The sequence below is a fragment of the Kordiimonas marina genome (genome assembly GCF_023006325.1).
Taxonomy (GTDB): domain Bacteria; phylum Pseudomonadota; class Alphaproteobacteria; order Sphingomonadales; family Kordiimonadaceae; genus Kordiimonas; species Kordiimonas marina.
This window is the reverse complement of sequence record NZ_JAINDF010000008.1, coordinates 1-57,671: the sequence shown is the minus strand read 5'-3', so window position 1 is coordinate 57,671 and position 57,671 is coordinate 1. Positions and strand designations below refer to the sequence as shown.

Genomic DNA, 57,671 nt, shown 5'->3' with positions numbered 1-57,671 from the left:
TGGATATGGCGGTATTCGAGCGTGTTTTCGCTCCAGCTCGCCACCATCTCTTCGGGCGTCACGACAGTCACGCGGCAGCCGAGCGCGATCAGCTTTTCCGCCATCACGCTGGCCATATAGAAGCCGTCGTCGTCATAGACCACCACATGGCCCTTGGGCGTGACGCCGTCCATGATGTCATCGGGCGTGAGTACCGCAGGCGTGCCGTCCGCGATAACCGGGCCGTCGGCCGAGCGGCCGAAACCGTCCGCGCGCCACCGGCTGCCGGTCGCCACCACCACATGCTCGGCACCGAATTCGAACACGTCGTCGGCGCTTAAGGGCGATTCCCGGTAGACCGAGATATTGGAGAGCTTGTCTATCTGGCCGACGCGCCAGTCGCGCACGCGGCCCCATTCAGCCAGGCCCGGCAGTTTGGCTTCGCGGTCGACCCGCCCGCCAAGCACACGGCTGGCTTCAGCGAGATGCACCTCATAGCCGCGCGCGCCGAGCGTGCGGGCGGCTTCGAGCCCCGCGGGGCCAGCGCCGACCACTAGCACGCGGGCGTCGCTTGCCTTTTCGGCAACCCGCTCCGGGTGCCAGCCCTTGCGCCACTCTTCGCCCATGGTCGGGTTCTGGGTGCAGCGGATCGGCGTGATGGTCATGTCACCGGTCACGCAGATGTTGCAGCCGATGCATTCGCGGATGTCCTCAATCCGGCCTTCCTCGATCTTCTTCGGCAGGAACGGATCGGCGATCGACGGCCGCGCCGCGCCGATCATATCGAGCACGCCGCGCTTGATCTGCGAGACCATGGTATCCGGCGACGTGAAGCGGCCGACGCCGACCACAGGCTTGCGGGTACAGCTCTTGACCCAGGCGATGAAGGGTTCCTGCGCACCCTCATTCGCGAAACGGCTGGTCATGCTGTCGTTATACCAGGCGGCGACGTTGACATCCCAAAGGTCCGGCAGATCGCCAAGGGCGCCGACGACATCCTTGGCTTCAGACACCGTCATGCCGCCCGCACCGATCATTTCATCAACCGCGAAGCGCACCGCGACGGCGCAGGTATCCCCCACCGCGTCCTTAGTGTCCTCGATCACCTCGCGGAACAGGCGCATGCGGTTCTCAAGGCTGCCGCCATACTGGTCCGAGCGGTGATTGCGGCGCGTTTGCAGGAAGTGCATGGGCAGGCTGAGGTCGTGACCTGCGTAGACATAAACAATGTCAAACCCGGCGCGTTTGGCACGGAGCGCGGCCTCCTTGTGCCAGCGGCGGTATTCACGGATGTCTTCAAGGTCCATCGCGCGCGCCTGGTGGGGCGTGCCGTATTTGCTGGGTTGATGCGAGGGGGCTAACAGCACCTCGCGGCTGAAGAGGTTCGAGGCCGTGGGGCCATTGTGGACAAGTTCCACCGCAGCCAGGCTGCCATGGGCATGGACCTTGTCGCACATGAGCCTGAGCGCGGGGATGTCATGGTCATCCCAAAGCCGCGCCTCCACATAGGGCGACACATCGCCGGAGGGGTGGATTTCGCACTCCTCCGTCGTCACCACCGCCCAGCCGCCTTCGGCCTTCACGGCGCGCATGGCGGCATGCGCTTCCGGCATGGCGTGGCCCATGCCGTTGCAGTGCGGCACCTGATAGAACCGGTTCCTGGCGGTTACCGGGCCGATTTTGACCGGCTCGAACAGAATATCGTAGCGTGAGTCGCGCGTCATTTGGGGTCCCTCTCCCTGTTCGCATCGTGTTTTCTTGTCTATTTCGCTTTGCTGCCCGTTTCGGGCTTATAGAGTGGATGCTGTTAGCCGAAACCACTTTCCGGGGGAACAGCCTTATGAAACTTCGTGCGCCGTTTTTGGCCCTGTTGGCCGGGGTCCTGATGACAACCACCGCTACCGCGGACGCCACGCCGCGCGCGCGAGACCTGGGCATTCCCTTCATGGGCATGCCGGGCCCCTTGAACGCCATCACCGACGTGGGCGGCGTGACCGTGGGCCAGGTGACCCTGAAGCAAGACCTGGCGGGCGGCAAGGCGGTGCGCACGGGCGTGACCGCCGTGTTGCCGCGCGGGGCCAGGACCAAGGACATCCCGGTGTTCGGCGCCAGCTTCGCCCTCAATGGCAACGGCGAGATGACCGGCACTCAGTGGATCGACGAATCCGGCTTCATCGAGGGGCCGATTTTGCTGACCAACACTCATTCGGTCGGCGTCGTCCGCGACGCGGCGATCAAGTGGCGTGTGATGCAGGGCGGCGCAGATTCGAGCGGATATTGGTGGTCGCTGCCGGTGGTCGCCGAAACCTGGGACGGCGAGCTCAATGACATCAACGGCTTCCATGTGAAGCCCGAGCATGTGTTCGAGGCGATCCGCGCCGCCAAGGGCGGACCCGTTGCCGAAGGTGGCGTCGGGGGCGGCACCGGAATGATCTGCCACGAATTCAAGGGCGGCATCGGCACCGCGTCCCGCGTCGTCAAGGTACGGGATAAAAGCTATACGGTCGGCGTGCTCGTCCAGGCCAACTATGGTGTGCGCGAAACGCTGACCATCGCAGGCATCCCCGTGGGCCAGGAGCTCACCGACGACATGATCTACCATAAGCCCGGTGGCCCGAACGGTGACACCGGCTCGATCATCATTCTGGTGGCGACCGACGCGCCTTTGCTGCCGCACCAGCTGAAGCGCATGGCCAAGCGCGCGGGGATGGGGCTCGCCCGCGTCGGCTCCTACGCCGGCAATGGCTCGGGCGACATTTTCGCCGCCTTCTCCACCGCCAACGCGAACGCAGGGCAGGACGGCGCCCCCATGACCGTGACCATGCTGGCAAACGATGACATGGACCCGCTGTTCCTCGGCACCGTCGAGGCGACAGAGGAAGCCATCGTCAATGCGCTGATCGCCGGGCGCGACATGCAGGGCAACATGGGCTCTTACGTCAAGGGCATCCCGCAGGCGAAACTTCTGGCCATTCTCAAAAAACACGGTCGGTTGCTTCCCGCTAAAAAATGAACCGGCGATCCGGGTAACAAAAAGGGCGCGGGAGGAGCGAACACCTCCCGCGCCCTTCGTCTTTTGGTCAATGCTTCAGGAAACGCTCATACCAGCCGAGGGTCTGCCTCAGGCGGTGTTCCAGATAGCTCGGCACGATAATGCCGTGGTTCTGGCCCGGATAGATCACGAGCCGCGTGTCGATATTGTTCGACCGGAGCGCCTGATACATCTGCTCGGCCCCAAGGCACGGCACGTTGAAATCCTTTTCTGAGCACTGGAACAGGGTCGGCGTCTTGATCCGGTCCGCATGCAGGAAGGGGTAGCTCAGGCGCACATAGGTCTTGAAGTTCTTCCAGGGCGTGCCGAGCTCCAGCTCATATTCGCGGCTATATTGGTCGTTGCCGTACATGCCGAACATATTGCCCGCGCCCGCGCCCGACACCGCCGCCTTAAAGCGGGTGGTGGAGGCAATCAGATAGTCCGTGAGGATGGAACCGTAGCTCCAGCCGCCGACGCCCAGCCGGTTCGGGTCGGCGATGCCCATCTCGACCACCTTGTCGACCCCGCGGAGCACGTCCTTCACATCCACATTGCCCCAGTCGGCATAGATAGCACTTGCGAACTTGAAGCCACGGCCTGAGGACCCGCGCGGGTTGATGGCGACGATGGCGAAGCCATGCGCGGCGTAATATTGCCAGTCATACTCGAACTCATGGCTGAACTGGTAAACCGGCCCGCCATGCACGCGCACGATAGTCGGGTAGCGCTTGCCCGGCACATAGCCGACCGGCTTCATGATCATGCCGTGGATTTCGACACCATCGCTCATGAACTTGAAATCCTCGGTGCCCTGAAGCGCGACATTCTTGAGGAAGTCGTTGTTGTTCGAGAGCGGGCGCTGCGTCTTCTCAACCGCCGAGACCGCATAGGGCGTCTTGTCGTCGCCATCGAGGATGACGATATGGCCGTCCTTGGCGACATCGAAATCATAGCCGAAGCGCTTGCCCTTGGTGAGGTAAGTCACCTTGTCAGACTTCAGGTCGACACGGGCGAGCCAGGTGTTTTCCGGATTCTCGATGAGCGCGAGGATCGACTTGCCGTCCGGACTGAAACGCGGCTTGTAGACGAAGTGATCCCGCGGCGCCGGGTAGCTTTCCTTGCCGGTCTCAACATCCGCGACCACAAGGTCCCACGGCTTATAATAGATCCACTTGCTTTCGCCCGAGCGCAGCCACACCAGCTTCTTGCTGTCGGGTGACCACATGGGGCGGCTTTCCCAGTAAGGGTCGATATCCGTGCCCTTGAAATGGCTGATCTGCTTGACCGGCGCGCCCGGTTTCGGCTCCATCACGAAGATGTCGAAGTTCAGGTTGCGGTCGGCATCACCATCGCGCTTGGAGACGAAGGCGATATGCTTGCCGTCGGGCGCGAAGGACGGCAACCAGTTGTCATAGTCGCCGGTGGTGAGCTGCACGCTGGTGCCGGTCTTCACGTCAGCCAGGAACAACTGCTGCCGGTTATTGGTCAGAAACCCGCGATAGTCTTCCTTGAACTGGAAACGGTGGATTTCGATCGGGAGCGGCGGTTTGTCTTCGCCGCGGCTGTCCTTGCCCGCGGTCGGGCCTGCAGGCTCGCTGATGAACACGATATGGGTGCTGTCCGGCGACCAGTCAAAATCGGTGACTCCATTCGGCACGCTGGTGACTTGGTGTGCGCCCTCACCCTTCGCGGACATCAGCCATATCTGGGTCGTTTTAGCTTTGCCGCTGTCCGACAGAAAAGCGATGCCTGAGCCATCCGGCGCCCATTTGGGTGCCCATTCGCTGACGAACGGTGTGTCGGTCAGCTTCTCGACCTTGCCGCCCTTATAAGGCACCACATAAAGGTCACTCTCCGGCGCATCGGAATCCAGATTGTGAGTGGATGCCGCATAAACGACACGGCTACCATCCGGTGACAGCTCAGGGCCTGAAAGATCGGCAAGCTTATGGAAATCCGCCATCGAAAACGGCTGATGATCCGCCCCCCATGTTGGCGTTGTCAGGACCAGGGCCGCTGCGGCAGCCTTCCAAAAAGATACAGTCATGGTTATTCCCCCTTGGCGCGTGCGAGATACCGCGCCCGTGCGTCTTTCAGATAATTGATCGTGGCGGCTTTTTCTTCCGCCGTATTGAAATCGTCCGTGCGGCCTTCAACCACCTTGATCGTCTGGGCCAGCCAGTCGGCAAAATACTGGGCGTCCTTCGGTGCCTTGTGCGGGCGGCCCTTCACATTGATCCACACGGGGTTGGTGGTGCCGTAGGGGTAAAGGTCCTGCACGTAGGGCGAAGGGTTCGGGTCGCTGGCGCGCAGGAGTAGCCAGCCGGAGCCGGTGATGCGCACATCCTTCAGCAGATTTCCATGGCGGCCATGCTCACTTTTCTTGAGGTGCGCGATCACCTTGCCGTTGAACACCACTTCCATGTCGGACAGCGGCGTGAGCGAGCGCACGGCGGCATCGACCCGCACCTTGCCCGGCGCCTTCAGATCAATGGTCGACCCCGGGGCCTGGCCATTGACCAGCAGCCCGAGGAGCGGCCCGTCGGTGGCGAAGGAATGCCCGGCCTTGATCGCGGCAGTCAGCGTGCGCGGCGTGCGGTCGGTACCGCTGATATAAAGCCGGTTGAGGCCCACCGGCCCCCGAAGCCAGGCATAGTTGGTCATGGCGTCCGTGCCCGCGCCCGCGGCCAGATGGTAGCCAAGGTTCAGGAACTTGTACCAGACAGCCGCGGTGGACTTGTGGTCGGCAAACGAGACGATCTCCAGATAGTCGGCCCGGCCCATCGCCACATCCGCAGGCAGCATGTGGCTGATCGGCTTGGTGACATCCGGCACACTGTCGAACGGGTGCACATAGCCCGCGATCGCGTGCTGCTTATGCGCAAGGTCGATCACCACACCATTATGCGGGTAAGGCGACGCCATCGCCGTATGGCGGTAGCTGGTGAAATCGGGCGTCAGGTAATGGTCCTCGAGGTTCAGAAGACCCAGGTGCCCCCAGAAGCTGGAATGATATTCCTGCCCCTGGAAAATGGTGACACCATCCGCCTGATAGGTTCCGCGCGCGAATTCCGTGATGTCCGGAATGCGCTCCTCCTTGTTGACGGCGAGGTTATAGATGATATCCAGTCCTTCGGCCTTGGCTTCGAGGGCCAACCTTTCGCGGGTCTGCTTATACTGGCCGGCATAATTCATATGCACATGCTGGTCGGCAGACAGGAAGCTACCAAACCGCGCTGGCAGAGCATCAGCCTTGAGGGTCAGCTTTTCCTGAAGGTCGCCTTGCTTAACTATCAGCTTTTCCGTAACCGGCACCCGCGCGAACCCGGCCATGGCGGATACCGTCACCGCACCCTCCGGCACCATGATCGTGCAGCTTGCAGGACAATGGAAATAGTGGGTTTCCTGTGTCTGCGTTTTAGGGTCGAAGGCGTCATCGGCATGGATGCGCACATCAGAGGGCGCATAATAGCGGCCGTCGGCAGACAGCACGCTCATGCGCGCGGACAGGGTCTTGCCCGCATCATCCGCCGCCGTCAGCGTGAGCGCATGCATCGGCCGCTTCCACACCTTCTCCTTGGCGACGATCTCGGTCCGGGCGCCGCCGACCACTTCCTGCACCCACAGGGTCAGGCCGCCGGTTTCGTTGCTGGTGTAGGCAACGCGCTTACCGTCCGGCGACCAGCGCGCGGCATGGAGGTCATAGTCCCCGAACGTGAGCGGCAGGGGTGACAGGCCTTCGGGCGTGGTCAGCCACAGCTGGTTCCACTGGCGGCCGTGGTAGCTGGAATAAAGCAGCCGCTTGCCGTCGGGCGCCAACTCGGGCCGCGCGGCCCAGGTGGTCTCCTCATTCAGGACCTTCTTCATGTCAGCCGGGTTATCGGCCGCGACCGACCAGATGTCACCACTGCCCATCGCCACCTCACGGTTGCTGACATAGTAAATGCGCTTGCCATCCGGGCTCCAGCTCGGGTTCACCGCATGGTCGGCCTTGCCGTAATAGTAGCGGTCGATCTTGCTTTCGCGCGGCGTGACGGCGAAGCGGGCGTTGGCGATTCCCGCGTCCGTCACATCGGCGACATAGAGATTGAAATGGTGGGTAACGGCGCTGGAAACATAGGCGATGTGCTTGCCGTCGGGCGACAGACGCGGCTCTACATTCACGCCGTCACCGGTCGTGAGCGCAGTGACCTTGCCACTTGCAAGGTCAAGCCGCATCAGGTTGTAGGCATCGCCGTCCTTCCGGGAGAAATAGACCGTGCGGCCATCGGGCGCCCAGTCGGGCTGGAGGTCATAACCATGACCTGCGGTCAGTTCGACCGCGCGTCCTGAGCCGACTTCCTGCCGCCACAGCGAGCCCGCCATCGAATAGATGACGCTCTTGCCGTCCGGGCTGAAGGCGACGGCGGAAGGCCCCGCCGTCAGTTGGGGAAGATACATTTCCCGCCAGTAGTAGCTGTGGGGATGGTCAACCTTCCCCATGGCCGGCACGCGGCCGCTTTCGGCCCATGCGTTCTGAACTGGCGTGAGGGCGGCTGTCACAAGCAGCCCCCCTATTATTGCCGCCGACAGCCGTTTCATCGCATCCTCCCCGTTTATTCTCAGGCTTCCGCCAGAAGTTCCTTGAAGCTGGCTTCCAGCATTTCCATGGCTTCGTCCACATCCGCCTTGGTGATCATCAAGGGCGGGATAAACCGCACGGTGCTGATGCCGCACGACAGCAGCAGAAGCCCGTTATGATAGGCTTTGGTCAGAAGCTTGTCGCAGAAGTCCACCGCGGGTGTTTTGCTTTCGCGGTCCTCCACCAGCTCCATGCCGATCATCAGGCCGTGGCCGCGGACCTCGCCGATCACGTCATAACGCGTCGCCATATCGCGGAGGCGGTCCATGAAATAGGCACCGACGTCGGCGGCGTTCGCGGCATATTCACGTTCGACTAGGTCGAGGGTCGCCAGCGCCGCGGCGCAGCAGACCGGGTTGCCGCCATAGGTGTTGCCATGTGCGCCGCGCGCCCACTGTTCCATAATGGTCTTTTTGGCGACGACCGCGCCCACCGGCATACCGGAGCCGAGGCCCTTGGCGAGCGTCATGATGTCCGGCTTCACGCCCGTGTGCTGGCACGCGAACATCTTACCGGTGCGGCCGACACCTGACTGGACCTCATCGAAAATCAGCAGAATACCGTGACGGTCACACAGCGCGCGCAGGCCCTCAAGGAAGCCCGCCGGCGGCACCAGATAGCCGCCTTCGCCCTGCAGGGGCTCGATAAGCACGGCAGCGACTTCGCTTGCCGGCACGTTGGCCTGGAAGAGCATTTTTTCCATGTAATCCAACACGGCCTGGCCCTGATCCTCGCCCGAGAACAGCGGCCGATAGGGGTTCGGGTACGGCACGTGGGTCACGCCCGGCATGGTCGGGAAGAAGCCCTTCTGCTGGGTGTATTTGCTGGCGGTGCAGGCGAGCGACCCCATGGTGCGGCCATGGAAGGCGCCCAGAAAGGCAATGACGCGCTGGCGGCCGGTGACATAACGGGCGAGCTTGAGCGCGCCTTCAACGGCTTCTGTGCCGCTTTGGCACATGAAACTCAGGACCGGCTCGCCCATCGGCGCCACTTCATTGAGTTTCTCGCCCAGGCGCACCTGATAGCCGTGCCAATAGTCGCTGGAGATATGGAGGAAATTCTGCGCGGCTTCGGTGATCGCGGCCACCACTTCCGGGTGGCTGTGGCCGGTCGAGCAAACCGCGATGCCGGACATGAAATCAAGAAAGCGGTTGCCGTCCACGTCCCACACTTCCGCACCCTTGCCGTGAGACATCACGAAGGGGTAGTCGCGCGGGTAGGACGGCGAAATCACCGCCTTGTCACGCGCCATGAGTTCGATTGCCTTGGGGCCGGGCAGTGCGGTTTTGATATGATGGTTTTTCATGTCTTAATTCCTCAGGTACTGGGTATTGGCGATACTAGATGTCAGGCTGTTTTCTTGAGATGAAGCTTCACCGGGGTCCGATGCGCAGCCTCGGTTCGGGCGTTTAGGTCGCGAAGCGCCTCGAGTTCTTCCGTGGTGGGCGGCGCGATCACGTCGAGCTTTCCGGCAACCCGGAGCGGCCAGCCGGTTGCGGCCACCGCGTCCTCCGCCTTCGCGCCGTCGAACAGGCTCACGAGCGTCAGTTCATCGGTTTCTGCGTCCGGACGGAGAAGACCGAAATCGGTCACCACCACGCTGGGGCCACGGCCGGGATAATTCTTGCGCCGCCGCTCGCCACCGCCGTTCAGGAGGCCGGCGCTCGTGCGGAAATCAAGCTTGTCGACGAAGCCGCGCTTGGTCTGGTTCATGATCACGAAAATATCGCGGGCATGGGTGATGATCTCCGGCGCGCCACCTGCCCCCGGCAGGCGGGTCGAAGGCGCGTCATAGGGGCCGATCACCGTGCTGTTGAGGTTGCCGAACCGGTCGATCTGCGCCGCCCCCAGGAAGCCGACGTCGATGCGCCCGCCCTGCAGGTAATGGCTGAAGATTTCAGTCAGGGGCACCACGGCGTCCGCAGTGTCGGCCAACTCACCGTCACCGATGGAGAGCGGCAGCACAGATGGCCGCGTGCCCACGGTGCCGGATTCGTAGATCAGCACCAGGTTAGGCGCATGGATCATGCTCGCAAGCACACAGGCCGCGCTCGGCTTGCCGATACCAACGAAGCAGACGGCGCCGTCCGGCAAAAGGCGCGCGGCAGCCACCGTCATCATCTCGCCGCTTGTGTAGGTCTTCCCGGTCATGCCAGCACTCCCAAAGCTTCGAGGTGGGCGCCGTGGCTGGCGGCCTTCACCACATGGCGGTCCATCCAGTCGCGGAAACGGTCACGGTCACGCGCGACCTCATCCCAGGCGATATAGAAGCTATTGTCCCGGCCATAATAGCCGTGGGTATAGCTCGGGTAGGCACCACCTGGCACCTCGGCGATAGCGGTGACAACAAAGCGCGGCAGCACCACGGCATTCATCGGGGCCCCAAGGTCATCGACAATCTCCTCCACCGTCACGATCACCGCTTTGGCGGCGAAAGCGGCATCCCGCGCGGCGCCCGTGATGCCTTCGAGGAGCACGTTACCGGCCCGGTCCGCCTTCTGGGCATGGAGGATGGTGACATCCGGGTTTACTGCACGCACGGCGGTGAGCGGCGCACCGGTGAAGACGCATTCGACCTCCGCCGTCCGGCCCGTTTGCAGGGGCCTGAGGTCAGTGTCCGAATGGCCTTTCATCAGGCCGTGTGGCAGCCCGGCAGCCCCCGCCGAATAGGCGACCGACATTTCACCGTGGCTGTGTTCGTTGAGGACGAGCTTGTTGGGCCAGCCCTTCTCGACCGCGTCCCGAAGCCGGTGCAGCGAGCCCACACCCGGGTTGCCGCCCCAGGAAAAGGTCAGCGTGTCCGCCACGCCCATGCCGATCATCTGATCGTACAGGAGGTCCGGCGTCATGCGCATAAGGTGGAGGCCCGTGATCCCCTGACGGATGATCTCATGCCCGGCCGCGAACGGAATGAGGTGAGTGAAGCCTTCAAGCGCCACACACATGCCGGGTTTGACATGGGTGGCGATGGCATCCTCTAACGACAGAAAAGCCGCCATGATGTCCCCTACTCCACAACCGTTTGCGACTGCTCGCGCATATACCGGGCCAGATAATAGAAGGACGCGATGGCGCAGCCGGTGCAGCCCGAACCCTTCCAGCCGCCGAACGGCTGGTACCCAGGCCAGGCACCGGTAGTGGCACCCTGCGGACGGTTGACGTAGGTCACACCCGCCTCGACCTGATCAAGGAACCAGTCCACCTCCTCCTGATTACCGTAGACGCCCGCAGTGAGGCCAAGCGGTGAGGCGTTGATTTCCGCCATGGCTTCGTCACGGTCCTTGACGGTGGCGACCATCAGGATCGGCAGGAACAGTTCGCGGGCATAGAGCGGATGCTCCTTGGGCGCCGCCACCAGCGTCGGCGCCACGAAATAGCCGTTCGCCAGCGCACCGTCGGTCAGCGTATGACCGCCCGCGAGGATATTGCCGCCATCAGCCGCAAGTTCCGGCACCACAGCCTGATAGCGCTCATAGGCTTCGCGGGTCGCCACCGGCCCCATATAGACCGCGCGGTCGAGCGGATCACCCACAGCGAGCGAGTCCGTTTGTTTGGCAAGACGATCAAGCAGCTCAGCCGCCACCTCTTCATCAACATAAACCCGGGACAGCGCCGAGCATTTCTGGCCGCTGAGACCGAAGGCCGAGCGGCTGATGCCGAGGACGGCGCGCTCAAGGTCCGCGTGCTTTGAAACGTAGCAGGCGTTCTTGCCGCCCATTTCGGCGATCACCGGCTTGGGCCACGGGCCGTTCAGCATCTGGCGCTGGATCGCCATGCCGACCTCATGCGAGCCAGTGAAGGTCACACCTGCAACATGGCGGTGGCTCACGAGCGCGCGGCCGACTTCATCGCTGCCGCCGCCCAGGTCGTTGAACACGCCGGCGGGCAGGCCCGCATCCTTCAGGCATTCGGCCAGCATGCGGCCGGACCAGGGCGTGGTCGGCGCGCCCTTCATGACCACCGTGTTGCCGGTCACGAGCGCGGCCGCGATCGGACCGCCCGCAAGCGCGAACGGGAAGTTGAAGGGCACGATGACGGCCCATACGCCGTGGGGCTTCATTACGCTGCGGTTGGTGGACGTCCAACCGTCGAGCGGGTCGTTCGGCAGGCGGCGGTCGAAGCCTTCGTTCTTTTCGAAATCGTCGCAATAGTGGCGGAAAAAGTCGGCGGTTTCCTGAACCTCACCCAGCGCTTCCATGCGGTTCTTGCCAACCTCAAGCGCGACGGCCGCACCCATGTCATAGACGCGCTCCTCGATGATGTCGGCCGCGCGGCGCAGGATGGCGAGGCGGTCCGCCATCGTCCTATGGCGCCAGCCGTCGAAGGCGGCGCGGGCCGCCGCAACAGCTGCGTCCACATGTGTTGCATCTGCAACAGCAAAGTCCCCCAACCGGCAAGCATGATCGATGGGGCTAAAGACTGGCTCGAATGTCGCGGTCATGACCTCTTCACCGCCGATCGAAAGGCCATGCCGCTTGCCGAGCGACGCGCGCACACGCGTGGCGGCCGCATCGAAACGCTCATGCATCTCCTCCGGCGGATTGAACATGGTCGAATAGGTCAAACTGAAGCTCATGATCCCTGTCACCCTTCCCTTCAGGGCGGCCGGTCGCCGGTCCGCACACTGGTCCCCCAGCCCATGCCCGCAGCCAAAATGGCGTGTGGTGCATTTTAGGCTTGCATTTTGTGCGAATAGTGAACAATAATTCACATATTGCATAAATATGTAGGTCTGTGCCACGGTAGCTGTCAACAGCAATCTATGCTGAGACACGCCTAAACAGATCTTTTTCTGGGGAAAAACAGTGCACCAAATGACCAGCCCTGAACCGCGCGACGCCTTCAAGGAAGGATCGGACTATGTGCAGTCGCTTGACCGGGCGTTGACGGTCATTCTGGCCTTCAACCAGCGCGGCGCCATGAGCCAGTCCGAGCTAGCCGAAATCACCGGTCTTTCGCGTGCCGTGGTCCGGCGTATGCTCCTGACCCTCAAGTATCTGGGCTATGTCAGCCAGAGCGGCCGCCAGTTTAGTTTGACCCCACGCATCCTCGACCTTGGCTTCAGCTATCTATCGTCCCTGTCGGTGACCGAGTTCGCATTGCCGATCATGGAGGATGTGGTCCGGAAGACAGGGGAAAGCTGTTCCATGTCGGTTCTCGACGGGCATGAGATTGTTTATGTCCAGCGCGTGGCGGCCAAGAAGATCATGGCGGTTACCCTGGGTGTCGGCGCCCGGCTGCCCGCCTTCTGCGCCTCAATGGGCCGGGTCCTGCTGGGCGGCCTGGGCGAGCAGGAGCTCGATAGCTGGCTTGATGACCTCACACCGCAACAATTGACGGGACGGACGCTGACGGACAGGACACTTCTTCGCCAGGAAATCATGAAGGTTGGCGCGCAGGGTTTTGCTTATGTAGAGCAGGAGCTGGAGCTTGGCCTGTGTTCTGTTGCCGTCCCGGTGCGCGACCGTACCCGCCGCGTGTGCGCCGCACTCAATATCGGCATGCCCTATTCCGAAGGGGCCCGGACCCGCGCCGTCAAGGAGCTCGTTCCTGTGCTCCGCGAGGCCGCGACCCAGATCGACCGCAGCCTGCTGACCCGCTAAACCTCAGAGCACAAGCCCGAGCCGGTCCTTCACCTCGCCCCGGAAAGCAACCAGCGTTTCCTCCAGCCTCGCCACGAGATCATCGCACTCGGCCTCTGTGATGGTCATCGGCGGCGACACCATGATCCAGTCGCCGTTTTTGCCGCCTGCTGTGCGGCGGCTGTAGATCATCAGCCCATGTGCCAGACCAAGCGTGCGGATGCGTTCGACCGCGTTGGTTTCAGCGGGCAGGATCGCCTTCGTCGCCGGATCGGCCACGAACTCAAGCGCCATCAGCATGCCGCGGCCTCGGATATCGCCAATGATCGGCTCACGCTTCTGCAAAGCTTCGAGGCCCGCACGCAGATAAGCGCCACGTGTCTCCGCCTGCTTGACCAGACCTTCCTTCTCATAGACATCCAGAACCGCCAGACCCGCCGCGCAGGTGACCGGGTTGGCGTTATAGGTATGGCTGAAGTTGAAGCCGGTGAGGTCCGCGAGCTCATCCACCATGGCGGCAGGTGCCAGCATGGCGCCAAGCGGCGTGTAGCCGGAGCCCAAGCCCTTGGCGAGCACGACGATATCCGGCCGCGCCTCCGGATAATGGTGGGAAGCCAGGAACTTGCCGGTGCGGCCGGTGCCGCACAGCACCTCATCATAGACAAGATACACGCCATGTGTGGTGCAGATGTCGCGCACGCGGTTGAAGAAGATATCGGGCGGCACGTTGCAGCCGGTCGACAGGCCGCCAACCGGTTCGACAACGAAACAAAGTATGTTCTCCGCGCCCAATTCGCGGATTTTGGCATCGAGTGCGTCGGCGCACTGGCGGGCGTAAGCCTCGGCGTCCGTCCCGGCCGGTGTGCGGTAGGTGAGCGCGGCCGGGATCTTTTCGGATGGGATCGAGAAGCCGTCCAGGAACGGCCTCAAGGCATCGTCGCCGGTGATCGAGAGCGTACCAATGGTGCCGCCATGATAGGACGGGTTGCAGCTGATGATGGTCCGTTTGCTCCCCTGCCCTTTGGCAACCGCATACTGGCGCAGGAACTTGAGCGCGGCTTCCATCGCCTCGGATCCGCCGGAGGCCAGGCACACGCGCTCATACCCCGGCCCCGCGAGCGCGGCAATGCGCGCGGTCAGCTCCATGTTCGGCCGGTGGCGCGAGGTGCGGCTGTAGGCGAAGTCCATGCGCTTGGCCTGGGCCGCCATCGCATCCGCCACATGGGCGTTGCCATGGCCGATATTGGAAACCACGGGGCCTGAAGAGACGTCGATATAGCGCTTGCCGTCCTCACCAAATAGATACACGCCCTCGGCGCGCTCGATGATAGGAAGCGGCACCTTGTTGGCGGCGCTGTAGAACAGGTCCTGGGGGCACCCCAGGTTCTTGCGGAGGGATGAAATGACGGTCTTGGGGTCGTTATTGGGGAGAGTCATGACGGCACACAACATTAGGGCATGGCGCCCGTGTTAGGAGGGCGGCACCCGAAAGTACCGCCCCAAACATTTTTCAAGCCTTCAGGCTAGAGCCCGGATCAGAATTTCTGACCGAACTTGATCCCGAAGGTCCGCGGCCTGGCCGGCACGAGGTAAACCTCGCCACCACAGACTTCCTCGGCGCATTCGGTATAGCGGGTCAGGCTGGCCCGCTTGTCGAAGGCGTTCTGGACATAAGCCGTGATTTTCCAGTTGTCCTCTGAGACCTCGAAGCTGAAGTCCGCCAGGGCATAGCCAGCCTGGTTGCCGATGATCCGGCGCACCTTCACCCGAAGGTCGGAATAGGCCATGGTCTGATACGCCAGACTACCCTGCAAGGCACCATTCATTTCGCCCATCGGGAACTCATAGCGTGCGGTCCAACTGGTTTTGAACTTCGGTGTCACCGGCAGGCGGGTGCCATTTGGTGCTTCCGGACGCGCACAATCGGTTATCGGTGTGCCGTCCGGCAGAACTGTACCGCAATAGTTCTCGACCAGCTTGCCGCTGGTGTAGGCCGCGTTGCCGTTCAGCGTGAAGCCTTCAGACACCGCAATCGTCACGTCACCTTCAACACCCTTGATGCGGGCCTTGGTGGCGTTGGTGATTTCGGTAAGGCCGTTCTGACCGAGCACCGCGAACTGAACGCCTTTCCAGTCCTGTACGTAGAAGTCACCGTTGAAGCGGACACGGCCGTCTGCCAGCGTGGTTTTCCAACCAACCTCATAGTTGGTCAGGAAGTCCGGCAGATACGGCGGCAACGATCCGCGACGGTTGATACCGCCCGGACGGAAACCGCGCGACCATGTGGCATAGACCATGGCATCGTCGTTGATATGGTAGGATGCGTTCAGCTTGTAGGTGAAGTCCGTCTTCTTGGCCGAACGCGGATACACATGGTCAACAGTCGAGATATTCTCGTCATACAGGTTGGTACATGGCCCACCCGCGACAAGAACCGGCCCATCCACCCCGCCAATACATTTCGCGACACCGGTCTTGCTCGACACATTGTCGCTATAGCCGAAGAAGCCGGCAAGCGAGTTGTTATAGCGGAATATACGCAGGCCGCCCGTGACGGTCAGCTTGTCGGTGACATCGTAGGTCAGTTCACCGAAGGCTGCATAGTCACGGTCGATCCGCTCCTGTTTCGTAAGCCAGATAGTGTCCGGCCAGCCCGGAACAGAGATATCCGTGCCGATATTATCGACCATATAACGCTGCTGGATATTGTGGGTCTGGCGCTGATAGAAAAGACCACCGACGAAACGGAGCTTTTCATCCGACGGGGATGAAATCCTCAGCTCGTGGGATTCCTTGGTGAAACGGTCACGGCCCTGGATATATTGCGACGGGTTAACGAGCGTGCCGTTATCGTCATAGAAATAAGCACCATAGCCATAGAGCACATCATAGAAATAGGCATAGTCGGCATAGTCCGCCGCGCTATCGATGTCGCGCTTGAGGTATGTACCGGCATAGACGAGATCGAAGTTGCCGATCTTGCCTTCGACGGTCAGGCCAGCCTGGAACCACCGGTCTTTCGCGAATTCCGGATGGATATGCGCGACCTGCAGGTCACCGACCGTGCTGTCATACGCATAGACACCATGGCTGCGCTGTTCCTGCCCCATGATCTGCGGTGTGATCGTCCAGCTATCATTGAGGTCGACCTTGAGGGCCGCGCGGCCACCGTAGGTTTCGACATCATTATAGTTGTTCTTCACCTGAGCCGCGTTGTCATCAACCGCGCCTGAGGTCGGGTACGTCCGAAGCTTATGGACGTTGTCGATGAAACCGGCGTCACGCTCATACCAACCGACAAGGCGGACGGCGGCATGTTCGTTGATCGGTGCGTTGACATAGCCTTCGCCCGTGTAGCCAAAGTCACCATGGGCGACATTGTTGACCTCAAAATCATAGGCGGCCGAGAATTTGCTCGGGTCAGGCTTGTTGGTGATGATCCGAAGCGTACCGGCCTGCGAGCTGGCGCCATACAGCGTGCCCTGTGGTCCGGAAAGTGCCTCGACGCGGGCGATATCATAGATATGGATATCAAGCGCGCCCTGGATCGTCGTGATCGGCTGTTCGTCGAGATAGATACCGACCGACGGCAGCGAACCGGAGTGGTTGCCGTCGCCACCGCTGGCAACACCGCGCATATAGACCATGCTCGCCCCTGGGCCGTAGGTCTGGTAAGAGACGCTCGGCAGGAATTTCGCATAGTCAAAGAAGTCGGTGATGTGCAGTTTTTCCAGCTTCTCGGTATTGTAAGCCAGAATGCTGACCGGCACGTCCTGCAGGTTTTCGGCCCGCTTCTGTGCGGTAACGACGATTTCTTCAAGCGCCATACCCGAGGAAGACTTCTTGTCTTGATTCTGGTCCTGGGCGAGCGCAGGAGCCCCTGCTGCCAGCATGGTCGATGCAAGCAGCATGGGCACATATGCCCGGCGATAACGGCCGGTTGTTATTCGTTTGTCCGATGCCATGCTATCCTCCCTGATAACTGTTAGCGGCGTGGAAAACTTAGAATGAGCGACCCTGGGGGATCGCCCGGCTCAGGTTACTCAGTACAGTGGATCCCCCCGTTCCCGGTCATATCCGGGACTTCAGGATAGGTTTCCAGGATCGGGCCAAGCGTGTCCTTCATCGGCCCGATCCAGGGTTCGAAATGACGCCAGTGCTCGACGGCGTCGGTAAAGATGGGTTTACGCACCTGCTCCGAGCTCGCAGTCCGGACGGCACGGTCGTTTTCATAATAGCGCAGCACACCCTCCTCGAACGGCAGGCCGCAATAGTCCAGGAGCCGGCGGATTTCCGCTTCGGTGTCCGCCACCATATTCTCGTAGATCACCCGGTGGACACGGCCCGGCAGCACAGCGTCGAAATGCGCCATCAGCGCCACATAGTCGCGGTAGTAGCGCGCCACGTCTTCCTGGGCGTAGGTAAAGTTCTGCCCCCGCGCAAAATGCTGTTTGAACGCCGAGAAGCAGCAGCCGAGGGGGTGTCGGCGCGCGTCGATGATCTTGGCATTCGGCAGGATCAGATGGATGAAACCGGTGTGGGCGAAATTGTTCGGCATCTTGTCGATGAAGAAGGGCCGCCCGAGCTTGCGCTGGATGCGCGTGCGCTCCAGATATTCCTCGCCCAGCGCTTTCAAGTCATCCGCGCTCAGGTCCCCGAGCACCTCGGGGTAGACCGAGCTTTCGTTACGCTTCTTCTTGCCGCCCAGGCGCTTGGCCATGGTGATGATGTCCGGCAGCTCCATGGTGCCTTCAACCATCGAATGGCTGGAAAGGATCTGCTCCACCAGCGTAGACCCCGCGCGCGGCAGGCCGACAATGAAGATAGGGTCCGGCGCGTCCGAACCCTGCCCCGCCCGCGCCGCGAAAAAGCCCTTGTCGAACAGCGCGCGGGAGCGCGCCACATGGGCGCTGTTGTCGTCGGCGTCATAATCGATGAGGTCTCGCCGGCTGGCGTTGCCTTTTTCATAATGCGCGAAGGATTGTTCGTAGGCGCCCACATCCTCATAGGCCTTGCCAAGCGCGAAATGCAGGTGGAAGCGATCTTCCTTCTCAAGGCCTTCGTCCGTAAGCGCCTGCTCCATGGCCGCGAGCTGCGCGTCGCTGAAGCGGAAGGTCTTGAGGTTGGCAAGGCTCCAATAAGCTTCCCCAAGCGAAGGCTGCATCGTGACCGACTTTTCATAAGCCGCGATCGCATCGGCCTGGCGGCCAACGGTCTTGAGCGCATGGCCATAGCTCATCCAGGCCTTGGGCTGGCCGCCGAATGTCTCGAGCACGGCTTCATAAACCTCGATCGCCTCGTCATAATTGCCGATCCGCACCAGCGCAGACGCCCGCAGGATGCGGTAGCCGGGGTTGTTCGGGTCGGTCTTCAGGAGCGTATCGATCTGGTCAAGCGCCTCCGGTATCCGGTTCAGACGGTGCAGAACGGTGGCATAATTGTGCCGGGCCGCGATAAAACTGGGTGCCAGTTCAAGGCTGCGCGCCAGCAGGTTGGCGGCGTCTTCATAGCGGCCAAGCCGGCTGCCAACTTCCGCCAGCATGCGGAGGGCTGCCACGTCGGTCGGCGCCCCTTTGAGATAATCGCGCAGCGTATGTTCGGCGACCGCGAGCTTGTTGTCCAACAGCGCCACTGCGGCTTCCATCAGCTGCGGGTCCTTGACCGAGGCCTGGATATGGCGCGCATAAGCCTCATCCGCGCCCTTTTCATCCCCTGCAAGCGTCAGCGCGTCGCCAAGTGCGCGCCAGGCATTGATCAAATCGGGCCGCAAACCGAGGGCATGACGAAGCGCCTGGATAGCCTCGGCACCGCGGCCAAGCGCGGCCAGGGTCAGGCCCAGTTCATAATGGGCGGCAGCATAGCGCGGCTGGGCCTGCGCAAGCGGCCCAAGGACGGCCAAGGCAGCACGCGCATCACCCCGAAGACGGAGCGCCGCGCCGAGCAGCATCTCGCCCTCCGGGTGGCCGGGCACAGCTTTCAGGATCTCACGGGCCTGTTCTTCGGCAAGCGCAGGATCGACGCCAAGCAGGCGCGCGGTGTGAGCAAATGCCGTCGCGAGCGTCCCTACAGGTGCCTGTGCAGTGCTTGCCAAATTTGATTCCGATCCGTCTGAACACACTCCGATCGACGAGCCATCCCCCAGAACTGTCTGGCACCGTGATCACAAACACGAAGCTTAAGCACTGGCGAAAATGTTTGTCGAGAAATTGTAACATTGGGGCGTATAGCGAACACATGGTGCGATTTTGATACATTTTACCGCCATACGTCATAGCCCCAAAGGTCATGGCCCCTGCCTGAAACGTTACCAGAAGCCCGCTTGGCGGCAGCGCGATTATCCCGTAAGGTCCAACGAGTCTCCACACTATGGACACCAGAAGCATGACCACAAAGCCGTCCCTCGCCGCCAATATCCGCCGGAATGTCCTTGTCGGCATTTTCACGCTGGTGCCCTTGTGGCTGACACTTCTGCTCTTGTCCGTGGTGCTGGACTTTATCCGCGACCTGGCGTCACCGCTTCTCAAATGGCTGACCGCCGGGGTGAAACCGGATGCCGGGCCGCTTTATACCGTCATCACCCATCCGTGGCTGCAGACCTCACTCGCGCTTATCGTCATGCTGCTGCTGTTCTATGTCGTCGGCTGGCTGGCGTCGCGCTGGGCGGGCAAGAAGCTGTTGGATTTGCTGGATTATATTATCGACCGCATTCCGGTCGCCAAGTCGATCTACAAAACCATCAAGCGCCTGACCGACGTCATGCAGAAGGAACCGGCGGACATTCAGCGTGTGGTGCTGATCGAGTTTCCGTCCCCCGACATGAAGACCGTCGGTCTTGTCACCCAGACCTTCAAGGACAGTGATACCGGCAAGGAACTGGCGGCGGTTTATGTGCCGACGACGCCGAACCCAACCTCGGGCTATCTGGAAATCGTGCCGGTGGAAAAGCTGGTCGTCACCAACTGGAAGCTGGATGAGGCGATGTCCTTCATCATTTCAGGCGGCGCCGATGTGCCCAACCGCTTTGTCTGGGACCGTCCGACGCCGAAAGAGGCGCCGGACATTCCAGTGGAAAAACAGGTCGACTGACCGACCGTCAGGATCAAGCCATAGCCACTGCTTTGCTGTCATCGAAATCGGCAAGCTGGGCTGCCAGCGCTTTCTGGAAGGCCGGGCGTGCCTCGCACCTAGCCAGGTAATCCGCCAGGACAGGGGTGGCGCTAATCAGATCGGTATGGCCAAGGGTCCGGAGGACGCAGGCCATCACCAGGTCAGCGGCGGTGAAGCTGTCCCCCACCAACCACGTACGACCATCCAGATAAGCCGCCAGGTCCGCCAGGCGAGCGCGCACCATGTCTTCAACTGCGGGACGCCGCGCCACAGCCCAGTCTTCCCCCGCCGCGAAAATATCGATTTCAGCCAACTGACCGATCATGGGTTCAAGCGAATTGAGGGCCGCCACCACCCAGGATGTCACCTGCGAGCGCTCGGCCGCATCCGAGGGCATCAGCGCCGTGCCCTTGCCGGCGATATGGAGCACGATGGCCCCAGACTCGAACAAGGTGACCTCTTCATCCTCATACGACGGCACCTGGCCGAACGGCTGCCGCGCCAAATTGTCAGGCGCACGCCTGTCCGCATGGGAGATCAGCTTGATCTGATGGTCGAGCCCTTCTTCTTCAAGCGCCCAGCGCACGCGCATATCGCGCACATGGCCGCGGGCGAATGCAGGCACCCATTCATAAGCAGTAACTGTGATCATGGTTTTATCCCTTCCTCTCCGCCGGTCCTACCCCGGGCACCCCCGCCCGGCAAACCGTGGAAACGGATGCTAAGACACATATGTATTGATATCAACCTATATGTGACGAACGACACTACACGCAGAGGCAGACCGCGCTGTTTTCACCCCGGACGGCATTTCAGACATCTGCCATATTGGCGTCCCTTTTCCGCCACGGTGAGGAAAGAGCATGATCCCCTCTAAAGTGGGAGAGACGCAGGATGCGCAAAACGAAAACTGTGGGGCTTATCGCCCTTCTGGCCCTGGTAAGTTTCGGGGTTTACGCCGCAGCCATCGTCATTCCGGCGCGAACCGCAACACCTGATCTGGTTGCCCGCGCCTTCGCAGAAAGCCCGGAGCGGATCGAACCCGGGGAGTTGCCTGCCCGCTGGGTAGAAGCGCTCATCAAGGTCGATGACCCCAATTTCTATCGCCACGGCGGGACCGACTTCAGCCACGGCATCATGACCACAATCCCGCAGGCCCTGACCAAACAGCTGTATTTCCACCCGTTCAAACCGGGCCTCGCCAAAATCCGCCAAAGCCTGATCGCACGCTTCGCGCTTGATGCCTCAATGCCGAAAAATGTGCTGCTGTCCCTGTTCCTGAGCCACGCCTATCTGGGGGAAGGCCCCAAGGGGCCGGTTTATGGCTTCGGCGCGGGCGCGCGGGTCTATTACGGCAAACCACTCAAAGAGCTTTCAGACGATCAGTTTCTCGGGCTTGTCGCCATGCTGACCGCGCCCAACATCTTCAACCCGCTGACAGCGCCCGAAGCCCATGCCCATCAGCTTGCCCGCGTGAAAAAGCTTCTGGCCGTGAGTGCAAAAGCCGGGGGCTAACTGACCGCTATTTCAAGGCGTGCGACTAAAGCCTATTCCCTGACCCAGATTTTAACACCCGTGGCGGGGACGGTGAGTGTGTGGGCCTGACCGCCGGTGAGGTGGGCACCCTCGCCCGTGAGGCCTTTCAGGTCGACCTTGCCGTCCACTGAGACCAGACGCCAGTTGCCTGCAGGCGGGGTAACGTCAGAGAACACTCCCTTCGTGTCGCCGACATTCATCAGCACCATGACCCGGCTGCCGGTGACATAACCCAGGAGCGCCTTGTCCTTGGGCGTGATCCACTGGTACCAGCCCGGCGTTTTGACCGCGTGGCGGAATACCGTGCCCCAGTCAGACATGCGCAGCGCGATGAGGCCATGCCAGAAGGCTTCCATGGCCTTATAGTTGTTCGGCCCCTTGGTGACGCCGACATTCTCCCACACGAACTCGTTGGGGATGCGCTGGTTATAGGTGTCATCCCGGCCCTTCAGCCGCACTTCCCCGAATTCTTTCGTCTGTTTGGCAACCCCGTGCAGTGTGGCGGCACCCTTGGAGCGCATCATCTCCGTCCCACCCTGCATAACCACAGGCCCCTGGGACGTCAGAAGCAGCGTAGCGGCGATGCGGTACGGCCCGACATCAACGCCTTTTCGGCCGTCCCAGTCATGGAGCGCGAAGCGGTCGGCGAGCGCCCAGTTATCGTGGATATCGAGATAATTGATGCCGCCGTTCGCGGTTTTCTCCTCGCCCACCAGGTCGTTCGAAAGACCCTTCATCGCGGCATCGCGCAGGGAGGCATTGCCCCCGGCATAGCCCCGGTCTGTCCTCTTGTTCTTCAGCACAAAAGGCGAGCCCTTGAAAGCGTTGCGGGCATCATCCTGGAAGAAGGTGATGGGGGCGTTTTCCTTGTACCAGTGCCAGCTTTTATTGGCCTTCACATAGGGGTCGGAGACCGGAATCCACGGCTCACCATAGATCAGCACATCCGGCCCCACAGCCTGTCGGAGCTTCAGCAGCGTCTGGCGGTCCAGCTGACCGGCGAGATCGATGCGAAAGCCGTCGACCCCGAACTCATCCACCAGCATCTTGGCCTGGTCGATCAGCCAGCGCTGCACCATCGGCCGGTCCTCGGTTTTGACCTCATTGCCGTAAGGACCGATTTCCCGGCCCTCATCATCGGTGCGGTAATAATAATAGTGGCCGAAGGCATTGAGGTTCACCGGCAGCTTGCCGCCGCGCATATTCTCGCCCGTATGGTTCGGCACGATATCGACGACGACCGCAATGCCGTGGTCATGGAACGCCTGGATCAGGTCCCGGAACTCATCGCGCTCGGCCCCCGGCTCGGCATTGCGCGCGCGGTAACGTCCCTCAATCGCGAAGGCGTGGGTCGTCGAATAACCCCACTGGTAATTCTCGTCATTAATGCCGACCGCCTTCATGTCCGGGTCATTATGGAAGATGGCCCGCCACTCCTTGGTCGGGTAGCTCATGAACTGTTGCATCGGCATCAGATGCACCACATTGATGCCGAGACGGGTGAGATAATCGAACCCGATCGGCTGGCCGTGGCTGTTGGTGAGCCCCTTCACCGTCATCGCCGGAATGCGGCCCTTGATCGCCGCCTTGACCGGCAGGCGGTTCGTGAAATCGCGGACGTGGAGCTCATAAGCGACCACGTCTTCCATTTTCGGCCGCCCGGCCTTCAAAGGCGTAGCTGGCTTCTCCGGATACCAGACCCGGCTTTTGTTATATTCCTCCACCTGCACACGGGCATAGGGGTCGCTCACATGCACCGGTGCCTGTTCGTAAAACTGGTTGCCGGGGTCATCGGGCCCGTGGACGGTGAAATCATAATATTTGCCCTTGAGGTCGCCCGGCAGCGTGACTTCGAACACGCCATTCTCGTCCCGTACCAGCGCAAGCGGCTCCATAAGGCTGTTCGGCTTTTCATCCGGCTTGTCATAGAGGTAAAGGCTGACCGCCGTCGCGCGCGGCGCAAACACCCGGAAGGTGGTGGACTTATGATCCGGGGCCACGTTGGCACCCAAAGGCTTGTCGGAATAAAGTGTGCGGAACCAGCCATCAAAACGGGCCCGGACACGGAGCTTGTCAGCGGGAAGCGCGACATAATAAACGCGGCGGATGTTGATCGGCTGCTTCGGCACGATGAGGACGGTATCGGCCTGTTGCGGCAGCACTGCCGTGATGGGGATCACCCCGCCCTTGGCATCGGTCAGCTGCCACAGGGCCGGATCAAGCCGCTTGCCGCCGACCTCCCGCACCCAGATCGCTTTCTCGCCGCGGATTTCCGCGCGCAGAGCCGTCACCGGCGCGGCTTCCGCCGTAACCACCGGCAGGTCCACCGCTTGCACGGGCAGGCCTGCAAAAACAGGAACTATTGTCAAAAACAAACGAGTGGCAAGACTGGTCCATGTGGCCGATGGCATGACTTTCCCCTATTCCCACGCCATGATTAGCGCGGGATGCAGCCTATCAAAGGCCTTAAGCGACGGGTACCCCAAAACGATGCAAATATTTGCAAATTTTTCAAGTGACTCGAGTCAAGGGCCTAGCAGAAGCGCGCCTCCAGCCGGTCCGCCACCGGAAGCAGGTGGAACCAGGGCCTGGCTTCCTCAAGCACGCGGGCGACGGTCGGCCGCGCGATCAGACGCTCGAAATAAGCGCTCAGGTGCGGGAAATCCTCCATCGGCACGACCAAGCGGCCATAGAAAAGCGCCGGCTCGGCCGCGCAGTCGGCGAGGCTGAAGTCCTCGCCGGCAAGCCAGGCACGGTCCTTCATCCGGTCATTGATGAGCCTGAAGCAGTTCTTGATGCAGGCTGCCGCCTCCGTGACACCGAAAGGGTCGCCCTTTCCTTCGGGGCGCATGCCGTCGGTGACGCATTTCTGCATCTGGTGCTGGACATAATTATCCATGATCTGGCCCCACAGGCGCACTTCCAGTGCCGCGTCCGCGTCAGCCGGGAGCATCTGCCGCGCGCCCGGATAATGCAGATCGAGATACTCGATAATGATGCTGGCCTCTCCCATCACCTGGCCACGGCCACTGTCCTCGAGCACAGGCATCTTGCCGACCGGCCACAGGGCATTGAACCGTTCCCGCACGCCGGGGGCCGCAAGGTCAAGATGATGGAGGTCGAAATCAATCTCCTTCTCATAAAGCGCGATCAGCACCTTATGGCAGAAGGACGAGAGTGGATGATAATGAAGCACCAGGGCCATGAAACTTTCCTAGCATGTGTTTTATGAAACCAGCCTAGTCAGGACCATGTATATGTTGATGTCAACTCAATTATCAAAAAGAAAGGCAGGTGGCAGCATGGCCCCACCCGCCTGTTATATGCTTCAGCGGCTGCGTCAGCGGCGCATTTCCTCGACAAAATCGGCAACCTGGCGCTCCAGGTCTTCCGACATGGCGAGCAGCTGCTCCGCCGCGTCTTCCACGGTTGCCATGGTGCGCACATTGTCCTCCGCGGCATGGCCGACAATCTGGATACTGTCGATGACATTGCCTGTCATGTCCGAGGCCATCGCGGCGGACCGGCCGATCTCGCTCGTCGCGCCCGACTGCTCCTCAACCGCCGAGGCGATGCTGCTGGAGATCTGGTCGATATTGCCGATCCGGTCGGTCACGTCCCGCACGGCACTGATGGCGGTGCGGGTTGCGCCCTGCATTTCCTCGATCTGGCTTTCGATCTCCTGCGTTGCCTTGGCGGTCTGGTTCGCCAGGCTTTTGACCTCGCTGGCAACCACGGCAAAGCCTTTGCCGGCGTCACCCGCGCGCGCCGCCTCGATGGTCGCATTGAGCGCGAGCAGGTTGGTTTGTTCGGCAATATCGTTGATCAGCTTGACCACTTCCCCGACCCGCTGGGCAACACCATCGAGCAAGTCGACCTGCTCCACAGCGCCCGCGGCGGCATCGGTCGCCGAGCGCGTGGTGGTCGAGGCTTCCTGCACCCTGGCGCTGATTTCCGAAATCGATGCCGCCATTTCCTCAGCCCCTGCGGCGACCGATTGGACACTTTCCCCCGCCGATTGGGAATCGGAGACACATTGTCCGGATTTTGCAGCCGTTTCCTTGGCCGAGCGGCCGACTGCCTGGGCCGACTGTTTGAGCACATCGGCCTTGGCCATCAGCTCGCGCACGACACCAGCAATCTTGCCTTCGAACGAATCCGCCATTTCCCGGCGCACGCGTTCCTGGGTCCTGAGCGCTTGTTCTTCCAGTTCCCGCTGGCGCTTCTCTTCCAGGGCCTCACGTTCGCGGGCTTCCTCAATCTGGCGTTTCTCGGCCTCCAGCCGCTGGGCTTCGAGGCGACGCCGTTCCTCGCCTGCTTCCTTGAAGACCAGAAGCGCCTTGGCCATGCGGCCGATTTCGTTGCCGCGATCGGTATAGGGAATGACGATATCCTCGTCATCGGTCGCGTGTGACAGCTGCTCCATCACCCCGGAAACATTGGTCACAGGCCCCACAATATGGGCGAAGTTATGCTTGCGCAGATAAAGCGAAAATCCCGCGCTCGCCACCCCGGCAAGCACCGTCAGCACCAGCACCAGATAAGACCAGAAAAGATGACTGTTGTCCTCGCTGATCTCCATCTTCTCAACCCGGTGGGACACCCTGTCCATTTTCTCACCGAGAGCATCGAAATTATTGGTGAAATCAACGACTTCATCGGTTGTCAGCGAATGGTAATTCTTGCGGATCGCCTGCACCAGATGGGCAGCCTTGACGAGATAGGCCTCAAGCGGCGCATCCACCTCATTGAGGTCACTGCGCATTTCCTTCGGCAGTTTCAGTTGCTTGTTTTTCTCGATCGCATCGCGGAAGCCTTGCGCATCTTCCTTGAAGGTTTCGTCCACTTTCGCCATCTCGGCCCGGTCGCCGACCGACGCGGCATGATACATGGCGAAAATGTCAGCCCGAACGCTGTCATGCATCATGTCGGCATACATATGATGGCGCATGGCCTTGGTGATGAGCTCTGACCGGCCGAGCGCGCTTTTGAGCGTCATAATCCCGAAAGCCGCCAGCACACTGATCATCACGATCATGCTGATATTGATGAAGGCGCTTCGTGAGAATTGGACCCTTAACTCTGCATTCTTGTTCAACATCATCTTTCTCTTACCTGAATAGCCGCCTGCGATGAGGCATTTCGATTTGGGACATGCACAGTTCTCCGGAGAGGGCCGATCAAACGGCTGGAATCATCTTGATACGCAGGCCGCTGGGCGCAGGCTGCCAAGCGCAAGATGTGTCAGCGGCCAAAGGGCCACCCAGGTATTCCAGAGGTTGAACCGGACAGGGTCACCCGCTCCTCGGTCACTCATAACGATCCTTTGGCACAATCCCCCGCGATGGCACCAAAGGAGAAGGAAAAGAAGGCATTCAGACATTTCAAATGCCTGATGCATTTTATTTTCGCGTTTACTTTGTTTCCGCGGTTATTCGCTTTAGACGGGAAATGTTTAACAAAGAGTAAAATGGTCATTGTTTTATGCAAACGATTACACTCAGCGATTCTATATTAATGCAAATGATTATATTTTTATGTAGCTCATCCCCCACTACACAGGCATAAAAACTCCTATGCCGATTAATTATCGCGTCATATTTGATTAATCCTAGGTTTAGGTTCGCTGATGCAGCATGCCGTCCTGTCTCAGAGGGGGGACTTCACATGACCGTTACCATCAAAGCTGTCGTCATGGCCGCTGCACTTGTCATCAGCAGCCCGGTGCTTGCCGGTCAATCGCTGCCCAAGCCGTTCGCGGCACACAACGCACAAGAAACCGTCGCCATTTCCTATGCCGACTGGTCCTACATCCTGAACGCATCCGTGTTCGATGCCGGGCCGTCCGACCGGGCGTTCGCGCCCCCGCCCCGGCATCGGCCAACATTTCGTCATCGGCAACACATCCAACCTGCGTTATGAGGGCAACCGTTTCTATTTCCAGACGCTGGAAGTGAACGAAAACCTGAAAAAACTGCTCCGTATCCGGCGGGAACTGGAAGCCATGCCCGGCGCTATCCCCATGAAGGAATGGACGAAAAACCAGCAGCTGGCCTACTGGCTTAATCTCTATAATATCACGCTCGTCGAAGCGCTGGGGCGGGCCTATCCGGAACAGCAGATCCGAACGCTTCTTTATGGGCCGGACGGCCACCACGGCCTTCTGGACAAGAAGCTCCTCAAGGTCGCGGGGGTCAGGCTGTCGCTCAATGACATTCAATACCGTATCCTGATGCCCGGCTGGCGGGACCCGCTTGTCATGTATGGCCTGTTCAAGGGCTATGTGGGATCACCCAATATTACCAAGGTCGCCTTCACCGCCCATACTGTGTGGGACATGCTGAAGCAGAATGCCGTGGAGTTCATCAACTCGAACCGCGGCGCCCGGATGGACGGCACCCTGCTGCGCGTGTCCGAGTTCTACGGAGAAAACCGCGCGCTGTTCCCGGCCTGGCCCGATGATCTTAAGGCCCATCTGGCCAAATATGCCGACACTTATTATGCCTCGCGCTTCCGGAACGCGGACGCAGTCAAGGCCACGACCCACGATTATTATATCGCCGACCTCATGCAGGGTATTCGCAATGACAGCAACCCCAACGCGGGCAACCCCGCGGCGCTTATAGGGTCTCTCAAATCAATCAACGCCCAACAGATGGAAGACTGGCTAATTCAGAAGAATGGCCACCTGGCCGGGGTACGTGTGCCCAACCTGGTGATGCACTATCTGATCAAGATTCAGAAACGCAAGGCCGCGCGCAAAGGCCATGTGGATGTCGAAGAGGTTGAAGACAACAGCGGAGGCAAGGGCGGGCAATAGCCCTGCTTGCTTCCTGCTGAACCATTCTCCATTCCGGCGGCCCCCTTTTCGATCAAGCCGGGGCTTGCATTCGCCCGCCCAAGCGGCGACAAGAGGCAGGCAATGAAGACGGATGCCCCGGCATACCCGCCAGGACACAGAGGGGATTGAGCCATATGTCGGCACACGGGTCGAAAACGGTGATTTTTGCGGCGCTCGCAGGCAACAGCGCCATCGCGGTCACCAAATTTATTGCTGCCGCCTATACGGGCAGCGCCGCCATGCTGAGCGAGGCGATCCACTCGCTCGTCGACACCGGCAACCAGGGCCTGATTCTGTACGGCATGAAGCGCGCATCCAAACCGGCGACGACCGACCATCCGTTCGGCCACGGTTTGCAGCTTTATTTCTGGGCCTTCGTCGTTGCCGTGCTGATCTTCGGGCTCGGCGCCGGGGTTTCCATCCTGCATGGCATCAGCAAGATCCACGATCCGTCCCCGGTGGAAAATGCCTGGGTCAACTATCTGATCCTCGGCCTCGCCATCCTGTTCGAAACCGGTTCCTGGCTGGTCGCACTTAGAGAATTCAAAGCCGAGAAAGGCCATCGCAGCTGGTTTGCCGCCGTCCGGTCCAGCAAGGACCCGACCATCTTCACCGTTCTGTTTGAGGACACCGCCGCCCTGCTCGGCCTCGTCGTCGCGCTCATCGGCGTCTATCTATCCGAAACACTGCATATGCCCGTGCTCGACGGCGTTGCCTCCCTGGTCATCGGCCTGATCCTGGCGGTGACCGCCATGTTCCTGGCTTACGAATGCCAAAGCCTGCTGACAGGGGAAGGCGTTGCACCGGAGGCGCGGGAGTCCATGCGCGCGCTGATTGTCGAGGAAGACGGTGTGGAGCGGATCAACGAATTCCTGACCATGCATTTCGGCCCCGATGAAGTGCTGGTGGCCGTCAGCCTCGATTTCAAGGATAACCTCAAGGCGTCGGACGTCGAGAAAACCGTCAGCCGGTTAGAGGCCCGCCTCAAGGCCGTCCACCCGGAGGTCTACCGCGTCTTTATCGAGGCCCAAAGCTTCGAAGGCCACAAGCGGGCGTCAAAGCCGCTCGACAAAGCCCCGGCAGACGCCTGAACCTGAACCGCCCGCGAGACTGGACACTCCTCATCCTCCCAGCTGACTGCTCAGTGGTAAGGTGACGACGGATCGGTGTTCTGATTGTCCTGGTTGTCCTGACCGTCCTGGCCGGTTTGATCGGTCTGATAGCCCTGGTCGGTCTGGCTTCCCGTGCCATACGGGTCATTGCCGTAAGGGTCGGTACCGGAGGACTGGTCGGTACCATACTGGTTGGTCCCGGACTGGTCGGCTTGGCCGTACTGGCTGTCCTGGCCATATTGACTGCTTCGGCTGCTTCGGCTCAATCGGCCGCTTCGGCCATATTTGAAGGTCTGGATATCCCCTCCGGTCTGATCGTAGGGGCTGGCTTGCGCATAAGGACCGCTTGGGTCGCTCGATTTTTCGGCCGCAAGGTTCACTTGCATGGCCAGTTTCGCTTGCTTCACCGCTTCGTCGACGGCATCGGGTGCCAGGGGCAGAGATACCTGCCCGAAACAGTAAAGCCAGCCTTTCGGCGTCCTCAAATAGGTGCTGCTGAACCAGAGGTGATCATCAAACTGGCCCTGGAGGCCCTCACCCTTCACCCACAGGAGCGCGGTCACCACCGCCATGTCGCCAAAGACACGAACACTCCTCGTGCCCGGGACTTCATCCTGCTGTTTATAATGCACGGTGTTCGACTGGGCTTCAGCCAGGATCTCCCGGCGTGTCACGGTTTTGCCGTTGCCAAGCACGACCGAAACCGCCGGCGCGAGGATATTGTAGAGCGTCCTGAAATCGTTGGATTTGACCGCGGCCTGATACGTCGTATCGGCATAGGCGACCTCAAGCCGGTCTTTTTTCGGACCAAACCCCGGGATGTACGGGATTTTATGCTCCTCCTTCTTCGGAGCGGCCTTCTTCGCCTTGGGTGCTACATTCCGCTTTTGAAGATACGCCTCATCCTGACGGGCCTGTTGTTGCTCGAAGGACATGGCCCGGTTCTTCGCTGCCTCAAGAGTCCGCAGCCTGCCAATGGAGTGCTTCCCGCCTGCATAGGCTGTGGAGCCAGGCAGGATCAGGGCCATCATGACCGCCAATGCTATCGGGCGCTTGCGCATTTGATTTCCTCGTTGATCCGGGTTCAGGCTCCGGTACCGATCCAGAACCGCTATCAAGAAATCGTCGCCCCTGCAAATGCTTTTCCGCAATACGCTCCCGTCCGGGCGGCGCGGGCACCTGCATTCAGGGCGCAATCATGCCGTTGCCGAGATAGGTTTCGTCATAGGGAAACACCACATCGGGGTTGGTCAACAACAGCCGCTCGTCCTTCTTTTCATAATGCAGCCGGGACAGCAGGTCGCGGATCAGATTGAGCCGCGCCACCTTCTTGTTGCCGGCGCGGACCACGGTCCAGGGCGTGACCGGGTTATGGGTCCGGGCGAACATTTCATTGCGGGCGCAGCTATAGTCGTCCCAGTGTTTCAGGGCTTCGGCGTCGATGGGGCTGATCTTCCACTGCTTCAGCGGGTCGGTCTGCCGCTCCTTCAGGCGCTGTGCCTGTTCTTCCCGGCTGATATCCAGATAATATTTGAACAGCTTCACGCCCGAACGCACCAGCATATGTTCGAAATCCAGCACGGTGGCCATGAATTCCTCATGTTCCTCTTCCGTGCAGAAGCCCATGGCGCGTTCGACCCCCGCCCGGTTGTACCAGCTACGGTTAAACAGCACGAATTCCTGCGCCGCGGGCAGGTGCGGCACATAACGCTGGAAATACCAGGCCGTGCGGTCGCGGTCCGACGGCTTGCCAAGCGCGACCACGCGGGTTTCCCGTGGGCTCAGGTGCGCGACGATACGCTTGATGGTGCCGTCCTTGCCCGCCGCGTCCCGGCCTTCAAGGATGACGAGGATCTTGTCGTTGCAGCCGATAAAATGCTTCTGGAGCTTCACCAGCTCTATCTGCAGTGCATGGAGGTCATGCTTATATTGCTTCTTGCTGATTTCAGGCAGCGGTGGCGTTTTCATGGCCTAGCGGTCTCCTTCGCCCTTGGGGGCGGCTACCAGGTTTTGAGGTTTGCCTTCATGGAAGGTGCGGATATTGGCAACCGTCGTAGCGGCGATGCGGCCCACCGCCTCCCGCGTGTTGAAAGCGCTGTGCGGCGTGATGATGACATTGGGCATCCGCAAGAGGACATGGTCAGCCAACAGGTCACTAAGGTCATGCTGGCTTATGAAGGCGGAACTGACGAGCTCAGCCTCCTCCCGGATCAACGGTTCGCCCGACAGCACATCGAGCCCGGCCGCCGCCACCTTGCCGGACTTGAGCCCACCGACCAGCGCCCTGCTGTCGATCAGGCTGCCGCGCGCGGTGTTGATGAGGACCACACCCTCCTTCATGCGCGCGAACGCGGCAGCATCCAGAAGATGCTCGGTCCCCGGGGTGGCGGGGGTATGGAGCGTGATGATATCGGCGCACGCCAGAAGCTCGTCCAACGGCACATAGCGGAAGCCGAGGGTTTCGGCCACCGCGCTGTCGGGATAGAGGTCCGTCGCCACCACTTCCATCTCGAACCCCTTCGCGATGCGGATGACATGGCGGCCGATATTGCCGGTGCCGACAACGCCGAGCGTCTTGCCAGCGAGATCGAAACCTTCGAGACCGTCCGGCGAAAAGCCGTCCGACCGCGCCTTCTGTACCCCTTCCAGCAGGCGGTGGCTGAGCGCGAGAAGAAGCGCGAACACATGTTCTGCCACGGTGTTTTCGCCGTAGGACGGCACATTCGAGACCATGACCCCATGGTCCGCGCACCAGGCGGTATCGATATGATCGTAGCCGGTGGAGCGCGTGGCGATGAGCTTGAGGGCCGTCAGCTTTTCAAGCGCTTGGGCATCGATCTTCGAATAGATAAAAGGCGAGATGACATCGGCATCAGCATAATCCGCGGCATTGTCCGCTGTCAGCGGCTCATCGACCCACTGAACGTCGATCATAGGTTTGAGGGCATCGAAAGCGGGCGCCTCCCGCGGCTCGGCTTCAAACACCACCAGTTTCATAAGGGTCTCCCACGCATCATACCGGATGCCCACGACGAAAGCAGCTCACTCCCCGCCGCGCCTTGACATTGGACAACCAGCCCCTCGTCCGGCATATCCACATCACCATGGCAGACATGCCAGCGCTAGACTAGCGGCTAATAGGAAACCGAGACCATCAGGCTATCGGCATAGGCGCCGGGAACAGCATTCTGGCCGGCGTCGATACGGCCATACATGGTATAGTTCCGTATCTCGCAGCACAGCACCGTGAAGACATAACTGTCGCTCACCACGCTGCTGCCACTGTGGCCATCGCCCCAAACAACCGTGTAGCTGGCACTCGTGTAGAGGTTATAGGTCAACAGGGCATTCTGCGGTGGGCCTGTCATCTCCCGCGCGGAATAATTCCCATGGCCCTTGCTCAGCTCCACATCGTAGGAAATGGTGTCCCCCACGTTCTGGGTGCTGCAGCTTACCTCTATATTACCGGTACTGTTCACCGCACTTCTAAGCAGGCCATCATAGAGGCCGAAATTGACGTCCGTCGCCGTGACCGTGCAGTGGCAGCCCTGACAGGTAGGCGGCCCGCCTTGGGCATCGACATGAGGGTGCCTGTCGGTGCCCCTCTCCAGCAGGAAGAAGACAACCGCTGAAGCGGCCACAATATTGGCGGCGATGAATATCTTCCGCAAAGACACTTCACTCCTATGCCCCCATATTCAGGACCATTCTAATATATCATGAAATCGTTGATACCGCATGTTCCAACCGCCAGTTGCTTTGGCGGCCAGTGACAAATACCAGACCTTGTCGTTACACCTTTTTCTCGGCGACGAGGATCGTTGACGGGAAGGTCATCTGGCTCACGTCCTGCCGGTCGAGGATATGGAACCCGGCCGCGGTAACCGCGTCTTCAAGCCGCACCGGGCGGCAATCGGTCAATAGCGCCGGGAAATGCTTGGCGAGCCACAGCCACAAACGGTTATACCAATGCGTTCCTTCTGAAAACCAGGCGAGCATCAGACGTCCGCCCGGACGCAGCACGCGGGCGAATTCTGCCAATAGGCGCGGATGGTCGGCAACCGGCAGCAGGTCCAGCATATAGCTGTTGGCGACAAGGTCGAAACTGGCGTCCTCAAAAGGCAGGTCATAGGCGCTGGCTTCCCGGAGGTCATAGCTGCCCACGTTTTTCTGCCGCGCCATCCGGCGACGGGCATAGGCCAGCATGTCGGACGACAGGTCGACGCCGGTCATGTGACCGGATAGATTGAGCGCGGCCATGCGCGCGAACAGGCGGCCTGTGCCGACCGCCACCTCCAGAATATCGCTCCCGTCCCGGATGATCGCCTTCTCAAGCAGGAGGCCAAGCGCCTTGTCTTCGGTCAGGCGCCCCCAGGCATCATAGAACCAGGCGACATGAGCATACTGACGCCGGACTGTATCCGGGTCGAAGCTGCGCTTGAGCGTTGCCTGGTCTGGCATGGCCTGCCTCCTTGCGGCGCCATCATACCATAGGCCCCTTACAAGCGACAGCTTCAGCCTAATGCCGCTTCTCCGCCCAGGTTGCCAGCTTCTGGGAATAGGTTTCGATGCTATGGTCCGTAAGCAGCTGAAAGTCGCCCTTGAACAGGTTGGGGATTTGCCGCGCCCACCAGCGCAGCTTGTCAACCACGCTGACGGAATAGCGCAGCCTGACCCCATTGCCCTGCCCGACCAGATAGCTGCCATAGCCGGACTGCCGGTACTGCTGGGCATCGAGGAGCAGGCGGCTCAGGCGCTTGTACCAGCGGCTTTCCTGAATACGGGCGTTGAGACCGGTAACCGGCGTCAGCAGGAAGCTGACCCCCATGCCGATCCCGCGGATGATATAAACCATCACCGGGTTCGGAAGCCTTGGCACGATGTCGACATGGTTGACGATACGGTAAATGGGCGTGCGGATGTCATAGTCGAACTCCTTGGTACCCACGGGCGGTGACCCGAAAGTGTAGCAGGCCCCGATGCCGTCCTCCGGCAGGAAACGAACTGCCGTGATCGCCAGTGCCCCGCCAAGCGAGTGGCCGGTGATGAAAATCTGTTTGCCCTTGACCCGCTCATCCTGAAGCGCTGTCTCGATTTTGGCTTTGACCGAGCTGAACTGGTCATAATAGCCGCTGTGGATCAGCACCTTTTCACCATTCACGTCGGCAGTGGTCAGCTGGGCGCGCACATCGGTCTTGATGTCCTTGAGTGTCGCTTCGGTGCCGCGGAAAGCCAGTACCGCCATCTCACGGCTGTCGCTTGCACAGAGGAAGGCCTGCGCGCCGGTTGCCGGCTCATCGAATGTATCGACAAGCGCGAATCCCCGCTCCTGCAGGATGCCGTCCAGCAGGCGTTTGCCTTCCTCCGGCCCGCTTCTGGGGATGTGGTTTTCAATCAACGCCGCCAGCGCCTGCCATTTTTCCTCATCCGGCACGAACTGTTTGGCTTCTTCCAAGATGTCTTTGATGTTGCTGCCGCCCTCAAACCGGAAATAGGCGAGGCGCGACATTTCCGCCATCAGGTAACTCGTGCGGTCGCTGTAGGCCGCGCGCCTGGTGGGGGGATCAAGCAGGTCTGTATGTGCGAAATAGGGTTCCATCGGTGGGTCCTTCCCAAAAAGGGCACGCACCCGAGACGTCTATCTGTAAACAACCGGAAACGGCGCCTCAGACACGGCAAATCGTCCATAGGTGCAAAAATACACCTATAATACGAACTACCCAATGGAAATGTGAAGCAGCCGGGCCGATATCGCTTCTGCCAGATGGGAAGAGACCAGTTACCAGGAAACCGTGACCACAATGTCATCTACATAGACACCAGGAACGGCGTTCTGCCCACCGTCCAGACGGCCATAATCCGTATAATTACGTACCTCGCAGCAAAGAGAGGTGAAGGTATAGCTGTCGGATACCACTGAACTGCCAAATTTCTTGCCATCACCCCATACACTGGCATGGCTGGCATCAGTATACAGATTGTAGGTCAGAACGTTCGTACCGCTTTCCATCTCTCGCGGTAGACTACCTGACTTGCCCCAACTGAGCTCGATATCATAGGACATAACATCACCGATCGTATCGGTCCCGCAAGTAACCGAGATAGAGCCCGTGCTGTAGAGAGTGGGCTTGAGCAGGGTGTCATAGGTGCCGAAGTTGACATTCGTAGCACTCACAGAACAATAACACCCTGTGCAGGAGGGCGGCCCGCCATGACCATGCCCCCCCTGGGCAATAGCGGGACTAACCGTAAGGCTTATCAGCAAAACGGCAGGAACTAGACGTTTGATCATCATCGACTGTCTCCTTTACAGACAATCACCCCCAATCGGATCGGCACGGGCGAGGCCGCAACCGCCGGAATGGTGATCCGGCATGCACCCGTTTTCAGGCGGGCCTCGAACCGCATCGGTTTCGTCAGTCCCATCATATAGACTTCGCCCCCGAATCCGACAGGAAAATCACTGCCGCCATCCAGGGCATGCATCATTGTTCCCGGCTTGAGGGGGGTTCCCGACACATCGACAATCCGGGCAACGGCGGACCGGACACGGCCGATCGGGAACGCGGCGACGACCCCGCTCCGGCGCCGGGGCACCCGGACCATGGCCGACGTGCCGATATCGGCGGACAGCGGCAGGTCAAGCGGGTCGATGCTGATGCGGTTTTCCTCAAAGGCCCGAAGGCCGGTGATCAGCGCCCGGCCTTTGTCATTGGTCTCGGTTACCCGGCGGTTTTCCTTGAGGACACCGATGCCTTCGAAATCCCCCACTTCCACAAGCGCAAAGCTTTCATCGACCGTGCGGGTCATATAGGTGTCCCCGCCGATGAAGATAACGCCACCGCGCGCACCCAGCCGGGCCGCTTCGCCGCTTTGTGTCTTGCTGACATCCAGGTCAAGGCGGCCATGGCTGCCTTCGTAGGTAACACCGGCACGGCCGCGCTGTGTCTGGTCACGGCTTGCCTCCGCCCGGTAGCCGAACCCGCCCTCATAGGGGGCGCTGTTCGTCACGCGCGCCGTGCCGGTCCATTGACCTGCACTCCTATCCAGACTGGCGCTACCGGTGGTCCTGTCCCCAAGCCGGGTGGTGAAACTGATATAGAGCATGGTGTCGGCAAAGGCGCCGAAACTTTTGGAGGCATTGACCCCCAGCGTCCCCAAATTACCCACCCGCTTGGAATAGTTGGCGCTAACGATTTCGAAATCGTCACTGTCGCGCTCATCCACACGGGTATAGTTGAGCGAAACGGCACCATAGCGGGACAGATCCAGCCCGGCGTTCGCGCTCGTGCGCATCCGCGCTTCCCGCACGCCCTCAGCCGTCCCCAGACGGGCGAAGTCTTTTGTCGTCATCTCGTGCGAGACCTGAACCCCAAAATTATGTGACGTCCAATTGAAATTGGTTTGCAGGATCGCACCGAAACGCCCGTGATTGACGCTCACGGCTGTCGCCGCGGAGAGGATACCGCCAAAGGGCATCTGCCAATCGATATTGGGGCCGATCCCCGCACGTTTTCCGGATGCTTCAACATGAAGACCCGCTGTCAGATGGTCGCTAAACCCTTTGCGGAAACTGCCGGAGACAAAGACATCTCCATAATCGAAACTGCCGATACCGTAATTCTGGCGCAAGGCACCGGCTTCGACCGAAAAGCTGGCAAGCCCGCGCCGGAGCAGGTTGCGGCTGGCATAGAAAGGCTGGATAAGCACTGTTTCACGGCCCAGAAGGTCCCGGACCACGACCTTGAGGTCCCCCGACCCGGTAATGACCGGCGGCTGTTCGATGGTGAAGGGCCCAGGTTCCACCTGAACACTCGACCGCTGGACACCATTGACATAAATGTCCGCCGTGGACGGGAGGGACGCCTCCCCCAGGATCGTCGGTGTCGGGAAGGTGACAAAGCCCGGCTGAAGGCTGAAATCCGTGCCGAACTGGATACCGCCGAACCGCGAGGCCCGACCCCAGCCGCCCGGCTCCGTGATGCTGTCACCAAAGCGCCAGCGCTGACGCTTTTCCGCGCGGTCGATGGTCCAGCTGGTTTCCAGGCGGGTGAGGCTGGTATCGGAACTCTGATGGCTGGCCGCCGCCGTCATGATGCCGGTGCCATGCTCGGAAAAGACACCCAGTTCCGTAAGCGCGCCGATATAATTTGCGCTCGTGTTCTTCTCCGCCACCAGGTCATAATTCAGGAATGCGCCAAACGGGGTCGGGTCTACCTTGGGCGGTTGCCAGACACCTGTCACACCGGAGCCTGGAAAACAGACTGCCTTGCAGGTTATTTTGAGGCTGAGGTGCTGGCTGTCGAATATGTAGGATGCCCCCTTGAGCGCCGACAGGGGCAGATACTGCTGACCGTGATAATCTTCCGGCGTAACTTCCGGCACCAAAAACCCGAGCGTCCGGAAGGCTTCAACCCCCAGCGCAAACTCGTCACCACGAGCAAGCGCCGGGTAGACGCCGCTCCGGTCCACATCGTTGACGGTGATGGTCACGAAGTAAAGGATCGGGGCTTCAGCAGCCCGGGCGCCGGGTGCAGTTATCCCCACCCAGGCAAGAAGGCCCACCGCCAATAATATTGGCAGGCCCTTGCCCCAGCGTATCATTTATTAACCGGAAGAGTTTCCTGGTATGAGCCTTGGTCGGTCGCAACCGTCATTGCAACGCGGGAAGGCACGGCCTGCAGCATCGGCTTGATCTCATCAAGACGCCAGGACATGGTTGACCCAGGCAACACATATTTATGCATTGCCGCCTCAAAGATCAGCGCTTCATTGGTATGAAGCCGGACACCGGTCAGAAGCGCGTGCATGTTGCCGTTGTTCTGAACCGTCATCCACATCCCGTCCTTGCCGCGGTCATCAAGCTTCCAGGTAAGATCGGGGCGATGCGGTTTCATCGGCTGCAGGAACACCGGAACGCTGATACGGATGGTCAGCTGAACCTGGCGCCCACCACCTTCGGGCGGCGGCGGCACTTCCTGGACGAACAGGCGGAACGCGCGCTCGATATTCCAGCTCTCAGGCTGTTCGACAAGGCCGATCCGGACGACTTGATCCTGCCCCGGCTCCAGCGAGAAAACCGGCGGGCAAGCGATCAGGGAATTGCCGTCACCATAGACATCCTCACCATTTTTCTGGTCCCAGGACAGTGTCCTCAATTGAACCACAGCCTTCGCCCGGCCCTGGTTATGGACATGAACCACAGCAACCGGCGTGCCCTTGGTCAGAACAATGCGGATTGGACTGACCTCCAGGGTCGCGGCGGCATGGGCGGCCGTGGCCGGGATGAGCGCCAAAAGCGCATAAAGGGCCATAAAGGCAGATCGTTTCAGAGCCAACATATGTTTCTCGGTCCAGGTCAAAAATCAATAGCGAGAATGGTTTGCACGGGCTTGTCCTTCACAGCAGCTTTTACCTGCTTGCTCTCGACAAGGTAACGGCTGGTCCCCGCCCCACCCGGCACAACAGTATCTGCCGCAACCGTCTGGATGGCCGTTCGAAGCGTTACCTCCGGCCCGGAGGCCGCAGCCACCGACAAACCATACTCCGTATTCTGTGTACAGCGAACCTCCACCGGCTGGGTGGAGAAACTTGCCGTTTCAATACTAACACGGATGGCGCAACGCGGCTCCACCACGGCAGTGATTCCCATGCGGGACTTACCCCACGATGCACGGGCGGGAGATTTATCTTTCGAAGGGATGTTTGCGGCTGAAACCGGAGCCGAAACGATGAGCTGCGTACAAATCGTCAGACAGATGGCAGTATAGGTGACCGATCGCTTCGGCACCCACTGCCATTGTCCATCCGAAATGATAAGCATAAGCCACCCTCCGGCTCCCCGGCATCCGCCGCACCCCCAACATTACCCGCACTGTACACGCAGGCGCTTAAAATGTGACCGTTACAGTCACTGTATCACTATAAGCGCCCGGGACGGCATTTTGTAGCGCAAAAATCCGACCATAGACCGTAACGGTCTGAGCCGTACCCGTTCCGGTACCCGATACAGTATCGGTCCCGACGGTTTCGCCCCACACAGTGGCGTGTCCCGAGTCCTGGTACAGAGAATAGTTAAGGAGGTTTGCACCCGACGTCATCTTACGCGAAGCGACGGTCGCACCGGTCCCTACGCCTGCATCGAGGCCGACGTCATAAGGGGTGGTGTTGGTACACAGCACGTCCATGGTCGAAGACCCGTCCGTCGGCGTTGCCGAGAAGGGGTCATACACGCCGAAAGCCAAATCATTGGCCGCAACCGTGCAGGCTGCATTGACGTTTGCCGTTACTTGAAAGGTGTCGGTCTGAGCCGATGCCGAAACAGCGGCCAGCATAGCAATGCCGGCAACCATACCGGCACGCCCCAACAGGCGACGAGGGCTGACAACACTCTTATTACCAGTGGCGAACATGTTTGTTCTCCTACATTACGGCCCCCAAAGCCGTGCTTTGCTCCAATGTATCCTGAGGCCATTAAGAAAGTGTCAACATGCGCACCCCTTAACCCCAAGAACAACGCTCTCACTATAAAAAGTAAGAACTAATCTCTGCTAATCAATACTGTGGATTCTTCTTATTTTGATTTGATTTGCATCAAAATACCATAGAGTGCACGGAACTATCGTAAACCGATAAATTTTCCTAAAATATTTATGATTTCGACTGTAAAACCCACGCCGCCACACACGAAATTTTATCCATAATACATAAATTAATCGCTTTAGTCGATTGTCCAAACCGAGATTAGCAACTTCCCTCACTCTTGGCGCCTGCACATCACGATATTTTTTTGGGGGGAGGAGGCCGCTCTAGATAACCTTGCTGACCTCATATTGGTTCAGCTCGATGGCGAGCACATGCATCGCTTTCAGCATCCTGCGGAAATAACGGGCCGTTTCCGTACGCATATGCAGGCCACGGGCCGTGACGGCGTCCCATTCCTCATAGACATAGAAATTGCCCGAATGGTCGCAATCTTCACTGATATGGAAACGAAGATTGCCAAACGCCTTCCGCGCCGCCCTGACATAGGGCTCAATGATGGAGAGAAGCTCCATGCGGTAGAGCGGCGAGACTTCTATCTTCCCGGAAACGATAATCACATCAGGCGCTCCAATAGATCCCGAACCCACAAAAGGGCGCGGCCCGTCTCCGACCATCCGCCCCTACAGCCATACGCGGAATGCCGACATTGCTGATCATAACAGGGGTCGTCGCCATAGGGAGCCTTAATGAACATCACGAGAAACCCTGCCAGCAGAGTTTTCTGGCAGCCGCAGTAAGCCTCCGGGCGGCAAATGGCACTGAAGAAGAAAGACCCGCGGACATCACTACACGTTGGGGGTCGACCAATAAGAGCAAGCCCGGCGCCCCTTCAAATTGCCATTGCCTCCCGGATCAGGAAAATTTATATCAATTTGTAGGAAACGCTGCTTGACGCCACGTCTCAATCATTTGACGGAGCGTCTCTTTTGGGGGGCAGGTTTGACACAGGTTCCGGAAAGCCACGGAAGACCACAGGGAGCGCCGCGCGCGCTTCCCACCTTGCTGGAAACCTCCGTCTATGAAAGTCGCCCGGCAAAAACCAAGCTCAACAGTTTCGACAGCCGAGCCATTCCTGAGCAGGACCAGTATGAACTGTGGCGCTCTGTCGCCGCGGCCTCCTACGGCACCGTCGAACGGGACGCCCCGCATAATGCCCCCTTCCATGCCAAGCTGGACAGCTACCTGACCTCGAGCTTCGGCTATGCCCGCCACACGGTGCACCACCCGGCAACCATGACCCGGGATGAAAAAGCCATTGCCCTCGGCGACTTCGATGGCGTGGCCATTCAGTACCGGCTGGCGGGGACAGAACTCCACAATACCTTCAAATGCGGGGAGCTGATCCAGCCCGGAAGAATCCGATTCCACGACATGCGCCGGCCGTTTTCCACAAGCTATGAAAACTATGACAATATCGCGCTTGTCATCCACCGCCAGCAATTGGAAGAACGCGCGCCCGGTCTGGACCATCTCGACGGTTGCCTGTTCCCAGACAGCCCCATGACCACGCTTCTCAAGGACCATATGGTCACGGCAATGAAAGTGCTGGAACATGCCACAAAGGCAGAGGCGGAAATGCTTTCGTCCGTGACGATGGAAGTGCTCACGTCTGCGCTCCTCAGCACGAAGCACGCCGATATCCTCTCATCAGAAACGATGGAAAACGCACTCCATGAGGCGATCCGTTTCTGTATCGACCGCAATCTCCATAATCCGGCGCTGAGCCCGGATTTCATTGCCAGAACGGTTGGGGTATCACGAGCCAAGCTTTTCAGGGTATGCCAGCCGTTCGGCAGCCCCATGGGGCTTGTGCAACAGCACCGGATGCGGCGGGCGAAAAAGATGATCGCCACAAACCCCGCCATCAGCATCACGGAAGTGGCGGTACTGGTTGGCTATGAAAACCTGGAAACCTTCAGCCGGGCCTTCCACCGCACCTACGACATCTCCGCCCGCGATTTCCGTCAGTCCTGCCGCGCCCGCAATTAACGGCACGGCCTCGGTTAAGAGCCTGTCTTTTCCGCGAGCGCCTTCAGTTGCCTATCATGCAGGCCGGACAAAACCATCAAAGAACATATTGCGCCGATAAGGGCGAACAGCATGTCGGACTGGGTATCCCAGCTGTAGCCCTGGGTGCCCAGGAAAGCATCCGCCGCGGTACCGGACGCTGCGGCAACCCACCATTCGATCAGTTCATAAAAGGCGCTGAAGGCCAGACACACCGACACAGTCAGGACATTCCGCCAGGCCGGGCCGTTTATCACCTGCTTGCGGATAAATATCTCCCTCGCCAAAAGCGCGGGGACAACCCCCTGAAAGAAATGACCCAGCTTATCGTAATTATTGCGTGTCATCCCGAACAGATGGTCGAAGAAGGGCACTTCCGCGTAAGTATAGTGCCCACCCACCATAAGGACGAGACAGTGGAGCAGGATAAAAAAGTAAAGGATCGGCGTGAGCCTGAACCGGGCATAGGTGAGAAGAAGGACCAGCGCCCCAATCATCGCGGGAAACACTTCCAGGAACCAGGTCAACTGGTCCTTGGGGTTGAGGCCTGACCAGCCCAAGCCTGCTGCGAACACAAGCACCCAAAGATATTTCATGTGCTGACCCTTCCCATGGTAGCCCCCACAGAGGGTAGCCTAGTCGCCCACAGTCGTAACATCAATATCGCTAATCTTACCCCGTCCCGACACGTCTTTTGGGACTGAAACCCCAGTCATTCCCCCGGATATATGCAGGGCTATTGCCTTCTCTTGAAACCCACTTCTAGAATGAACGTCGATTTCACCCCTTTCTCATGGAGAGCGATAAATGACAGCCACCCACACCAAGGATATTCCTGAGTGGCTGGTCAGCGCGAAGGTTCAACCGCCCCGCACGGGAAGTGAAACCCTTTCCCGCTTCTCACCTTTCCATGACAGCAAGCTGCATTTCATCACCCATATCGAAGCGCCTGCAGGGTATGGAAAGACAACACTTCTGAACCAGCATTATGAAGCCTGGACCGCCCATGAAGGCGCAACCGCGCTTTGGCTCACTTTCTCGGCCGATGAAACAGGCCGGAGCTTTGTCGAATATCTGGCGTATGCGCTTATCAGAAACGGCAATCGCCTTTCCGCCGACTTTTTTGACGAGCTTCCGGAAAATGTCACCCTGACGAAACACCTTAATATTCTCGCCAACACGTTCGAGCATGAGGCCGGAAAATGGCTGCTGATTTTTGACGACCTGGAAGTCGTCAATGAGGATGTCTGCGCCGCGCTTGAACATCTGATCAGCATCGCGCCGCCCAACGTCCATTTCCTGATCGCGGGGCGGATGAATCCCGGCCTGTCGCTGTCCCATTTTGCCATGCAGGGGCAGCTACTACATGTCCGCGCCGATGAACTGGCTTTCACCGCCCATCATATCCTGGCCCTGTTCGGGGACCGCATCTCACTTGAGGATGCAGCCCGAATCCAGGAGGCCACACTTGGCTGGCCCATGGCCGTCCAACTGGTCAGAATGGATATGAAAGCCGGCTGCCCGCTGGAAGAATCCCTGAAACGGCTCGGGGACCCGTCCGAGATTGCCTCCCAATATATCCGGGAACAGATCGACGGCAGGCTGACCGACACAATCCGCACCACTCTCCTTGAGGCGTCAGTACTCGACTGGTTGGAAGCCGATGCCCTAAGAGCCACCCAAGGCACTGACAATCTTCTGACCCGCCTGAACGACCTTGGCGAGATCGGATATCTCATCAGCCCGATCGGTGACGGGCCGGACACCTACCGCATCCACCCGCTGCTGCGTGAATTCCTGCGCGACAGCCTGAGGCGCCAGGACCCTGAAAAATACCGGGCCCTGCACCGGGCAACAGCGGTATGGATGGCACAGAAGAACCGGTTCCGCCTGGCGCTTTCACACGCCTACCAGTCCGAGGATGAGGACCTGATCGGAACGCTAATAGAAGACTTCGGCGGCGTGCGCCTCTTCATTCAGGAAGGCGTATCGCGGGCTTTCAGTTCACAGGTTTACCTGAACGATTATATCTTGCAGGCGTTTCCCCGCGTGGCCCTGATGCACTGCGTGATCCAGACCAAGCGCGGCCTCCTGACCGAAGCACGCGACGTCTATACCAAAATCGCGAAACACACCAAAGGCTTCAAGATAGACCGGCCGGGCGGGACGGATGGGGTGCTGGAGATGGACCATCATATCAGCTTGCCCTTCATGGTCCTGTATGGCGCCCTGCCCGATGAGTATCTGAACCAGAACGACCTTTATCACATGCCTGAAGGCACCGGGATGTCGGCCCTGGTCGATGGTGCCTACAATAATTCGCTGTGCGTCTCCAATTTTGTAACCGGAGAACTGGACGAAGCGAGCCGGCGGGCCGACCTTGCCAGGCGCTGGTTTGAGGAAGCCTCCTCTGTCTATGGCCAGCTATATATCGACCTGCATGAAGGTGCCATCGCGTTCAATATCGGCGATCAGGACCGCGCCGCCCAGCTGTTTGATGCCGCCAAGGCAAAGCAGCGCCGGTCATTCCGGGAAGATGAAGGCGCCCGCCTCGCCTGCGACGTCATGCTAGCGGAACTGCGGCTTTTCCAGGGAGACCTCGACAGCGTGGGCCGCATAGCGCCGGGCCTGCCCAAACGCCTTATCGCTTATGACGCCTGGTGCGACCTTCATGCCACCGCGATCGCGACCGCCATCGACTATTATCTGGCCCGCCAGCAATTGGATGAAGCCCTCAGCCTCGTCACCAGTATGCAGCACTATGTCGATCAGGAGCAGGTAACCTCCCTCCAGCCCAAGCTGAAACGGCTGGAGCTTGTGCTGCAGGCCGCCAAAGGGGAAGACCCCGGACCGCAGGCCGACGCCGCCCTCCCGGACAAAACCGCTATCCTGGCCAGCCCGCCCGACACGATCGCGTGGCGCGATCTGGAAAGCATGACCAAGGCGCATTTCCTGCTGCAACAATATCGCGGCAAAGCCGCTGACCTCGACGGCCTGGCGGAAACCGTTGTCGATGTCTTTCTGAAGAAAGGGCTCCATGCCCCCGCATGCCGGACGTTGGTCACAGCGGCCTGTTCCGAGTGGGTTGTCGGGAACGCATCCCACGCGCTTGACCTCCTAAAGCGGGGGCTGGACCTGATCAAATCCAGCGGCGGCGTCGGCCCCTTGAAACAAAACGGGCCGATCATTTCCGACATGATCGCTTCGGATCCCGCGACCCGCTTGATCGGTGAAAACCTCAAGGACTGGCTGCAGGAGATAACACACGAGGCGGCCACTCCGGAAAAGCCGCTGTTCAGCCCGCGCGAGATGGATGTGTTGGCCCATCTGGCGGAAGGCAAACAGGATAAGGTTATCGCCCGGGAACTTGGCGTCACGGAACATGCCGTGCGCTATCATCTGAAAAATATATATGCCAAGGTCCATGTGTCCGGACGGCATGAAGCCGTCGCCCACATCCGTAAGATGAAACTGCCGCTGGGTTAAACTTCAGCGATCATCTCCTCACCTACTATGATTAGTAGCCCCTCCCTTTCCGGTGGCTCGTCCGTAACCTGCCGGTTTTAGCCGGAAATCTACCAGTATTACGCCTTCAAACATTGGCCTTACCCTGACTAATCTCAGGGTAGGTTTTCCAGCATTGAGGTGCATTATGCGTATTGGTGTAGATGTAGGCGGGACAAATACCGACGCAGTCCTGATGGACGGCGACTTGGTCCTTGCCTCTCGAAAGATGCCGACCACGGCTAACGTCAGCGACGGGATTGAGGCGGCCATCGGCGCCATCCTTGAAGAGACGGGAACCACGGGTGATGCCATTGATTGCGTCATGATCGGCACGACACATTTCACCAACGCCTTCGTGCAGGCCAAGGGCCTCTCTCAGGTCTTTGCCCTGCGTATTGGCGCTCCGGCCGGGCGCGGTATCCCTCCCTTCTCCACCTGGCCGGACGCCATGAAGAATGCCGTTTTCGGCGGCTTTGCCATGATCGGCGGTGGCTATGAGTTTGATGGCCGGTTGATAGCGCCCCTCGACGAAGCGGCAATCACAGCCGCCGCGGAAGAGATCAAGGCCAAGGGCATCGAGCAGGTGGCAATCGCCGGTATCTTCAGCCAGCTCAATGCTGAGCAGGAGATACGGGCTGCCGAGCTCATCAAGATGGTTGTCCCCTCCGCCAGCATTTCGCTGTCGTCCCAACTGGGGCGTGTAGGCCTACTGGAGCGGGAAAATGCCGCGATCATGAACGCCAGCCTCCGTGCCCTCGCGGACCATGTGGCGGATGCCTTCGGCCGGGCCCTGGAAAGCCTTGGCATCACGGCGCCATTCTTTGTCAGCCAGAACGATGGCACCCTGATGCCGACCAGCCTACTGCGGCAATATCCCGTTCTTACGTTCGCGGCCGGCCCGACCAACAGCCTCCGGGGCGCGGCGTGGCTTACCGGGCTCAAGAACGCCATCGTCGTCGACATTGGCGGCACCACCACCGATGTGGGCGTGCTGGTCAACGGGTTCCCACGTCAGTCCAGCGTCCATGTGGATGTGGGTGGGGTCCGCACCAATTTCCGGATGCCCGATATTCTATCCATCGGTCTTGGCGGCGGCAGTCGTATCCGCGCAGATGGCGGGAAAGTAACCGTGGGGCCGGACTCCGTGGCGTTCCGCCTTCTCGAAGAAGCCAAAATATTCGGTGGCCAGACACTGACCGCAAGCGATATCGCGGTCGCGTCCGGCAATGCTGATTTTGGGGACAAGAGCCTCGTGGAAACGTTGGACCCCGGACTGGTCTTCGCGGCCCAAGATGCAATCCACCGGTTGGCCGAGGACGGCATCGACCGGATGAAGACGTCCAAAGATGATATTCCGATGATCCTGGTGGGCGGCGGCCATGTCCTGATCAGCCGGCCGCTTGAAGGCGTATCCGAAGCCCATGCTCCTGACCATGCCGGGGTCGCAAACGCCGTCGGCGCTGCGATCGGCCAGATCAGCGGTGAAGTCGACCGGATTTACCACATCGCAGAAGACACGCGGGACGAAGCACTTCAGGACGCGAAAACGCGGGCCTCGGAAGCTGCCATTGCCGCCGGGGCAAACCCGGACACCATCGAAATAGTCAACCTGGAAGCCGTTCCCCTTCAATATTTGCCTGGAGGTGCCACGCGCGTCGTTTGCCGTGCCGTCGGCGATCTGGTGATGGAGAAAGCGTAACATGACCACCGAAATTACTTTGGACAATATCGAAGACCTTGCCATCGGGTCGGCCTTTCTGGGCACCGGCGGCGGTGGTGATCCCTATCTGGGGATGCTGCTGTGCCGTGAAGCGCTTACGAAATATGGGCCGGTGAAGCTTGTCTCTGTCGATGACCTGGCTGATGCGGACAATGTTTTCGTGGCCGCCGCCATCGGCGCCCCGACGGTCATGATCGAAAAGCTGTTTTCGGTTGAGGACCAGCATTATGCGGTCAACCTGCTCGAGCAGTATCTAGGACGGTCTGCCAATGCCATCATCTCCGCCGAAATTGGCGGATGCAATTCCATGATGCCCGTCGCCTACGCCGCCATGCGTGGCCTGCCGCTGGTCGATGGCGATGGCATGGGCCGGGCCTTCCCGGAACTGCAGATGACTGCCATGGCCGTAAACGGCATCAGTGTCGCCCCCATGACGCTGGCCGATGAACATGGCAACAGCCTGTTGATCCAGACAAAAGACGCCAAAAAGGCAGAGCGTCTCGCCCGCCCGGTCGTCGCAGAAATGGGGGCCAGCCTCTGCATGTCCTGTTATCCGATGACCGGCACCGAAGCCCGGACCGGCGTCGTGCGCGACACCATCAGCGCGGCCCTCTCCATTGGCAAGGCCGTCCGTAACTCGGGCGATAATGCAAGCTCTGCCATCGAACGGCTTGTCGGCGCCCTCCAAGGCCATAATTACTACCGGGATGCCTACCGTCTTTTCGACGGAAAAATTACGGAAATCGAACGGAATACCAGCAAGGGCTGGGTTACGGGCCGGTGTATGATCTCAGCTCTCTTCGGACAGGGTGAAGCGGAACTTATTTTCCGGAACGAAAACCTGGTGATGTATGTGGACGGCCAGCTGCGCTGTGTCGTCCCCGACCTCATTACCGTTGTCGACCAGGAAACCGGCCACGCCATCCCGACAGAGCGGCTGGCATACGGCCAACGCGTGGCGGTAATCGGCTGCAGCGCCCCGCCGCCCCTCAAGACAGAAGCCGCGCTTAAGGTCATGGGGCCGCAGGAATTCGGCCTCGGGGAAACCTATGTTCCCATCCGCCAACTGATGGAGAAGCACTAATGGTTCATATCCGTATCGTCACCCCTATCATCACCAAGGGCGTGCGGGACCTTGCCGACATCGACTTTCTCAAACGGCCGGACCTTGAATTCAGCCACGTTCTTCTGGAGGCAGGCCCCTCCTCGATCGAGAATGAGTTCGAACATGCCCTCGCTGTGCCCGGGGTTGCTGCCCGCGCCATTGAAGCCGAAAAGGACGGCGCAGATGCCCTCATCGTCGACTGTCTTGGAGACCCCGGGGTGCCTGCCGCGCGGGAACTGGTGCGGATTCCGATTATCGGCCCCGGCGAAGCTTCCATGCATATGGCAGCCATGATGGGCCACCGCTTCTCGATCGTAACGGTAGTCGAAAGCGTACGTCCCATGCTGGACAATCTCGCCACCCTCTATGGTGTCGCCGGCAAGATGGCTTCGCTCCGAGTGATCGACATTCCGGTACTGGAGCTTGAGGCCCGCCTCGGGGAAGTGCAGCAGAAGCTGGCCGAACAGGCTGTCGAGGCTGTTGAGAAGGACCATGCCGACACCATCATCCTCGGCTGCACCGGTTTCCTCGGCTGCGCAAGCGCTATCAGCACGACCCTCAAGAGCAAAGGACTGGATGTCCCCGTTATCGACCCCATCCCAGCAGCCGTTTGCATGGCCGAGGCCTTCGTGAGAGCCGGGCTTTCGCACAGCAAACACAGTTACGCCACGCCAAATATCAAGCCCATCGCAGGATACCCATTCTAATAAAAATCGGGAGGAAAGTTATGAAACCGTCAGTAAAAGCCAGTTCAAGTTCTAGTCCTAGTCATATCGCCATGGCGCTCGCGCTTGCGTCCTTCGCCACCCTGTCTGCCCACGCCGCAGACACCAAAGACAGCAAGAGCGCCAAGGCAGACCCGGCCCAGGAAACCTCACTTGAGGAAGTTGTCGTCACCGCTCAGCGTCGGTCCGAACGCCTGCAGGACGTTCCCATGCAGGTTGACGCTTTCTCTGACGCCAAGATAGAAGCCGCGGGCATCAAGTCGTCCCAGGATTTCGTCAACATGGTGCCGAACGTGTCGCTCGATGACAGCTTCACCTATCTGAACACCTTCGTGGTGGTTCGCGGCGTTACTCAAATCAACAATGCAGACTCGCCTGTCGCCATCATCGTCGACGGTGTACCCCAGAACAGCCAGAAACAGTTCAAGATGAACCTGTTCGATATCGAGCGGATCGAAGTCCTCAAGGGGCCGCAAGGCGGTCTTTACGGCCGTAACGCGATCGGCGGTGCGATCAATATCGTCACGAAAAACGCCGGCGACCATTTCGAAGGCAAGTTGGATGCCAGCTATGGCCGCGGTGACGCCGTCGATGTCTCCGGCGTTATCTCCACCCCCGTAGGTCAGGACGGCGGTCTGCGCGTCGCCGGGAGTTACAAGTCCGATGGTGGCCGCATCCAGAACAGCTACACCGGCAAAAATGTAGATTTCATCGACCATGACTGGGAGACACGAGGCAAATATACCCAGCGTTTCAACGACACGCTTTCGATGGACCTTCGCGCCTCCTACCGGGATTTCCAGGCCGGGGCCATTTATGACTCGGTCATCTTTTCGGGCCGCGCGGACGACTATGTCCTGCCGAGCGAAAATATCCAGGGCCTGACCTATGGCAATATCTTCGACACGTCGGCAAAATTCGACGCCGAGCTGGGCAGCGCAACCTTGACCAGCATCACCGGATATACGTCGCTGACCGAAAATTACCGGGGTGACCTGGATTTCACCAACCCGGTCGACAAGCCGGGCGGGTTCCTAGGGCTGGGTATCCAGGTTGGCCAGGGCCAGGACCTTGGAACAGACTTGTTCAGCCAGGAATTTCGCCTGGTTTCCAATAACAGCGGCCCCTTCCGCTGGATTGCCGGGGTCTATTACCTGAATACCAAGAAAGACCTGCGCACGCGCGCCTTCCTGGACACCACCAGCCAGCTCGACCAGATCGACACCGGCTTCCTGCTGATCGACCACAATGAGAGCAACAACAACAATGCTTATGCGGTCTATGGCAGCTTCGACTATGACATCAGCGAAAAGCTGACCCTCTCCGGTGCCCTTCGCTATGACCTGGACAAACGGAAACAGACCGACCTTTCAACTGGTGACGTCAGGAAGGCTGACTTTGATTCCGTCCAGCCCAAGGCAACGCTGACCTACAAGTTCGATGACAGCAAACTGATTTACGGCACCTTCAGCACCGGCTTCCGCTCAGGCGGCTTTAACGCACCGAATGTCCGTATTCCTGTCTTCAAGGCCGAAAATCTGGACAACTTCGAGGCAGGCTTCAAAACCTCGTGGCTGGATCGCCGCCTGATCCTGAACGGCGCCGTCTATCGGGCCCGCAGCGATAACTTCCAGTTCTTCTTTGTCGATGCCGCCAGTGCCGCCCAGATTATCGGCAATATCGACAAGGTGGACATCTGGGGTGTCGAACTGGAAGTCCAGGCACTCGTCGGTCCCGGTCTGCAAGTGTTTGCCGGCCTCGGTACCACCGACAGCACCATCAAGGAGAATAAGGACCTTCCGTCCACCGTCGGCAACAAGACACCCAAAACCACCAACTGGTCGCTCAATGCCGGCTTCCAGTATGACACAGCGCTCACCGATACGCTCAACCTGATGACGCGCGTCGATTATGAGCACCGCGGCAAGAAATACTGGCAGGTGGATAATGCCGACGTTCAAGGCCCGGTTGATCTTCTCGGCGTCCGGGTCGGGGTTGAGACCGAAGGCTGGGGTATCTATTTCACCGGCAAGAACCTCTTCAACGAACAATATTACACCGACTTCAACCCGACCGCGTTCTCCGGTCTCGATACCGCGATTGGGTTCCGTGCTCAGCCCAGCACCTGGGCATTGGAAGCCAAGATCAAATTCTAACCTCGGCAATAGCACCTCAGCTACACCTCCAACTTATTCCTTCCCGCGACTGCGGGGAGGAATCTTTAGGGTCAAGACGTCAACTATTCCCACGGAAAGAACATATGATACGGCCCTTGAAATGGATGGCAGCCCCGGATTGGACGCTCCTGTCCGCCCTGATGGGGGAGCCCACACAGCATATGTTTGTCGGCAAAGGCGCCGAACACCAGCATGATGGCGATGCCCAGCGGCTGGTAAGGCGCCTCAAGAAACACCACGCCTATAAAGGCTGGCGCCTTGAAGTTGACCGAAGGGCGCTAGGCTTGGGGATCACCGCCTTTATTTTTATCAAACTGAAGCGACAAAGCGCCGACGTGCTGGATGCCTTCCGGACATCCCTTTCCGACCAGGAACATGTCATCAGGCTTCATTCCTTGTCGGGTGAGTTCGATTTCATGCTGGAGTTTGTCGGGCGTCATATGGCGGACCTGAATGCGTTCCGTACCACAACATTGAACACCAATACCCTGGTGAAGGGCACGACAACAATGATCTCGCTCGAGCAGTAAACAAGCGTCCGCCTAGGCCGACAGCAGAAGAATGCCCCAGTCATGCAAAATTAAATATGGCGCGGACATCGTCTGCCGTTGCCACTGTGCGGCCCGTAAGTTCCACTTGGCGCCGGGCTTCATGAACCAGCTCGGCATTGTTTGAAACCGGCTCCCCATCCGGGCGCCACAGGTTATTTTCGAACCCCACCCGGACATGACCACCCTGCCGGGCCGCGAACAGGACCGCGTCATATTCCTGTGCACCAAACGCGCACACCGCCCAGGGGAAGGACAAGGCCCCGGCACGCCCCCGGAAATACTCGAAATTGTTTCCTGGTTCCGCAGCTTCCTGCCCATACCGTCCAGCAACAAACAGGACAAATGGTGTAAGGTCTCCAAAGAAACCCTCATCGAGAAGGTCGTCAAACCGCGCCAAATCCACCGCGTCATACAGGATAACCTGATAGAAAATGCCCGCCTCGCGCATCCAGTCGAAGAAGGCGCGCTGTGCATCCGTTGCGTCTATGCCCGGCACCAGTTCCCGGAGCGCGACCGAAACGGCTTCCGGGCGCAAGTCCCGCACCATCGCCATCTGGGCCGCGGGGCCATACTGGCCGACCGCTTCAGATGTCACCTGAAGGATAAGGCCTGACCCCACTTCGCCCCTTATGGCGTTGATCGCCTCCCGGTATCGCCCCGTGTCAAGCGTATGCGCGCCATTGTCGTCCCGCACATGCAAATGAAATATGCTGGCGCCCGCATCCAACACCTCCCTGGCGCACGCGGCCAATTCGGCCGGCCCCATGGGAAGCGCCGTATGATCGGCTTTTGTCCGCCGGGCGCCGTTGGGCGCCACCATCAAGATGCAGGGTGTTTCAGTCACCGAAAACCTCCCCAATGACAGCTTCAAGCCTGCTGATCAGCATACCAATATGCTCATCCTCAAGAATATAGGGCGGTGCCAGCAGGATGTGGCAACTACTGCCACCCTCTTCGTTATTGCCGCCGGGATAGACCATCAGGCCATGCGTCATCGCCGTGGCCTTTATCCTGCCAGCCACAGCCGCACTATTTTCTATAGGGGCTTTCGTTTCCTTGTCTGCGACAAATTCAATCGCCCTGAAAAGCCCACGTCCCCGAATATCCCCAACGTTCGGATGGTCGGAAAACCGCTCCGTGAGTGCGTCCTGAAGCTGCGCGCCCTTGGTTCGGACAGCCTCCAACAGCTGGTACGTCTCAAAGGCCTCCTGAACCGCGAGCCCCGCCGCGCACGCACAGGCATGGCCAATATAGGTATGGCCGTGGGAAAAGCCCGCAGGGGATTCCTGTAAAGCTTCAACAATCCTCGAAGAAGCGATGGTTGCGGCCAGCGGTTGGTAGCCACCGCCGATCCCCTTGGCCAGGGTCACGATGTCGGGCCTGAAACCTTCCTGCTCAAACGCAAAGAAAGAGCCTGTCCGCCCCGAGCCACACATGACCTCATCCGCGATCAGCAGAATGTCGTAGCGGTCGCAGATTTCGCGTATTTTCTTGAAATAGCCGGGGCTCGCCGATACGGCCCCCAAGGATGCGCCGACCACAGGCTCGACGATAAAAGCCGCGACCGTTTCCGCCCCGGCAGCCTTGATCGCGTCTTCCAGATCGCCGGCTGCACGCAGGCCATAGGCTTCCGGGCCTTCACCGGCTTCCTGATGACGATAGGCATAGCAGGGCACGATCCGCGGCCATTCTATCAACAGGCCATCCATCGGGCGCCGCCGGGCCGGGTTGCCGCTTACCGACAAGGTGCCAAACGTGTTGCCGTGATAACTATGGTCCCGGCTGATAATCTTTGCTTTTTCAGGCCTGCCCAAGGCCTTCCAATATTGCCAGGCCAGCTTGAGCGCGGTTTCATTCGCCTCGGAGCCCCCTGCGGTGAAATAGGCCCTTGCCCCAGGGTCACCGAAGCGTGCGACAAGCCTTTCCGCCAGCTGTTCCTGGGGCCTGCTGGAAAAGAAAGCCGTGTGGGCAAAGGCCATCTGATCAAGCTGTGCCTTCACAGCCCTGATAACGTCAGGGTGCTGATGCCCGAGACAGGACACCGCCGCGCCGCCGCACATATCGAGGTAAGCCTTGCCGTCCGCATCATAAATATGCATCCCCGAGGCGCTTACCGCGACAGGGTATGCCTTGCCCATATCCCGATAGAAAACAGACGTCATCCTTTGGTCCCCTTGGTCGTTAGGACCACATTGTCGCCTGGCAGCAGGGCGGCCACTAATTTATGTTTTACCTTTATCTATAAATTATGCTTATGGTTACAGCATGAACGGGCGCCAAATTGAGATATTTCATGCCGTCATGAAAAGCGGCACTGTCACCGAGGCGGCGAACCGCCTGGGTATTACACAGCCAGCTGTCACTGCCAGCTTGAAACAGATCGAGGCCACCATTGGCTTTAACCTGTTTCACCGGACCGGTGGACGGTTGCACCCGACCGCGGAAGCGAAACTTCTCTATGGTGAAGCTGAGCGCATTCAGGATTCCCTCACCGTCTTCAGATCGTTGGCGGAGAGGCTTAAAACCGACCTGACCTCTCATCTGCGTATCGCCGCGCCACCGGCCTTGAGCCACGAACTGATACCGGAAGCCATCACCCGGTTCCTGGGCCGGCCCCACAGCTGTATGATCGATGTCACCACACAGCACCATGCGCAAATATTGAACGGCCTTACCGCCTCAGCGGGCCAGAATTACCTGGGCTTCACCTTCGGGATGGAGGAGACGCCAGGGGTCGGCTCCCTGACTGTGGGCAAGGTTCAGCTGGTTGCTGTTGTTCCCACCGGGTCCCCATTGCTGGAACAGGAAAAGCTCTCTTTAGAAGCCCTCACGGCCCATCCCCTTGTTGGGACTTTCTCAGGAGAGCCGCTTGGAAACGCCGTGGAACGCTTGATGGATGAGGCGGGGGTCACGCCGCGCTATCTGGTCCGTGTCCACAATCACAATGTCGCAGCAAACCTTGCCGCGAAGGGCGTGGGCGCCGCCATAATTGACAGCGTGACCGCCGCCTACGCAGCCGCCTGTTTCGGCGCGGGCAACTTTGCTATCAGACCAATCGAAGCCGCGCCTGAATTACCGGTGACCGCCGTCTATTCCTATGAGCACCCGCTCAACAGCCATGCTAAACAGTTTCTATCTGTCTTCAGGACCTGTCTGGAGACCGTTCCTGCCTATTAGGTCTTGCCCGATAGCGGCATCCTGAATGTCTAAAAAAGAAAAAAGTCTGGCGGAGACGATCGGCCCTCTGGCAAAAACTCGGCGATATCTTGTAACCTGATCCCAATACCATCTGTAAAGGCCATACTGTATGCCCCCTGATTGGAGACCCAAGGATAAAGCACGGTCCTGGACCGTCGGTGATAGCCCTGTTTCGGTAGGCCGCTTCACATATGCCGCCAGGCCGCCAGTCATCAAGGAATGGGGCGAAGGGGCAGCTCTTGAAGTCGGGGCTTTCTGCTCGATTGCGGAAGACGTGGTCTTTTGCCTGGGCGGCAACCACCGCACAGACTGGATAGCCACCTTCCCTTTTTCCCATCTCAAGATGCCGGGACAGACAGACACGCCGATCCTGGGGCACCCTGCAACACGGGGCGACATCAAGATAGGCAATGATGTCTGGATCGGCTTCGGTGCCACCATCATGTCCGGCGTCACTGTGGGAGACGGTGCGGTCATCGGCGCCAATGCCATGGTGTTGCGGGATGTCGCCCCCTATACGGTGGTGGGCGGCAATCCGGCACGCGCTGTTCGCAGGCGTTTCGATGACGACATGATAACCTTGCTCACCCAGTTGCGCTGGTGGGATCTGGAAACCGAGGAGATCGGGGCGATCGCTCAGGATTTGACGACAGCGCCAACCCTTCCCCTGTTGAAAGACCTGCTGAAACGGTTTCGCCCCAGCATTTAGCGCATATCGCCGGATTGCAAACCGACTACTGCATTGCTCTTTTCATCGATGGTCTCGGGGTGCATAGCCGCCTGCCCCTAGGGGCAAGCGGCTCCATTGAGCAACTATTGCTTAAGGGCGACCGCACCCTCATTTCAGGGGCAGGTGCAGCTCAGCAGCCGTGCCCAGCTCGGGTTCATCCAAAAAGAAACGTCGACAATAGATAGGAAAGTCGCGCATCTCCTCACCGCTGGTGGGTAACCAGTCACGGTATAGATAGAGCGCAGCCGGCTCCAGATTGTGGGTATCCCCGTTTACGCGCAGGACGGCACAGCGCCCGCCGGGGATCTCCCCGATTTTGACATTCTCGTCGGCGACCTCAATTGGCTGATCAGCATCAAGGCCGATGCAGAGATCCATACTGTAGTCGTCAGGATTGGCAGGGCGACGTTCCGAATACCAGATGTTGAAAGTCGGATTGGTCCGGGGCGAAAGTCCTGCGGCTTTTCGCCACTCGATAAACCGCTCAATGGTGGCGTTGAGTGTTTCGGGACCGCCCCGGTGCTCAAAGATCGCAACCCGTGTCGGGGCTACTTCGCGGATGTTCACTTGGTCAGGAAGAAAGGTCGTTTCCATCATTATACTCCTAGCAGCATTGAAGGGCCTGAAGGCCATGAGCCACGGCTCCCAGTCGGGAGATTTCCGGAAACCCGACGGTGATTGGCCAAATCGCTTGCGAAATGCGCGGGCGAAGGCGTCGGGTGCCTCATAGCCGGCCGTCAGAGCAATCTCGGTAACGCTTTCCCCGTTGCCATTTGCCAGGTCCTGCGAGGCCCGTCTCATACGGGCCAGCTGGACGTAGTGATGCAGGGAAATCCCGAAGATAGCCTTGAATTGCCGGTGGAAATGGAATTTGGAAAATGCCGCGACACTGCTCACTTCTGCCAAGTCCAGATCATCGTCCAAGTGCTGGTCCACATGGTCCAGGACCCTCAGCATTCTAGCGTGGTATTGGTCGAGCGTCGTCGTCATATCTTCTTCCTCCGTGGCAATCGCAACGTGGCATGCGTATCTATAGAATGCTCGACCGATCTTGCTATTTTGAGGAGGCAAAACTGCCCGTACGCGCAGATTACTGCTGGTGAACTGCAATTCGAACGGCCACATACGATAAGATGCAGCGGCCGGTCGGGTCAAAGAATTGCTCCAGCAACTTGGGGCCGGTCCAGGCAACAAAAACATTGATGGTACCGGCGACCTGGCTGCAATACCCAGCCTGTGCCGCGCCTGCAAACCCGCCGCCAAAACGGCAAAACCCCCGAGCGTGCACTTGGAGGATCTGGTGCACTTGCTGAGCAAAGGAAGATGATTTTGGGTTCAGGATTAGTCTCGTCAGGCCTTTGGCCTACCTCGTCACTCCGCTTTGCTCCGTAGGGAGCCTTGAGCAACCCGGGCTTTGGCCCGTCTTGTGAGGTTCAAGTCCGTGGTCCCCGACAGCAAAAAATGAGAAAGCCCAGCACGAGGCTGGGCTTCTACATTTTTGGTTGCGGGGGCAGGATTTACCACTGCGGGCGCTTTGCGCTCCTCGTGTTGCCTCCGCGTTGCTGCGGCCGAACACAGCTTCATTCACCGTCCC

General features: G+C 59.6%; 46 protein-coding genes (1 of these 46 running past the window's edge). 16 read left to right on the top strand and 30 right to left on the bottom strand.

Annotation, left to right across the window (positions count from 1 at the left end):
- Positions 1-1,703, bottom strand: the 5' portion of a protein-coding gene (locus K6118_RS16315; protein WP_247121554.1) for an oxidoreductase. 364 nt of this gene lie to the left of the window's left edge; the window shows 1,703 of its 2,067 coding nt (coding positions 1-1,703); its start codon is at positions 1,701-1,703; its stop codon lies beyond the left edge, outside the window.
- A gap of 116 nt (positions 1,704-1,819) precedes the next feature.
- On the opposite strand from K6118_RS16315, the gene K6118_RS16310 reads away from it, so the two are divergent.
- Positions 1,820-2,992 carry a DmpA family aminopeptidase gene (locus K6118_RS16310; RefSeq protein ID WP_247121553.1) on the top strand — a complete coding sequence of 391 codons (1,173 nt, stop codon included), beginning with the start codon at positions 1,820-1,822 and terminating at the stop codon, positions 2,990-2,992.
- A gap of 67 nt (positions 2,993-3,059) precedes the next feature.
- Here the strand turns inward: K6118_RS16310 and K6118_RS16305 are convergent, their stop codons facing one another.
- The 6 genes from K6118_RS16305 to K6118_RS16280 are packed head-to-tail and all read right to left on the bottom strand — an operon-like array spanning position 3,060 to position 12,210.
- Positions 3,060-5,060 (bottom strand): S9 family peptidase, encoded by a 2,001-nt coding sequence (locus K6118_RS16305; RefSeq protein WP_247121552.1) that lies wholly within the window; start codon positions 5,058-5,060, stop codon positions 3,060-3,062.
- A gap of 2 nt (positions 5,061-5,062) precedes the next feature.
- A complete protein-coding gene (locus K6118_RS16300; RefSeq protein WP_247121551.1) occupies positions 5,063-7,594 on the bottom strand; it encodes a CehA/McbA family metallohydrolase in 2,532 nt (843 codons plus the stop codon).
- 20 nt (positions 7,595-7,614) lie between these two features.
- Positions 7,615-8,940, bottom strand: coding sequence for an acetyl ornithine aminotransferase family protein (locus K6118_RS16295; protein WP_247121550.1), 1,326 nt, complete (start codon positions 8,938-8,940; stop codon positions 7,615-7,617).
- Positions 8,941-8,981: 41 nt separating this feature from the next.
- On the bottom strand, positions 8,982-9,785 hold the full coding sequence (locus tag K6118_RS16290) for a CoA-transferase subunit beta (protein WP_247121549.1): 804 nt from the start codon (positions 9,783-9,785) through the stop codon (positions 8,982-8,984).
- The gene (locus K6118_RS16285) at positions 9,782-10,633 is read right to left on the bottom strand and encodes a CoA transferase subunit A (protein ID WP_247121548.1); all 852 of its coding nucleotides are present in this window, start codon (positions 10,631-10,633) and stop codon (positions 9,782-9,784) included. Before K6118_RS16285 ends, K6118_RS16290 begins: the two co-directional genes overlap by 4 nt.
- An 8-nt stretch (positions 10,634-10,641) precedes the next feature.
- The gene (locus K6118_RS16280) at positions 10,642-12,210 is read right to left on the bottom strand and encodes an aldehyde dehydrogenase family protein (protein WP_247121547.1); all 1,569 of its coding nucleotides are present in this window, start codon (positions 12,208-12,210) and stop codon (positions 10,642-10,644) included.
- A gap of 238 nt (positions 12,211-12,448) precedes the next feature.
- Between K6118_RS16280 and K6118_RS16275 the strand changes: the two genes are divergently transcribed.
- The gene (locus K6118_RS16275; protein WP_247121546.1) at positions 12,449-13,237 is read left to right on the top strand and encodes an IclR family transcriptional regulator domain-containing protein; all 789 of its coding nucleotides are present in this window, start codon (positions 12,449-12,451) and stop codon (positions 13,235-13,237) included.
- Between the two features lie 3 nt (positions 13,238-13,240).
- Here the strand turns inward: K6118_RS16275 and K6118_RS16270 are convergent, their stop codons facing one another.
- The 3 genes from K6118_RS16270 to K6118_RS16260 form a co-directional block, all read right to left on the bottom strand.
- Positions 13,241-14,653: an aminotransferase family protein gene (locus K6118_RS16270; RefSeq protein WP_247121545.1), complete on the bottom strand. Its 1,413-nt coding sequence runs from the start codon at positions 14,651-14,653 to the stop codon at positions 13,241-13,243.
- Between the two features lie 98 nt (positions 14,654-14,751).
- Positions 14,752-17,181: a TonB-dependent receptor gene (locus K6118_RS16265; RefSeq protein WP_247121544.1), complete on the bottom strand. Its 2,430-nt coding sequence runs from the start codon at positions 17,179-17,181 to the stop codon at positions 14,752-14,754.
- A gap of 74 nt (positions 17,182-17,255) precedes the next feature.
- A complete protein-coding gene (locus K6118_RS16260) occupies positions 17,256-19,307 on the bottom strand; it encodes a tetratricopeptide repeat-containing sulfotransferase family protein (protein WP_247121543.1) in 2,052 nt (683 codons plus the stop codon).
- Positions 19,308-19,597: 290 nt separating this feature from the next.
- Between K6118_RS16260 and K6118_RS16255 the strand changes: the two genes are divergently transcribed.
- Positions 19,598-20,302, top strand: coding sequence for a DUF502 domain-containing protein (locus K6118_RS16255; protein WP_247121542.1), 705 nt, complete (start codon positions 19,598-19,600; stop codon positions 20,300-20,302).
- A gap of 13 nt (positions 20,303-20,315) precedes the next feature.
- On the opposite strand, the gene K6118_RS16250 is transcribed toward K6118_RS16255, so the two are convergent.
- Positions 20,316-20,975 (bottom strand): glutathione S-transferase family protein, encoded by a 660-nt coding sequence (locus K6118_RS16250; RefSeq protein ID WP_247121541.1) that lies wholly within the window; start codon positions 20,973-20,975, stop codon positions 20,316-20,318.
- Between the two features lie 242 nt (positions 20,976-21,217).
- Here K6118_RS16250 and K6118_RS16245 point away from each other — a divergent pair, with 242 nt between their 5' ends.
- Positions 21,218-21,838 (top strand): transglycosylase domain-containing protein, encoded by a 621-nt coding sequence (locus tag K6118_RS16245; RefSeq protein ID WP_247121540.1) that lies wholly within the window; start codon positions 21,218-21,220, stop codon positions 21,836-21,838.
- Positions 21,839-21,870: 32 nt separating this feature from the next.
- Here the strand turns inward: K6118_RS16245 and K6118_RS17420 are convergent, their stop codons facing one another.
- The 3 genes from K6118_RS17420 to K6118_RS16225 all read right to left on the bottom strand — a co-directional run bounded on the left by K6118_RS17420 (position 21,871) and on the right by K6118_RS16225 (position 26,963).
- Positions 21,871-24,195, bottom strand: coding sequence for an alpha-amylase family glycosyl hydrolase (locus tag K6118_RS17420; RefSeq protein ID WP_343269994.1), 2,325 nt, complete (start codon positions 24,193-24,195; stop codon positions 21,871-21,873).
- A 197-nt stretch (positions 24,196-24,392) separates the two neighbouring features.
- Entirely contained in the window at positions 24,393-25,064 is a 672-nt protein-coding gene (locus K6118_RS16230; protein WP_247121539.1) for a glutathione S-transferase family protein, read from the bottom strand.
- 135 nt (positions 25,065-25,199) lie between these two features.
- Positions 25,200-26,963 carry a methyl-accepting chemotaxis protein gene (locus tag K6118_RS16225; protein ID WP_247121538.1) on the bottom strand — a complete coding sequence of 588 codons (1,764 nt, stop codon included), beginning with the start codon at positions 26,961-26,963 and terminating at the stop codon, positions 25,200-25,202.
- A 563-nt stretch (positions 26,964-27,526) separates the two neighbouring features.
- On the opposite strand from K6118_RS16225, the gene K6118_RS16220 reads away from it, so the two are divergent.
- The 3 genes from K6118_RS16220 to K6118_RS16210 all read left to right on the top strand — a co-directional run bounded on the left by K6118_RS16220 (position 27,527) and on the right by K6118_RS16210 (position 29,791).
- Positions 27,527-27,781 carry a hypothetical protein gene (locus tag K6118_RS16220; RefSeq protein WP_247121537.1) on the top strand — a complete coding sequence of 85 codons (255 nt, stop codon included), beginning with the start codon at positions 27,527-27,529 and terminating at the stop codon, positions 27,779-27,781.
- Positions 27,693-28,679, top strand: coding sequence for a DUF547 domain-containing protein (locus K6118_RS16215; RefSeq protein WP_247121536.1), 987 nt, complete (start codon positions 27,693-27,695; stop codon positions 28,677-28,679). The genes K6118_RS16220 and K6118_RS16215 overlap by 89 nt, the downstream gene beginning before the upstream one ends.
- Before the next feature lie 146 nt (positions 28,680-28,825).
- Entirely contained in the window at positions 28,826-29,791 is a 966-nt protein-coding gene (locus K6118_RS16210; protein ID WP_343269993.1) for a cation diffusion facilitator family transporter, read from the top strand.
- A gap of 50 nt (positions 29,792-29,841) precedes the next feature.
- Here the strand turns inward: K6118_RS16210 and K6118_RS16205 are convergent, their stop codons facing one another.
- From K6118_RS16205 to K6118_RS16150, 12 genes are all read right to left on the bottom strand, one after another.
- On the bottom strand, positions 29,842-30,873 hold the full coding sequence (locus tag K6118_RS16205) for a nuclear transport factor 2 family protein (RefSeq protein ID WP_247121534.1): 1,032 nt from the start codon (positions 30,871-30,873) through the stop codon (positions 29,842-29,844).
- 124 nt (positions 30,874-30,997) lie between these two features.
- Positions 30,998-31,780 carry a polyphosphate kinase 2 gene (gene ppk2, locus K6118_RS16200; protein ID WP_247121533.1) on the bottom strand — a complete coding sequence of 261 codons (783 nt, stop codon included), beginning with the start codon at positions 31,778-31,780 and terminating at the stop codon, positions 30,998-31,000.
- A gap of 3 nt (positions 31,781-31,783) precedes the next feature.
- Positions 31,784-32,809, bottom strand: a complete 1,026-nt coding sequence (locus K6118_RS16195; protein WP_247121532.1) for a hydroxyacid dehydrogenase — start codon at positions 32,807-32,809, stop codon at positions 31,784-31,786.
- Between the two features lie 137 nt (positions 32,810-32,946).
- Positions 32,947-33,483, bottom strand: coding sequence for a Csu type fimbrial protein (locus K6118_RS16190; RefSeq protein ID WP_247121531.1), 537 nt, complete (start codon positions 33,481-33,483; stop codon positions 32,947-32,949).
- Positions 33,484-33,604: 121 nt separating this feature from the next.
- Positions 33,605-34,273 (bottom strand): class I SAM-dependent methyltransferase, encoded by a 669-nt coding sequence (locus K6118_RS16185; protein ID WP_247121530.1) that lies wholly within the window; start codon positions 34,271-34,273, stop codon positions 33,605-33,607.
- Positions 34,274-34,331: 58 nt separating this feature from the next.
- Positions 34,332-35,411 carry a lipase family protein gene (locus tag K6118_RS16180; protein ID WP_247121529.1) on the bottom strand — a complete coding sequence of 360 codons (1,080 nt, stop codon included), beginning with the start codon at positions 35,409-35,411 and terminating at the stop codon, positions 34,332-34,334.
- 180 nt (positions 35,412-35,591) lie between these two features.
- Entirely contained in the window at positions 35,592-36,107 is a 516-nt protein-coding gene (locus K6118_RS16175) for a Csu type fimbrial protein (RefSeq protein WP_247121528.1), read from the bottom strand.
- Positions 36,104-38,416 carry a fimbria/pilus outer membrane usher protein gene (locus K6118_RS16170; protein WP_247121527.1) on the bottom strand — a complete coding sequence of 771 codons (2,313 nt, stop codon included), beginning with the start codon at positions 38,414-38,416 and terminating at the stop codon, positions 36,104-36,106. The genes K6118_RS16175 and K6118_RS16170 overlap by 4 nt, the downstream gene beginning before the upstream one ends.
- A complete protein-coding gene (locus tag K6118_RS16165) occupies positions 38,413-39,126 on the bottom strand; it encodes a fimbrial biogenesis chaperone (RefSeq protein ID WP_247121526.1) in 714 nt (237 codons plus the stop codon). The genes K6118_RS16170 and K6118_RS16165 overlap by 4 nt, the downstream gene beginning before the upstream one ends.
- A gap of 44 nt (positions 39,127-39,170) precedes the next feature.
- A complete protein-coding gene (locus K6118_RS16160) occupies positions 39,171-39,635 on the bottom strand; it encodes a hypothetical protein (protein ID WP_247121525.1) in 465 nt (154 codons plus the stop codon).
- Between the two features lie 67 nt (positions 39,636-39,702).
- Complete coding sequence (locus tag K6118_RS16155; protein ID WP_247121524.1) at positions 39,703-40,224, bottom strand: Csu type fimbrial protein; 522 nt, start codon at positions 40,222-40,224, stop codon at positions 39,703-39,705.
- Between the two features lie 396 nt (positions 40,225-40,620).
- Complete coding sequence (locus K6118_RS16150; RefSeq protein ID WP_247121523.1) at positions 40,621-40,914, bottom strand: putative quinol monooxygenase; 294 nt, start codon at positions 40,912-40,914, stop codon at positions 40,621-40,623.
- Positions 40,915-41,296: 382 nt separating this feature from the next.
- On the opposite strand from K6118_RS16150, the gene K6118_RS16145 reads away from it, so the two are divergent.
- Entirely contained in the window at positions 41,297-42,346 is a 1,050-nt protein-coding gene (locus K6118_RS16145; protein WP_247121522.1) for an AraC family transcriptional regulator, read from the top strand.
- A gap of 14 nt (positions 42,347-42,360) precedes the next feature.
- Here the strand turns inward: K6118_RS16145 and K6118_RS16140 are convergent, their stop codons facing one another.
- Positions 42,361-42,960, bottom strand: a complete 600-nt coding sequence (locus K6118_RS16140) for a DUF2238 domain-containing protein (protein ID WP_247121521.1) — start codon at positions 42,958-42,960, stop codon at positions 42,361-42,363.
- A 211-nt stretch (positions 42,961-43,171) separates the two neighbouring features.
- Here K6118_RS16140 and K6118_RS16135 point away from each other — a divergent pair, with 211 nt between their 5' ends.
- The 6 genes from K6118_RS16135 (at position 43,172) to K6118_RS16110 (ending at position 52,128) form a co-directional block, all read left to right on the top strand.
- The gene (locus K6118_RS16135; protein WP_247121520.1) at positions 43,172-45,850 is read left to right on the top strand and encodes a winged helix-turn-helix domain-containing protein; all 2,679 of its coding nucleotides are present in this window, start codon (positions 43,172-43,174) and stop codon (positions 45,848-45,850) included.
- A 166-nt stretch (positions 45,851-46,016) separates the two neighbouring features.
- The gene (locus tag K6118_RS16130) at positions 46,017-47,570 is read left to right on the top strand and encodes a hydantoinase/oxoprolinase N-terminal domain-containing protein (RefSeq protein ID WP_247121519.1); all 1,554 of its coding nucleotides are present in this window, start codon (positions 46,017-46,019) and stop codon (positions 47,568-47,570) included.
- 1 nt (position 47,571) lies between these two features.
- On the top strand, positions 47,572-48,675 hold the full coding sequence (locus tag K6118_RS16125; protein WP_247121518.1) for an S-methyl thiohydantoin desulfurase family protein: 1,104 nt from the start codon (positions 47,572-47,574) through the stop codon (positions 48,673-48,675).
- Positions 48,675-49,403, top strand: coding sequence for an aspartate/glutamate racemase family protein (locus K6118_RS16120; RefSeq protein WP_247121517.1), 729 nt, complete (start codon positions 48,675-48,677; stop codon positions 49,401-49,403). Before K6118_RS16125 ends, K6118_RS16120 begins: the two co-directional genes overlap by 1 nt.
- A gap of 20 nt (positions 49,404-49,423) precedes the next feature.
- On the top strand, positions 49,424-51,577 hold the full coding sequence (locus K6118_RS16115; protein ID WP_247121516.1) for a TonB-dependent receptor: 2,154 nt from the start codon (positions 49,424-49,426) through the stop codon (positions 51,575-51,577).
- 104 nt (positions 51,578-51,681) lie between these two features.
- The gene (locus K6118_RS16110; protein ID WP_247121515.1) at positions 51,682-52,128 is read left to right on the top strand and encodes an Lrp/AsnC family transcriptional regulator; all 447 of its coding nucleotides are present in this window, start codon (positions 51,682-51,684) and stop codon (positions 52,126-52,128) included.
- A 40-nt stretch (positions 52,129-52,168) separates the two neighbouring features.
- Here K6118_RS16110 and K6118_RS16105 read toward each other — a convergent pair whose 3' ends face one another.
- Both K6118_RS16105 and K6118_RS16100 read right to left on the bottom strand, forming a co-directional pair.
- Entirely contained in the window at positions 52,169-52,993 is an 825-nt protein-coding gene (locus K6118_RS16105; protein ID WP_247121514.1) for a beta-keto acid cleavage family enzyme, read from the bottom strand.
- Positions 52,986-54,311, bottom strand: coding sequence for an aspartate aminotransferase family protein (locus K6118_RS16100; protein WP_247121513.1), 1,326 nt, complete (start codon positions 54,309-54,311; stop codon positions 52,986-52,988). The genes K6118_RS16105 and K6118_RS16100 overlap by 8 nt, the downstream gene beginning before the upstream one ends.
- Positions 54,312-54,414: 103 nt before the next feature.
- On the opposite strand from K6118_RS16100, the gene K6118_RS16095 reads away from it, so the two are divergent.
- Together K6118_RS16095 and K6118_RS16090 are read left to right on the top strand one after the other, a co-directional pair.
- Entirely contained in the window at positions 54,415-55,326 is a 912-nt protein-coding gene (locus K6118_RS16095; protein WP_281500871.1) for a LysR family transcriptional regulator, read from the top strand.
- A gap of 130 nt (positions 55,327-55,456) precedes the next feature.
- Positions 55,457-56,056 carry a CatB-related O-acetyltransferase gene (locus tag K6118_RS16090; RefSeq protein WP_247121511.1) on the top strand — a complete coding sequence of 200 codons (600 nt, stop codon included), beginning with the start codon at positions 55,457-55,459 and terminating at the stop codon, positions 56,054-56,056.
- A 129-nt stretch (positions 56,057-56,185) separates the two neighbouring features.
- Here the strand turns inward: K6118_RS16090 and K6118_RS16085 are convergent, their stop codons facing one another.
- The gene (locus K6118_RS16085; RefSeq protein WP_247121510.1) at positions 56,186-57,067 is read right to left on the bottom strand and encodes an AraC family transcriptional regulator; all 882 of its coding nucleotides are present in this window, start codon (positions 57,065-57,067) and stop codon (positions 56,186-56,188) included.
- Between the last annotated feature and the right edge of the window lie 604 nt (positions 57,068-57,671).

What these genes read in the sequence shown, in the direction of transcription:
- K6118_RS16215 (WP_247121536.1), top strand. Translation starts at nt 27,693, where the DNA reads ATGCCGGGCCGTCCGACCGGGCGTTCGCGCCCCCGCCCCGGCATCGGC.
- K6118_RS16085 (WP_247121510.1), bottom strand. Translation starts at nt 57,067, where the DNA reads ATGACGACGACGCTCGACCAATACCACGCTAGAATGCTGAGGGTCCTG.
- K6118_RS16195 (WP_247121532.1), bottom strand. Translation starts at nt 32,809, where the DNA reads ATGAAACTGGTGGTGTTTGAAGCCGAGCCGCGGGAGGCGCCCGCTTTC.
- K6118_RS16230 (WP_247121539.1), bottom strand. Translation starts at nt 25,064, where the DNA reads ATGGCCCTGGTGCTTCATTATCATCCACTCTCGTCCTTCTGCCATAAG.
- K6118_RS16115 (WP_247121516.1), top strand. Translation starts at nt 49,424, where the DNA reads ATGAAACCGTCAGTAAAAGCCAGTTCAAGTTCTAGTCCTAGTCATATC.
- K6118_RS16100 (WP_247121513.1), bottom strand. Translation starts at nt 54,311, where the DNA reads ATGACGTCTGTTTTCTATCGGGATATGGGCAAGGCATACCCTGTCGCG.
- K6118_RS16160 (WP_247121525.1), bottom strand. Translation starts at nt 39,635, where the DNA reads ATGCTTATCATTTCGGATGGACAATGGCAGTGGGTGCCGAAGCGATCG.
- K6118_RS16220 (WP_247121537.1), top strand. Translation starts at nt 27,527, where the DNA reads ATGACCGTTACCATCAAAGCTGTCGTCATGGCCGCTGCACTTGTCATC.
- K6118_RS16295 (WP_247121550.1), bottom strand. Translation starts at nt 8,940, where the DNA reads ATGAAAAACCATCATATCAAAACCGCACTGCCCGGCCCCAAGGCAATC.
- K6118_RS16225 (WP_247121538.1), bottom strand. Translation starts at nt 26,963, where the DNA reads ATGATGTTGAACAAGAATGCAGAGTTAAGGGTCCAATTCTCACGAAGC.
- K6118_RS16180 (WP_247121529.1), bottom strand. Translation starts at nt 35,411, where the DNA reads ATGGAACCCTATTTCGCACATACAGACCTGCTTGATCCCCCCACCAGG.
- K6118_RS16155 (WP_247121524.1), bottom strand. Translation starts at nt 40,224, where the DNA reads ATGTTCGCCACTGGTAATAAGAGTGTTGTCAGCCCTCGTCGCCTGTTG.
- K6118_RS16310 (WP_247121553.1), top strand. Translation starts at nt 1,820, where the DNA reads ATGAAACTTCGTGCGCCGTTTTTGGCCCTGTTGGCCGGGGTCCTGATG.
- K6118_RS16265 (WP_247121544.1), bottom strand. Translation starts at nt 17,181, where the DNA reads ATGGCATCGGACAAACGAATAACAACCGGCCGTTATCGCCGGGCATAT.
- K6118_RS16185 (WP_247121530.1), bottom strand. Translation starts at nt 34,273, where the DNA reads ATGCCAGACCAGGCAACGCTCAAGCGCAGCTTCGACCCGGATACAGTC.
- K6118_RS16205 (WP_247121534.1), bottom strand. Translation starts at nt 30,873, where the DNA reads ATGCGCAAGCGCCCGATAGCATTGGCGGTCATGATGGCCCTGATCCTG.
- K6118_RS16275 (WP_247121546.1), top strand. Translation starts at nt 12,449, where the DNA reads ATGACCAGCCCTGAACCGCGCGACGCCTTCAAGGAAGGATCGGACTAT.
- K6118_RS16165 (WP_247121526.1), bottom strand. Translation starts at nt 39,126, where the DNA reads ATGGCCCTTTATGCGCTTTTGGCGCTCATCCCGGCCACGGCCGCCCAT.
- K6118_RS16305 (WP_247121552.1), bottom strand. Translation starts at nt 5,060, where the DNA reads ATGACTGTATCTTTTTGGAAGGCTGCCGCAGCGGCCCTGGTCCTGACA.
- K6118_RS16250 (WP_247121541.1), bottom strand. Translation starts at nt 20,975, where the DNA reads ATGATCACAGTTACTGCTTATGAATGGGTGCCTGCATTCGCCCGCGGC.
- K6118_RS16130 (WP_247121519.1), top strand. Translation starts at nt 46,017, where the DNA reads ATGCGTATTGGTGTAGATGTAGGCGGGACAAATACCGACGCAGTCCTG.
- K6118_RS16255 (WP_247121542.1), top strand. Translation starts at nt 19,598, where the DNA reads ATGACCACAAAGCCGTCCCTCGCCGCCAATATCCGCCGGAATGTCCTT.
- K6118_RS16125 (WP_247121518.1), top strand. Translation starts at nt 47,572, where the DNA reads ATGACCACCGAAATTACTTTGGACAATATCGAAGACCTTGCCATCGGG.
- K6118_RS16090 (WP_247121511.1), top strand. Translation starts at nt 55,457, where the DNA reads ATGCCCCCTGATTGGAGACCCAAGGATAAAGCACGGTCCTGGACCGTC.
- K6118_RS16270 (WP_247121545.1), bottom strand. Translation starts at nt 14,653, where the DNA reads ATGACTCTCCCCAATAACGACCCCAAGACCGTCATTTCATCCCTCCGC.
- K6118_RS16095 (WP_281500871.1), top strand. Translation starts at nt 54,415, where the DNA reads ATGAACGGGCGCCAAATTGAGATATTTCATGCCGTCATGAAAAGCGGC.
- K6118_RS16140 (WP_247121521.1), bottom strand. Translation starts at nt 42,960, where the DNA reads ATGAAATATCTTTGGGTGCTTGTGTTCGCAGCAGGCTTGGGCTGGTCA.
- K6118_RS16175 (WP_247121528.1), bottom strand. Translation starts at nt 36,107, where the DNA reads ATGATGATCAAACGTCTAGTTCCTGCCGTTTTGCTGATAAGCCTTACG.
- K6118_RS16120 (WP_247121517.1), top strand. Translation starts at nt 48,675, where the DNA reads ATGGTTCATATCCGTATCGTCACCCCTATCATCACCAAGGGCGTGCGG.
- K6118_RS16280 (WP_247121547.1), bottom strand. Translation starts at nt 12,210, where the DNA reads ATGAGCTTCAGTTTGACCTATTCGACCATGTTCAATCCGCCGGAGGAG.
- K6118_RS16245 (WP_247121540.1), top strand. Translation starts at nt 21,218, where the DNA reads ATGCGCAAAACGAAAACTGTGGGGCTTATCGCCCTTCTGGCCCTGGTA.
- K6118_RS16135 (WP_247121520.1), top strand. Translation starts at nt 43,172, where the DNA reads ATGACAGCCACCCACACCAAGGATATTCCTGAGTGGCTGGTCAGCGCG.
- K6118_RS16285 (WP_247121548.1), bottom strand. Translation starts at nt 10,633, where the DNA reads ATGGCGGCTTTTCTGTCGTTAGAGGATGCCATCGCCACCCATGTCAAA.
- K6118_RS16300 (WP_247121551.1), bottom strand. Translation starts at nt 7,594, where the DNA reads ATGAAACGGCTGTCGGCGGCAATAATAGGGGGGCTGCTTGTGACAGCC.
- ppk2 (WP_247121533.1), bottom strand. Translation starts at nt 31,780, where the DNA reads ATGAAAACGCCACCGCTGCCTGAAATCAGCAAGAAGCAATATAAGCAT.
- K6118_RS16170 (WP_247121527.1), bottom strand. Translation starts at nt 38,416, where the DNA reads ATGATACGCTGGGGCAAGGGCCTGCCAATATTATTGGCGGTGGGCCTT.
- K6118_RS16110 (WP_247121515.1), top strand. Translation starts at nt 51,682, where the DNA reads ATGATACGGCCCTTGAAATGGATGGCAGCCCCGGATTGGACGCTCCTG.
- K6118_RS16290 (WP_247121549.1), bottom strand. Translation starts at nt 9,785, where the DNA reads ATGACCGGGAAGACCTACACAAGCGGCGAGATGATGACGGTGGCTGCC.